The sequence below is a fragment of the Bartonella sp. CR127HXZ genome, from assembly GCF_042194555.1.
GTDB classification, from domain to species: Bacteria; Pseudomonadota; Alphaproteobacteria; order Rhizobiales; family Rhizobiaceae; genus Bartonella; species Bartonella grahamii.
In genome coordinates this window covers 1-45,807 of sequence record NZ_JBHIMZ010000011.1, presented here as the reverse complement: position 1 = coordinate 45,807, position 45,807 = coordinate 1, and the positions used below count along the sequence as shown (strand labels likewise).

Genomic DNA, 45,807 nt, shown 5'->3' with positions numbered 1-45,807 from the left:
TCAAAAAATCTCTTTCTTTCGTAATATTCAAAATACTGGAAGAATTTTATAAGTTTTTATCATTATTTTTTATGGAATTCATCGCATCATACATGTAAAGCCAATCGAGATCTGACATAATGCTCTCTGGTGTACGAATTTTCATCATGAGATTGCGTGCAATTGCTATAGGACCGGTTGCGTGATAGACCAATCTATTGAAATCTCCGCGTTTTTTTACTGCTACAATACGGGGGGTGCGTGTTGTTTCGTAAAGCGAAAGTGCTTTCGTTAATGAAAAATCTTTCAATGAAAGTGCTTCTGCTAATGTGGCAGCATCTTCGATTGCCATAGCGGCACCTTGCGCTGCAAAAGGTAAGGCTGCATGTGCACAATCGCCAACAAATACTTGTCTCTCTAAGCCGATAAAACGATTTTGTTTCATTTGAAAGAGTGGCCAATAGCTCCATTCATCGATATGATCAAAGATTTGTAAGATTTTTGAATTCCAACCTTTAAAAAGAGATTTGAGTTTTTCTTTATCTCCTTTATGAGCCCATCCTTCTTTTGAATTTTCTCCATGCGTAATGGCGACAAAATTAAAAATTTTTTCTGACGATTGAATGGGATAGACAACAAGATGATTTTTGGGTCCCATCCAAGCTGTAATTGTCTTCATATTTTGCAATGAAGAACGAAATTTTTGAGGAAGATTATCAAATGTTGTTGTTGCACGCCAAGCAATAAAGCCACTAAAATTTGCTCTTTCATGAAAGGGAGATTGTTGCCGTAATGTTGACCAAACTCCATCACATCCGATCTGAAGGGGCGTTGAATGAAGCTGTTCTGTTGTTGTATCTGTTTTTATTGTCTTTATTTTAATGTTGGTTGCAGATTGGGTAGAAGATACAATCGTTTCACCTGCTTTGTATTTGATCAAAGGATTTTCAATCACTGCATCATATAAAATTTGTTGTAAAGCTGCGCGGTGGATCGTCATATAAGGGGCTTTCCAATATTTTTCTGTTAGATTGATAAGATGAGCCCGTAGATGTATTTTTAAAGACAATCCATCTTTTAACTCAAGAAAATGTGGGATTGTAGCGACTTCAGTGAGTTTGTTAAGAAGTTCCCAGCGAGCAAGAATAGATGTTGCATTTGGTGTCAGCTGAATACCAGCGCCTATTGTTTCAAGTTGCTTACACTTTTCGATAATGGTGCTTGCAATTCCTTTATGAGCGAGTGCTAAAGCGGTGCTTAAACCAGCAATTCCTCCTCCAACAATGAAGGGCGATCGGTTCACAAATGATTCCATATTAAACAAGCAGAATTAAAAGAGTGGTTATTAAGAAAGCCCAAAAACGCGATTATAATAGCTTTTCTGGATGATATAAACATCCTGTTGGGTTTGTTTGATCGTATGATAGCGAGGGAACATAACGATAAAGGGTTGAGCAATAAGGGCAAATTTTCTCATCTGCTTCTCCCATGTCGATAAAGATATGGGGATGATCGAATGGTTGTGTAGCGCCTACACACATAAATTCTTTCACACCAATTTCGATTATTTTATATCCAAGGTCATTTTGGAAATGGGGAATATTGTGATCAGCCATGGCGTACAAACTCCAGAATAAATTGTCTCATCAGCTATAATTAGGCTCTTCTATTTTATAGGCGTGAGTTTGTAATAAAGCTTATAATAATGCAAGCTGCTTTTTAAGACAAATTTCTCCTCCTTTATGCTATATTAGAATAATTGTCGTGTTTTTAGCGCTTTGCGCATAGAAATAGTTTCAAGTATTTTTAAATATTAAATGAAAACACGATGAGAAAAGTTAGGCATTGATATATTACTATGATGATAACATATTATAAAATGTTATATGAGATATTTCATCAAGGATTTTAGAAAATATAAAAGAAAATTATTTAGGATATATGGAACAGAGGGTGGTAGATAAAATTTCTATATCGAATATAACAATGAAAAATCCGGTACGGTTTATTAATCGAGAGTTTTCATGGCTACAATTTAATAATCGTGTTTTGATGGAAGCGGCTAATTCGAAACATCCTTTATTAGAACGCCTACAATTTCTTTCTATTTCAGCTGCAAATCTTGATGAGTTTTTTATGGTTCGTGTTGCTGGGCTAGCAACTCAAATTCGTGCTCGCGTTACAGCGTGCAGTGCAGATGGGCACTCTCCACAGGAACAACTTGATATTGTATTAGCTGAGATTTCAAAGCTGCAGGCTCACCAACTACGAGAATTGAATGTTTTACGTGATGAATTAAAAAAGAATAATATTGAAATTATTTGTTCTGATGATCTTTCAGAAATTGAAAAATCATGGCTTGAAAAGTATTTTCTTGAGACAATTTTTCCTGTTTTAAAACCTTTGCCTGTTGATTCTACCCATTCTTTTCCATTTATTCCTAATTTAGGGCTTTCTATTGCGCTTCAATTGTCTGGAGAAACTGATCATAACTCACACACAGTGCTGTTGTCTATTTCAATGCTTTTGAGGCGTTTTATTCTTCTTCCTCAAGAGGGCAATCATTTTCGTTTTATTGCAGCTGAAGATGTTATTTGCTTTTTTATTAAACATGTATTTCCTAATTATGAGGTTAAAGGAATTGGTACATTTAGAGTAATCCGAGATAGTGATATTGAAGTCGAAGAAGAAGCTGAGGATCTTGTTCATTTTTTTGAAACTGCTCTCAAAAGGCGGCGCCGTGGGCAGGTTATTCGAGTTGAATTTGACGCAAAAATGCCAGAGAGTTTACGCCAGTTTATAGCGAATAGTCTTGCTGTTCCTGATAATTGTATTAATGTTCTTGATGGATTTTTAGCGCTTAATATGGTATCAGAAATTGTTTCTATCCCCCGTAATGATCTCAAATTTATTCCTTATATTCCCCGTATTCCAGAATGTATTCGTGAACATAAAGGGGATTGTTTTGCGGCTATTCGTGAAAATGACATTGTGATTCATCACCCTTATGAGACATTTGATGTTGTTGTCCAATTTTTACGTCAAGCTGCTTGCGATCCTGATGTTGTGGAAATCAAACAAACACTTTATCGTACATCAAACGATAGTCCAATTGTTGGAGCTTTGATTGAAGCAGCTGAACAGGGAAAGTCTGTGACTGCTTTGGTAGAACTTAAAGCACGTTTTGATGAGGAAGCAAATATTCGTTGGGCACGGGATCTTGAATGTGCTGGGGTTCAAGTTATTTTTGGTTTTATTGCATTAAAAACTCATGCCAAGATGTCATTGGTTGTGAGACGTGAGGGAAAACGTCTTTGCTCTTATGTTCATCTTGGAACAGGGAATTATCATCCCATTAACGCTAAAACTTATACGGATCTTTCTTTTTTTTCCAAGGATGATGATATCGCTCATGATGTTGCGTTATTGTTCAATTATATTGCGCAATATGAGCGTCCGAATGAAACAATGAAGATTGCTTTTTCACCCTTAACATTGCGTGGTCGTATCTTAGAGCATATTGAGGGAGAAATTGCTCATGCACAACAGGGAAGGTTTGCTGCTATTTGGATGAAAGTTAATGCATTGGTTGATCCTGAAATTATTGATGCTTTATATCGTGCCAGTCAAGCAGGGGTGCAAATTGATTTGGTTGTGCGGGGGATATGTTGTTTACGTCCTCGTATTCTAGGAATTTCAGATAATATTCGTGTAAAATCAATTGTCGGGCGTTTTCTTGAACATAGTCGCATTTTTTGTTTTGGGAATGGTCAAGATTTGCCTAATGAAAATGCACTTGTTTACTTAGGTTCTGCTGATATGATGCCTCGTAATCTAGACTATCGTATTGAAATATTGGTTCCAGTTTTTAATAAAATAGTGCGTCAAAAAATTCTTTTACAAATTATGTTGGCTAATATCATTGATAATCAACAAAGCTTTGATATACTTAAGGATGGAACATCAAAACGTATCACACCGCAGATAGGTGAAAGTCTGTTTAATGCGCAGGAGTATTTTATGGCTAATACAAGTTTTGCGGGGAGAAAAGAGTCCTTTGAATCTTCTGTTTCGCGCTTGATTGCGTTGCGTCGGCAACAAGCCGAAATACATAAAGATTAAAATCCAATGACATATATAGATGCTCAAGGTCGGTTAAAAGGGCGTAAGCCTGTTGCTGTTGTTGACATTGGCTCAAATTCTGTTCGGTTGGTTATTTATGAGGGGCTTGTTCGCTCACCAACGGTTTTGTTTAATGAAAAGATTCTTTGTGGTCTCGGTCATGGTGTGGCAAAAACAGGATTTTTAGAAGAAAAATCGATGAAAATGGCGTTGCAAACACTGAAACGGTTTCGTACGCTTTGTCGACAGATTGGGGCAGATGAGGTCTATACTTTAGCAACAGCAGCAGCACGAGATGCAAAGAATGGCGTAGCATTTATTCAGCATGCTGAAGATATTTTGCAAAGTAAAATATATCTTCTTTCAGGAAGTGAAGAAGCTATGTATTCAGCATATGGAGTTGTGTCTACTTTTTATCAACCAAAAGGTATTTCTGGGGATCTTGGTGGTGGAAGTCTTGAGCTGATTGATATTAATCATTCTGATGTTGGTGAAGGGATAACTCTCCCATTGGGTGGTTTAAGGCTACAGTATATGTCAAATAATGATAGTGCTGTAGCTACAAAAATTGTACATGAGCAACTTTATAAATCGTCTGTTGTTCGGACTCGTAAAGGTATAGCACGTTATTTTTATGCAGTAGGGGGGACATGGCGTAATTTGGCAAAACTCCATATGGCAATGAAACACTATCGGCTCCCTGTTATGCATGGCTATGAAGTTGATGCCGTTGAAATGGAGAACTTTTTACGTCTTGTAGCACGTGGCAATATTGATAATATGAGAGGGATTGCAGCGGTTTCTCAGAATCGTCGGAAACTTTTATCTTATGGGGCAATAGTTCTTATTGAACTCATTCAGTGTATGGAGTTTGAAAAGATAATTTTTTCTGGTGCTGGCGTTCGTGAAGGTTTTCTTTATTCACGATTGCCGCAGGCGCTTCGACTTTCAGATCCTCTCATTGCAGCATGCACAGAAATGGCTATTTTACGGGCACGTTCACCAAAACAAGCAGAAGAACTCATTGATTTTACGACGAATGCTTTTGAAGTTTTTGGAATTTCAGAAACTGAAAATGAATGCCGTTATCGTCAAGCCGCTTGTCTTCTTGCGGATATTGGTTGGCGTATACATCCAGATTATCGAGGCAATGAAGCAGCAAATCAAATAGCTTTAGGATCTTATCCAGGAATTTCTCATGAAGGGCGCCTTTATGCGGCGCTTGCTGTTTTTTTTCGCAATACAAGTTTACTGGTTGATAAAGAATCTCTCCCCATTTTTCAATTAGCAACTCAAAATATAATTGAAAAAGCACGTATTCTTGGCGAAACTATGCGGATTGCTCATCTTTTTAGTGCTTCTGTTGCAGGTATTTTACCTCATCTATTGTGGCGTAAAAAAGCAGATCATATTATTTTGCAGATCCCAAAGAATTACGCTGGGTTATTAGGAGAACGTCCTCTTGGACGATTAAAGAAGTTATCAAAAATAATAAAAAAACCTTTTGCTTTTGAAATTTTTTGATTTTTTTCTAATTTATTCGGGCTTTATGTCTTATAATAGTGCCATTGACAAGGGATAAATTAGGCAACCTATCATCATGAGCTGGACAACGGGGGGGCTTTTTGTTCCATAACGCCCGTGTCATCCCCCACGTAAGGCATTTGTAATGCCCTGAGCATTCATAAAAGAAAATATAATTTTTTTATCCAGTTACTTGCATCACAGAATGGATTTTGCATGTCATAAGCTTCGTGTGAAAATGAAAAGCCTTGTCCATCCTTACGTGACAAGGTTTTCTTTTTATGCTGTGTCATTTTGACGTTGCTATTTAGCTTGCTCGATGACATTCAAAAGATTCGATTGTAATAAACGCGATAAAAAACTAAATTTGAAAGGTTTTGGTAAAGATCCATTGGTAATATGATGCCGGAATGTTGAAACACTCATATGAAACAGTTTTGCACTTTCACGGCCCGCTAAAAGAATATCATTTTCTGTCATTATAAAATTCTTTCACTATAAAAAATAGAAACAAATCATAAGCATTTATTAACCATATTTTCGAATCCTTTGAAAGGTATTTAATTTATAAAAAACAATATTTTATTATATAATTTCTGATGTGATTATTTATGCTTCTTATTGAGACGATATGAGAGAAAAGGGAGAGAAAGTCATCCACAAATAATGGGGTTATGTATCCCATATCTTAGCTTTGATCTGTAACATAAGCCGTCCATTTATCCATATAGACACGGCGCTGTTCTAGATAGTCTGTTCGACGATAGGGCACCGCTCTACTTGTCTTCCGACTGTATGACCTAGGATGGTTTCTGCGATTTTATAAGGGGGAGCGGTTGTTTCAGTAAGCCAATCGCGTAAACTAGAACGAAACCCATAGGGGCAGACATCAAGTTTATTTTTTCTCATATACTTTGACATACAATTCTGAGCAAGGGGACTACGACTGGTTGCAGAAAAAAAGAAAACATTGCGAGAAAGCAAGCGCGCTTGTTTTAAAATTTCTGATGTCTTTGTTGATAAGGGCACGCGAAATTCTGTTGTAGCGTCATGCAAACCGTTCATATTTTCAGCAGGGATAGTCCATATACCCCCATCCACTTGATTTTATGAATATGACACAAAGGAAAAGTGCGAATCCCTGTAAGGATGAGTAGACGCAAAGCCAATAGTGTTAGGGTTGTTGTTTGGCAAAGTGTTTTTTATAAAAAGATGGTACATCTCTTCAATCCATTGCTGGTAAATTTTGTGTTTTATGGCGTTGTTTTCTTAAGAGAGAGTGTGCTTTTTCTGTTATTTGTAAATCAACATTCAAATCTAAGGCGCAGTGTTTGTATACTCTCTGAAACAGGCAGACAGCCTAATTGGGGGAGAATATGAAGGCGTAAAGATAAGACCAATCCCCAGCTTTTCCATCATTTTTGAATTTAGCTTTACGGCTTTTAAAGGCATCTAGAGCAATGTATTTGAAGTAACGGAGATTATGCATTGCCTCACGTTTTTGTTTGTTGCGTTCTTTAATAGGGTCACGACCTTCACGTAAAATAGAACGCCATTCGGTTGCACATTCACGAGCTTTTTTAAAGAGACATCTCTCAAGGCACCCAAGCCCATTTCACGGCGGCGTCCATGAGTTGTATAACGATAAAGCCATTGAGCACTACTATCTTTACGTTTGTGAAGAAGCAAGCCGGCACCATCATTATATTTGCTAGCTCCCAATGTTGCGACAGTCCTTGGCACTTGAGACGATTCATAAGAGCCATTTTAGTCCCTTTCTTGTACAGTTTTTACCCACACGCCAGCCCCGCTTATGACGTGCAAGAGAATGGTTTTGATTGATTCAAGATAAACAGATTTGAAATGAGAGAATCTTATGTTATTCGGGATTCTCATTCAACATGAAAAACAACGAATTATATTTATAAATAAGTATGTTGATTTTGTTAGGTATTTTAGTTGTTATGCTGGCTCGTTTTTGATTGTTAGATTGTAATCTCGGTAGTTTTTTTAATACGATAGGGTGACGTGAGGCATTATATCTTTGTTTGTTCCTATTGCTAGGCTGCTATTTTTGTAACGAATGCGCTTTTATTATAAGAACTTTTTCTTTTTAAAACTTTTAAATGAGGATCTGTTTGTTTTTTAGATTTTTTAATAAGATTGCTATTTGATTGACCGGATAAACATTTAGCTGTCATTTTTAATAAGAGTTTACTATTTAAGTTTTTAATTTTGTCAGAAGTAGGCTTTAGTTATCCTATTTGCGTTGGTCCATAGGGCATACCAATTTATGTAGATAATAAGTAGCGTAATGGATTTTTAAAAATGAAAATGTAAATTAAAGCTGTTTTGTGCTTATTTTTCCATCGTTAAAGTAAAACCCTATCTGCCCCTTTAGCAGTTGTTCGGCTTTTTTACCAAAAATTTCATAGCGCCAGCCATTCATAGCGGGAATATTTTTCTTTATTCCTCCATTGGCAATTTTTTCTAAATCATTAGATGTTGCAATAATTTTAGGGGCAATGCTGTTTTCGCTTGCAACAATTTTTAATAACACTTTGAGCAGATCGATAACAGCGACCGTCGTATCATTGAGTGGATTATGTTTAGGAATGGGGGGTAAAGTAGAAAGATCCACCTCTAAACCTTCGTGGACAGCTTTGATTAATGATTGAGCAATTGAGAGTTTATCCCAATTCTTATTAAGACTGCGCAATCGTTTTAATGCAGATTCATCTTTTGGTTGTTGGGTTGCTATTTCTATAAGACATTCATCTTTTATGATATGACGACGTGGCATATTGTATCTTCGTGCTTCACGTTCACGCCAAGCTGCTATCTTTTGTAATACAGCAAGTTCACGAGGCTTTTTAATTTGTCCTTTCACTTTTTTCCATGCTTCATCTTCTGGCATATCATAGGTTTTAGGATTTAAAAGGATTGTTAGTTCATCATCCATCCAGTGAGCACGTTGATTTTTTTCTAACCTTTTTTTCAATAACAGGTAAACATCTCTTAGATAGGTTACATCGGCAAGTGCATAGAGCAGTTGTTTTTCAGACAAAGGTCGGCAACTCCAGTCTGTAAAGCGGGAGGATTTATCAAGATGATGCCCCGTGCAACGTTGTACAATTTGATCATAGGAGATAGAATCACCAAACCCACAAATTGATCCTGCTATTTGCGTATCAAAGAGAGGGGAAGGAATAACACCTCCAAGATGATAAATTGTTTCAATATCTTGGCGCGCAGCATGAAAAACTTTTACAACTTTTTTATCGATCATAAGGTCAAAAAAAGGTTGTAAATCAATATCTGGTGCTATGGGATCAATCAAAACTGTGACATCTGGTGATGCGAGCTGGATTAAACACAGTTGAGGCCAAAAAGTTGTCTCGCGGATAAATTCAGTATCGACTGTTACAAAATCAGAGGTACGTAGAGCGTTAAGTGCAATTTCAAGATCTGTTGTTTGTGTAATAAGATTCATCATTTTATTATAATTCGATAAATTAAATTTGTCCTTTATTGACTTTATTTTTGAGTTTTTATTCTCATATCTTGACAAATGGTTATTAAAAAGCGTTTGTAGCGCATATGAATATTATAATCAAAGGCAAAAACATGCACCGTTATCGCAGTCATCATTGTGCGGCTCTTCGTAGATGTGATGTAGGAGCACAAGTCCGTCTTTCGGGATGGGTTCATCGTGTTCGTGATCATGGAGGAATTCTTTTTGTGGATTTACGTGATCATTTTGGAATTACACAAATTGTTGCTGACCCTGCTTCGCCGGCTTTTAAAGTTATTGAAAAAGTGCGTTCTGAATGGGTTATTCGTGTGGATGGGAAGGTATGTGCACGTTCTGATGAGGTTATTAATGCAACGCTTCCAACAGGTGAGATTGAAATTTTTGTACAAGAGGTAGAAATTCTTTCAAAATCTGATGAACTTCCTTTACCGGTTTTTGGTGAGCCTGATTATCCAGAAGATATTCGATTAAAATATCGTTTTCTTGATTTGCGTCGGGAGACTATGCACAAAAATATCATGCGTCGGACTGAAATTATTGCGGCTATGAGACGGGCTATGCAAAATAATGGTTTTACGGAATTTACGACGCCACTTTTGACAGCTTCATCGCCGGAAGGAGCACGTGATTTTTTGGTTCCAAGTCGTGTTCATCAGGGAAAATTTTATGCGCTACCGCAAGCACCACAGCAATATAAACAGTTGTTGATGATGTCAGGTTTTGATCGTTATTTTCAGATTGCTCCATGTTTTAGAGATGAAGATCCAAGGGCCGACCGCCTTCCTGGTGAATTTTATCAATTAGATGTTGAAATGAGTTTTGTTGAGCAAGAAGATGTTTTAGCAACTATGGAACCTATTATGCGTTCTATTTTTGAAGAATTTGCAGATGGAAAAACTGTGACACAAAGCTTTCCTCGCATTTCCTATGATGAAGCAATGCAAAAATATGGTTCTGATAAGCCTGATCTACGTAATCCGATCATTATGGAAGATGTTTCTCAACATTTTTATAATTCTGGTTTCAAAGTCTTTGCTCAAATTTTAGCGAATGATGAGAATGCACAAGTGTGGGCTATTCCGGCTAAAACGGGTGGAAGTCGTGCTTTTTGTGATCGTATGAATGTATGGGCACAAGGCGAGGGGCAACCAGGGCTTGGTTATATTTTTTGGCGTGAGGAAAAAGGAAAATTTGAAGGAGCAGGGCCTATCGCCAAAAATATTGGTCAACAGCGAGCTGAAGCGCTCCGTATACAGCTTGGACTTGAAAGTGGTGATGCTTGTTTTTTTGTGGCTGGAGATCCAAAAAAATTCGCATCTTTTGCTGGAGCAGCCCGTACACGGGTAGGGGAAGAATTAGATCTTCTCGATAGAGAGAGTTTCTCTTTGGCGTGGATTGTTGATTTTCCATTTTTTGAATGGAATGAAGATGAGAAAAAGATTGATTTTGCACATAATCCTTTTTCCATGCCTCAAGGGGGAGAAAATGCTCTTGAGACCCAAGATCCTCTTACTCTTAAAGCTTTTCAATATGATCTTGTTTGCAATGGTTATGAGATTGCATCAGGTGGAATTCGTAATCACTTACCAGAAATGATGCTTAAAGTTTTTGAACTTGTAGGACTTTCTAAGGAAGTTGTGAAAGATCGTTTCGGTGGTCTTTATCGTGCATTCCATTATGGGGCTCCGCCACACGGTGGTATGGCTGCGGGAATTGACCGCATCATTATGCTGTTGCAAGGTGTTAAAAATTTGCGTGAAGTTGCTTTATTTCCTATGAATCAACAGGCGCTTGATCTTTTGATGAGTGCTCCGTCTGATGTTTCTCCTACACAATTACGTGATTTAGGAATCCGCATGGCTCCTACTCACAAAAATAGCTCATAAAGTTGATTATGGATTGTTTTCATCTTTCTTATGTAGAGTGAAGTTTTGATGCCTCTCAAGAGCATCATATGTGTGTGTGCTGTTTGTGAAATTTAGATAGACAAAAACGCCATTGTGTTGATTCTTTACGAGGTATTTTTATTCCTTGTTTTTATAGTGGCTCTTCCCTTTGTGATAGGTGAGGAAATGATTGTGATTGATTTATTATGAATAAATTAGAAATGAGAGAATTCTATAATATTCGGGAGTCTCATTTTAGTTGAAAAAAATGAATTATCTTTATAAGTCAATATATTATTTATTTTTTATTGAAGTTTTTACGATGTTGTAGCAGAGAATTGTGTCTCTTCGTTTTTATGAGAATAATGTGGTTTTCTATTCTATGGACTTATTCTGAAAAGTTTAAATTTTATAAGCTTTGAATATTTTTTTAGTTTTTCATAGAAAAAATGAATGGGGTTTTTATACAATTTGTCTTTATAATAAAAGATGATGTTTGAAAGGTGCTTTTGTCATTCCAAAAAGGATGAAATAACTCTTTTTGAGCAGTTAAGTTATTGTCGGATTTGACAAAGCTTTCAATAAATTACTTAGGACAAGGGGGGAAAGACATATATAAATTTTTCAAATTGATATAATTTTCTGTTCATGTTCTAATTGCAGCGTTTGTTTTTATGTAATTGACTTTTAATAAAAAAGTCGACTCATAGAAGATTTCATTAAATAAATCCTATAAAATAATTTCTTATTATTGTGGGAATTGTTATTTTAATACTATGTCTGATAAAATGAATTTACCTTTTGATAAAGAACATATTGAACCAATAGAATTACGTTCTGCTTTACAGGAACGTTATTTGGCTTATGCACTTTCTACGATTACACACCGTGCATTGCCTGATGTACGTGATGGATTGAAGCCTGTTCACCGGCGGATTGTTCATGCGATGCGTCTTCTCAAACTAAATCCTGGACAGTCTTATGCAAAATGTGCGCGGATTGTGGGTGATGTCATGGGAAAATTTCATCCTCATGGGGATGCGTCTATTTATGATGCTTTGGTGCGCTTGGCTCAAAGTTTTGCTGTTCGTTATCCGTTGGTTGATGGGCAAGGCAATTTTGGTAATATTGATGGTGATAATGCTGCTGCCATGCGTTATACGGAAGCACGTATGACTGAAGTGGCTGCATTGTTACTTGAAGGAATTAATGAGAATGCTATCGATTTTCGTTTAACCTATAATGAAGAAGATGAAGAGCCTGTTGTTTTACCAGGAGCTTTCCCTAATCTTTTAGCAAATGGTTCTTCTGGTATTGCTGTTGGTATGGCAACATCTATTCCACCTCATAATGTTGCTGAGCTTTGTGATGCAGCGCTCTATTTGATTGCGCATCCCGATGTAAATGATGAGGAATTAAATCAATTCGTTCTTGGTCCTGATTTCCCGACAGGGGGAATTTTAGTTGAGCCTAAAAAAAGTATTGAGGAATCTTATCGTGTTGGGCGTGGATTCTTTCGTTTGCGTTCACGTTGGCATCAGGAATCGGGTAGCCGTGGTTCTTATGTGATTGTTGTGACTGAAATTCCTTATCAGATTCAAAAGTCACGTCTTATTGAAAAAACAGCAGAGTTATTGCTTGCACGGCGATTGCCAATGCTTGAGGATATCCAAGATGAATCAGCAGAAGATATCAGAATCGTGCTGGTTCCTAAAAATCGTACGGTTGATCCGGAGCTTCTTATGGAGTCTCTTTTTAAATTGACTGATTTTGAAGTAAGATTTCCCCTTAATCTGAATGTTTTGTCTTTGGGAAAAATACCCAATGTTCTCTCTTTGCGTGAGAGCTTACAGCAATGGCTCGAACATCGTCGAGAAGTCCTTATTCGTCGCTCTCATTATCGGCTTGATCAAATTGATTGTCGATTAGAAATTCTTCATGGATATCTTATTGCCTATTTAAATCTTGATGAGGTTATTCAGATTATTCGTGAAGAGGATGAACCTAAAAAGCAGCTGATTAGTCGTTTTGAATTAACAGAAAATCAAGCTGAAGCTATTCTTAATATGCGCTTGCGTTCTTTGCGTAAGCTTGAGGAATTTGAAATTCGTAAAGAATTTGAAAGTTTGAAAGCTGAAAAAGAAAAGCTACAGAATTTGTTGGCTTCTCCTATAAAACAATGGAAAATAATTTCAGAAGAAATCAAAAAAGTTCGAAATACTTTTGGTCCTGAAACACTCTTAGGGAAAAGACGTACGACATTTGAAGAGGCACCTAGACATGATCTTGATGATATTCAACAGGCAATGATCGAAAAAGAGCCGATTACTATTGTTATTTCTGAAAAGGGATGGATGCGTGCTTTGAAGGGACATTTGAGCGATTATAAAGCACTTTCTTTTAAAGAAGGAGACAGTTTAAAGTTAGCATTTCCAGCATTTACGACCGACAAGATTGTGCTGATAAGTACGGGGGGAAAGTTTTTTGCTATTGGTGCAAATAGTTTACCTGGAGGGCGGGGACATGGTGAACCTATTCGTCTTTTAGTTGATATGGATGATGAGCACGATGTTCTTACAGCTTTTGTGCATCACGCTGAGGAAAAATTGCTCTTGGTTTCATCTCACGGTAATGGTTTTATTGTTTCTTCTGCAGAAGTGATCGCCAATACACGAAAAGGAAAGCAAGTGATGAATGTGAAAGCTCCTGATAAGGTAAAGCTTTGTGTTCAAGTAAATGGTGATCATGTTGCGGTGGTTGGTGAGAACCGTAAAATGCTTATTTTTTCTATTGAACAAATACCAGAAATGAATCGCGGTAAAGGTGTTCGTTTACAGCGTTATAAAGAAGGTGGTGTTGTTGATGCCAAGACTTTTAATTTATCAGAAGGCTTAAGTTGGCAAGATACAGCTGAACGAATCTTTAACCGTCAGGCGGACGATCTCTTTGAATGGATGGGAACGCGTGCAGGCGTCGGGCGTTTGGTTCCAAAAGGATTTCCAAAATCAGGAAAATTTATTAATTAAATGTATTTTATAAATGGGGAAAATTCCCTATGGTTTCATGATTGTGTAAGATATTAATTTATAAGGATAATTTATTATTTTTATATTGAAAGAAAAACCTAAAGCGTGAGTTTTTTTCTATTTCGATCTTGTTCAGGTTAAATCAATCAAAACTGTTTTTTAACATTACAGCATTTATGGGGGCTGTCGTGAAATGATTTGATATTTTGAGAGCTGTATCTTTAAACAAACAGAGTTGTACCTTTAAACAAACAATGTGATTGTTTAACACAAGAGTGTTCTATTTGGAGATGTTTTATTTGTCTGATCGGTTTATCTCCTTATTGTTCAAGAGAGATGTTATTAATCTTTCGTAGTAATATTTATTCGTTAGGATTGCTATGATATTGCCTAAAAAGATGCCCACGTTCAGCCCATAAGACGAGAAGTATGGCAGCGAGACTCAAAAAGAAAAATCCTGCTGAGTTTGGGATGGTTGTTTCATCAAATTGTTGGGCAATAAAAAAGCTGAGTCCTGCACCGATAGATGTTTGAAGAAAGCCGGATACAGAAGAAGCTGTTCCAGCAATTTCCCCCACAGATTCGAGAGCGAGTGTATTGAAATTGGCCATAATGCCACCGCAGGCAAACATCAATATACAGAATAACAGCATGTAAAAAGCAAAAGGAAGAATACCATCTGTTAAGATAGAGCCAATAAACCATACACATGAAGTGATACAAAAGAGCAAAAGCATAGTATGAGCAATACGCCGCATTCCAAGGCGTCCAACGAGTTGAGAGTTCATGAATGATGAGAAAGCCTGAAATGCAGCACCAACTGCAAAGGCAATAGGGAACAAAAGTCCTAGATTATAGATCCCTTCATACGTTTGTTGTGATGTATTAACGGCAGTAAAGATACAGCCTAAAATAATCGAAGTTGCTAGTGTATAGCAAAGTGTTGTGCGATTGGTTATTACAATCCATAAATTATGTTTGACTGAAGAAAAGGAAAGAGAGCGTTGCGCATAAAGAGTTTCCGGCAAGCGGAATTGAATCCAAATCATCAACCCGAAACCAATCATTGCCATGAAAATAAAAATATATTGCCAATGTCCGAGCAGTAAAATGATCTGTCCTGTTGCGGGACCAACCATTGGTGCAACAAGAAAAACCATCATAACAATAGACATAACTTCTGCCATTTTTCGACCACTGTAAAGATCACGTACGACGGAAACTGTAAGAACCCGCATAGCAGCTCCTCCAATACCTTGTAAGATACGCAAAATAAGTAAGAGAGAAAAATCAGTTACAAAGGCACAGCCAATCGCCGTAAATGAATAAAAAGCAAGACCAATAAGAATAAGTTTACGTCGTCCATACCTATCGCTTATTGGACCGAAAAATATTTGAGCAATACCATAGCTAATAAGATAACTCGAAATGATATAATGTTGATCATTTTCATTGAGAACATTTAAGCCATCTAAAATATTAGGCATAGCTGGCAGCATAATATCAACAGCTATAGCGTTAATAGCCATGAGCGAAGCAATAAGAATAACAAATTCTTTATAGCCAATTTTTTTTCTAATCGCATCACTATGCGTTTGTTCATCGACTGAATATGACATATGGCATCCTTGAAATAGAAATTTCGTCTGAAAACAGCTCTTTTTAAGAGTCTGAATAAAATGAAAGATACCTATGATTGATTACAGGGAATATTTTTTTCTTTCAAAAGTTCCTGTAACTCATTGTTTTGAAACATCTCTTTAACAATATCACAGCCTCCGACAAATTCACCCTTGATATACAGCTGTGGAATTGTTGGCCAATTTGAGTAATCTTTAATTCCTTGACGCAATTCGTTAGAAGTTAAGATATTAATTCCTTTATAATTCAATCCTAAATAGTCAAGGATTTTAACAACTTGTCCTGAAAACCCGCATTGCGGAGCGTCAGGTGTTCCTTTCATGAATAAAATGACGTCGTTTGTTTTAATCTCGTTGTCAATAAAATCATGAACAGTGGTCATTTTTATCCCTCGATATTTCAGATTTTTATAAGTGTGTAATTTATATTCATACTGTTTTTAATCGTATTAAATGAGTGAATGCAAGAAGAAATTTTAGATTATTTTGGGATATTTGTTTGCAACATTAAGGCGTGAAGGTCATTTCCCATATTGCCTTTAAGGGCATCATAGACCATTTTATGTTGTTGAATACGGGTTTTACCACGAAAACTTTCAGAAATAACTTCTGCAGCGTAATGTTCCCCATCTCCAGCAAGATCACGAATTGTTACAGTAGCATCAGGAATGCCTTCACGAATAAGCGTTTCAATTGCATGGGCACTCATTGCCATCATTATTCTCCTATGTTATTCATTTTTTATAAAGGCTGTTTAAGAGAAAAAAACAATTTTTACTCTTCACCCATAAATTGTGGAAACCAGTTTTCATAGGCTTTTGTGAGTTTGTCTACTGAAAGTGTTAATATCCCATCTATATTGAGAGAAGTTCCCTCAACTTGACCTAGCTCTGTTAAAGAAACTGTATTGATTTGTGCACGCTCTTTAAGACTATTGAGAGAGTGAGGTTTGACGGCTAAAAGATAACGTCCTTGGTCTTCTCCAAAAAGTTCTGCATGATAGGGTGATTTATTGCTTAACGTTACTTTGATTCCTTTACCTGCTTTAATCACCATTTCAGCAAGTGCTATCGCTAATCCTCCGTCAGAAAGGTCATGGGCGGCGTGAACAAAACCGCTATTAATGGCATCTCGAACAAATTGACCATGCTTTTTTTCAAGTTGTAAATCTACAGGGGGGGGGGTACCTGCATCAATATTTAAAATGTTACGTGCATAAATTGATTGTCCTAAATGGGAGCCGCAATTTCCTACTAAAACAAGAATATCTCCATTTTGCATACCACTTATTGTTACCATTTTAGACCAATCATTAAGAAGGCCTACACCAGCAATTGTGGGGGTTGGAAGAATGGCTTCCCCATTTGTTTCGTTGTAAAGAGAAACATTGCCTGAAACGATAGGAAAATCGAGGATTCTACAAGCTTCTCCTATACCTTTAATAGCTAAAACCAGCTGTCCCATAATTTCAGGTTTTTCAGGGTTACCAAAATTGAGATTATCTGTCGCAGCCAGTGGTGTTGCACCTGTCGTACTAATGTTTCGCCAGCATTCTGCGACAGCTTGTTTTCCTCCTTCATAAGGGTCTGCTTCACAATAGCGAGGTGTTACATCAGAAGAAAAAGCAAGAGCACGTTTGCTGTTGTTTCCTACACGGATAACGCCTGCATCACCTCCTGGACAAACAAGGCTATTTCCTTGGATAAGGGTATCATATTGTTCATAAACCCATCGCCGTGAACTTTGATCAGCAGAATTCAATAAGGTCAAAAGCGCATCACCAAGATTTTCAACTTTTTTGACGTCTTCTGCTTTCAAGGGTGTTTTTTTTGCCGGTTCACTCCAAGGACGATCATAAACAGGCGCTTCATCACCAAGCTCTTTGATGGGAAGATTGACAACTTCTTCTCCTTGATGAAATACACGAAAACGTAAATCATCGGTTGTTTTTCCAATGATAGAAAAATGCAGCCCCCACTTATGAAAAATTGCTTCTGCTTGCTTTTCTAGTTCTGGTTTAAGAACCATGAGCATACGCTCTTGACTTTCAGAAAGCATCATTTCATAGGCTGTCATGTTTTCTTCTCGAACAGGAACTGTATCGAGATTAAGCTGTATCCCTAGATTTCCTTTTGCACCCATTTCAACGGCAGAAGAGGTGAGTCCTGCTGCCCCCATATCTTGAATAGCAACTACGGCTCCAAGTTCCATGAGCTCTAAACATGCTTCAAGGAGACATTTTTCTGTAAAAGGATCACCTACTTGAACAGTTGGGCGTTTTTCACTGATTGAATCATCAAATTCAGCAGAAGCCATTGTTGCTCCACCGACACCATCACGTCCTGTTTTTGCACCAAGATAAACAACAGGGAGTCCAATACCTTGCGCTTTAGAATAAAAAAGGGCATTTGTCTTTGCAATACCGGCGACAAAAGCGTTAACAAGGATATTGCCATTATAACGCTCATCAAAATTTACTTCTCCACCAATAGTTGGAACGCCGAAAGCATTGCTGTAACCACCAATTCCAGAAACAACACCAGAAACAAGATGGCGTGTTCGTGGGTGGTCAGGAGCACCAAATCGCAATGCATTCATAGCAGCAACAGGACGGGCTCCCATTGTAAAGACATCACGTAAAATACCACCAACACCTGTCGCTGCACCTTGATAAGGTTCAATATAAGAAGGGTGGTTATGGCTTTCCATTTTGAAAACAACACATTGCCCTTCGCCAATATCGACAACACCAGCATTTTCACCAGGTCCTTGGATGACACATTTTCCTTCTGTCGGAAGAGTCTTTAGCCATTTTTTAGATGATTTATAGGAACAATGTTCGTTCCACATTGCAGAAAAAATTCCTAGTTCAGTAAATGTTGGTTCTCTATCGATTAACGTCAGGATACGTTGATATTCATCCTCTTTTAGCCCGTGTTGTGCAATGAGTTCTGGTGTAATAATGATGTTATTGCAAGGCTTCATGAGTATTTATCCGTTAAATTAATCGAAATTTAGCATTTTTATTTTTTTAATCTAGTAGCTTATATTATAAGCAATAATGTTGTTTAATAATAAATAGCTATAGATATTAATCTGAAGTTTTTGTTCGTTTGTTTGGTGGGATTTAAGACTAAAATGGTCTTAAATACTTATGTGTTTAGAAAATAATATCCATTGTTGTTTGTGAAGAGCTTTGTTCATAGATTTACGATGCGAGGAATAGTATAGATCCTTGTTTTTGACAATCATGGAGCGCGAGTATTTTTGCAACATCATCCATTTACCAACTCTAAAGCACTTTGAAAAAGTAAACGACCGTCAATACCTCCGTGGGCGGGTTCAATAAAGTTTTCAGGATGAGGCATCATACCAAGAATATTACCAGCTTTATTAACAATACCAGCAATATCTTTCATTGATCCGTTCGGGTTTGTATTTTCTGCATAGCGAAAAACAATTTGTTCATTGTCTTCCATTTGCTTTAATGTTTCACTATCAACAAAATAATTTCCATCGTGATGGGCAACAGGACAACGAATAATTTGTCCTTGAGAATAATATCGAGAAAATTTCGTCTTGGCGTTAACGACTTCAAGTTTGATTTCACGACAAACAAATTTTAAAGAAGCGTTACGCATTAAAGTTCCAGGTAATAATCCTGCTTCCAACAAAATTTGAAATCCATTACAGATACCTATTATTGTAGTACCTTCTTGTGCTTTTTCACGAATGGCTTTTAAGATGGGAGTTCGCGCTCCAATAGCACCACATCTTAAGTAGTCGCCATAGGAAAAACCACCAGGAATAATAATAACATCTACATCTGGAATTGTTGTTTCTGTTTGCCAAATTTTTAGTGGCTCAACTCCCGTTATATGGTGTAATGCTGCAACCATATCTCGATCACGATTTAATCCAGGAAGTTGAATGATGGCAGTTTTCATGAGTGTTCCACTTAAAAAAGTTCGATTGTATAATTTTCAATGACAGTATTTGCGAGTAACTCTTCACACATTTGTTCAAGTTTTTTCTTTGCGGTTTCAGAAGGTAGATCATCAAGAACAATATCAAAAACCTTTCCTTGACGAATGGATTGAATGCCTTCGAAAGCTAAACTTTTTAAAGCACCGACAATTGCTTCTCCTTGTGGATCAAGAACGCTTTCTCTTAAAGTAACCGTAATGCGTGCTTTCATTTTTTGCTTCCTGCTTGTTAAAAGAACCTCTCCTTTGAAGAGGGGTATTTATATAAGGTGATGTTTTTTTGCCCTGTTTTTACTTTACGAGAACGGGACCACTTGGTCGTGTTGGTTCGTTTTCATTCATAATACCAAGGCGTTTGGCAACTTCTTGATAGGCATTAATAAGCCCACCCATATCACGACGAAAACGGTCTTTATCCATTTTTTCTTGTGTGTGCATATCCCATAGTCGTGCAGAATCAGGTGAGATTTCATCAGCAAGAACAATACGCATCGTTTCATCTTCCCACAGGCGACCAAATTCCATTTTAAAATCAATTAATTGGATGTTAACACCGGCAAAAAGCCCAGAAAGAAAATCATTAACACGAATTGAAAGTTGCATGATATCTTCTAGCTCTTGTGGGACAGCCCACCCAAAAGCTGTGATATGTTCTTCCGTTACCATAGGATCATCGAGAGAATCATTTTTATAGTAGAACTCAATGATGGCTTGCGGAAGCGGGGTTCCTTCTTCCAGTCCTAAACGCTTAGCAAGAGAGCCGGCAGCAACATTGCGAACAACAACTTCCAACGGAATGATTTCCACTGCTTTAATAAGCTGTTCGCGCATGTTTATACGTTTGATAAAATGTGTTGGGATGCCCAAACGCCCAAGATGGCTAAAGATATGTTCCGAAATTCGGTTGTTTAAAACCCCTTTTCCGTCGATAATCTCATGTTTTTTTGCATTAAAGGCAGTTGCATCATCTTTAAAAAATTGAATATAAGTTCCTGGTTCAGGTCCTTCATATAAAATTTTAGCCTTGCCTTCATAGATACGGTGGCGACGATTCATCATGATTCTCTATTTATCTTGAGAGGTTTTAATAACATTGGTGAATGATACTATCCTAATTGATAGAATTTCTCAATGATATTGCTATGATACTTTTATAATTTTTGTCATTACACGTCTACCCAAAGGTGAAGATACATAAGTGATGAGAAAGAAGATTACCTCTCTTTGATCAAATTTTTGCAAGAAAGTGAGAGAGGACCATAAGCCCTTCAGGCCAAGGTCCGTGTCCGGATTCTGCGTTAATATGGCCAGAATACCCAGCATCAACAAAGAGTGATCCCCAATCATTGGCAATTTTTTCTGCTACTGAAAATTGACAAAACTCATCGTTGCGACTGGCTATGACAATAGAAGGAAAAGGCAGTTTTTGACGATGATAGGGGCCAAATGTCATTAAATGTTTGGGACGTATTTTCTCATTGGAGACATCTGGAGGTGCAACAAAGAAAGCGCCGCAAATTTTTTCTGTATTTTGTACCGTTGCATGAATAGCGCTGGGAACTCCTAATGAATGAGCAATAAGCATAACAGGCCTTTGAGCTTTTGCGATGGCAGTTTTAATTTTGTTAACCCACTCTTCACAAACAGGCTTTGACCAATGGAGTTGTTCAATGCGGCGGGCCGTCGACAATTTTTTTTCCCAGCGTGTTTGCCAATGATCTGGACCAGATCCTTTGTAGCCAGGAACAATAAGAATATCGAGTTGATTTGCTTTCATGAATTGTTTTCTTTGTTACAATAGATTTTTGATCATAGGTAGAATAGATTTGGGTTTTCTATGTCGCCTTTATTGTTCTTCAAAAACACGTTTAAAAATCGTATTGATATGTTTGGTGTGGTAAGAAAGATCAAATTTTTCACGAAGTTCTTCTTCACTTAAAGCTTTGGTAACATCTTTGTCGTTGAGGAGTTCTTCTAAGAAATCTTTTCCTTGTTCCCAAACTTTCATCGCATTTCGTTGTACAATCCGATAAGAATCTTCACGACTGATTCCTGCTTGCGTGAGTGCTAAAAGCACCCGTTGTGAGTGAACAAGACCGCGGAATTTATTGAGATTTTTTTGCATATTTTCTGGATAGACAATGAGATTTTCAATGACAGATGTGAGGCGAGAAAGAGCAAAATCAAGTGTAATAGTCGCATCTGGAGCAATATAACGCTCAACAGATGAATGAGAAATATCGCGTTCATGCCAAAGTGCAATATTTTCCATGGCTGGGAGTGCAAATGCACGTACCATGCGGGCTAATCCAGTTAAATTTTCTGTTAAAACTGGATTACGTTTATGAGGCATTGCCGATGAACCTTTTTGCCCAGGTGAGAAATGTTCCTCTGCTTCAAGAACTTCTGTTCGTTGTAAATGGCGTATTTCTATTGCTAACCTTTCAATAGAGGAAGCAATAACACCAAGTGTTGCAAAAAACATAGCATGACGATCTCTTGGTATTACTTGAGTGGAAACCGGTTCAGCACGCATCCTCAAGGCTTTTGCTACATGTTCTTCAACGCGGGGATCGATATTTGCAAAAGTTCCTACAGCTCCTGAAATTGCGCAAGTAGAAATTTCTTCTCGTGCTGCAAGAAGACGTTTGCGACAACGGGAAAATTCAGCGTATGCGAGAGCAAACTTGATTCCAAATGTTGTCGGTTCAGCATGAATGCCATGACTCCGCCCAATGGTGATTGTCTCTTTATGCTCAAAAGCACGTCTTTTTAATGCTTCAAGAAGTTGATCTATATCCTCTAGCAAAATATCACTAGCACGCATCAATTGAATGTTTAGCGTTGTATCTAGAACATCAGATGATGTCATGCCTTGGTGGATAAAACGTGCCTCTGGTCCAATGAATTCAGCTAGGTGGGTCAGAAATGCGATAACATCATGTTTGGTAATTGCTTCAATTTCATCAATGCGATTGATATCAAATTTAGCTACTGCCCCTTTTTCCCAAATGACTTTGGCGGCTTCTTTCGGAATAATCCCTAAGTGAGCAAGGGCATCACAGGCATGGGCTTCAATTTCAAACCAAATACGATATTTTGTTTCTGGAGACCAAATTGCTACCATTGCAGGGCGGGAATAACGTGCGATCATTATTTTTTTCCTTCTTGTGAGAGGATTGCGGCTTGGCGCAATGCATTAATACGTGTTTTGTAAAGCTCTTTATTTCCGTTTTTATAAATTGCAGAGCCTGCGACAAATACATTTGCACCAGCTTTTGCAGCTATCCCAATTGTATCAACGGTGATACCACCATCAACTTCAAGATCAATAGGGCGGTTTGCAATCATGCTTTTAACGCGCTTAATTTTATCTTTTATTTCTGGAATAAAACTTTGTCCACCAAAACCGGGATTAACAGTCATGATGAGAATGAGATCTAATTGATCAAGCAAATATTCAAGTACATGTTCAGGGGTGCTTGGATTGAGTGCAATTCCTGCTTTTTTTCCCATTTTTTTTATTGTTTGTAATGAACGATGAAGATGTGGACTTGCTTCAGCATGAATGGTTATAATATCTGAACCCGCTTTTGCAAAAGCTTCCAAATAAGGGGCTACCGGTGCGATCATCAGGTGGACATCAAATGTTGCTTTGGTTAATGGGCGCAGAGCCTTGACTATTTCAGGACCAAAGGTGATGTTAGGAACAAAGTGTCCATCCATGATATCAAGATGAAGCCAATCTGCACCAGCATCAACAACATCTAACATTTCTTGTCCAAGTTTAGAAAAATCAGAAGCCAAGAGTGAAGGCGAAATGAGATGAGAATGGGGCATTAAAATCTCCTTGATTGGCTGTTTTTATCATATCGCTGTGTATACACAAATATCTTTTGTGTTATGACGGAAAAGAAAAAATATGTATTATAGGTCTTTGTTATGGAAAGATCGCTTGAAATTTTAAAGCTTTATAAGTGAAAGATATGTCGAATCATAAAACATATTTGATGCCTGAACTTCAACATAATATTGCGGTTTCTTCCCAAGAATATCGAGATGCCATGAGTCTTTTTGCAGGAGCTGTGCATATTGTGACAACAAATGGCATTAAGGGAAGACGCGGGGTGACTGTTTCGGCGTGTTGTTCTTTATCTGATAATCCTCCAACCCTTCTTGTTTGTCTCATGCGCCATAATTTAAAGAATCAGGTGTTTATGGAGAATGGAAATTTTTGTGTTAATAGCTTGGCAGGAAAACATCGTTCATTAGCGGATGTTTTTTCGAGGTGTTGCACTCTTACACAAAATGAGCGTTTTGATGCTGCTCAATGGGGAGTTTTGCAAACGGGGGCGCCTAGTCTTTCAGACGCTCTAGCGTCGTTTGATTGTCGTTTGATTTGTTGGCACGAGCACGCAACCCATTGTGTTTTAATTGGTGAGGTTGTTGCAATCAACTGTAATAAAGAAAAAGATGCTTTGATGTATTTAAAACGTGAATATCACACTTTGCCTTTATAAAGATTTTATTTTTTTGCATTGCTGAAATGATTTATTGTTGCTTCATTTAGATTTTAAACGATGAGAAAGCAGGGGAGTGATGACTCTGATATCTGATATTAGATTTCCTTCTTTTTGAAGTTTCTCAGTAAGCAAGAAAAATGTTCTGGATGAGATTTGATCAAGAATCCAATCTACATAGAAAAGCGATCAAATCTAAACAGTGTATTTAGACATATTTGTAGATTGTTATGAAAAAACATTTTACTCTTGTGTTGATGGGTATTGCACAATATATAGACCGCACATAGCATATGTGGAGGTTTTTTATTGCATGAGCGAAGAGATTGATGGTCAATATCGCCCTAGTGAAGATGAGCCTTTTATGAATGAGCGGCAAAAGGCGTATTTTCGTGCTAAATTGGTTTCTTGGAAGAATGATATATTAAAAGAAGCTCGTGAGACTTTGGAAAATTTGCAGGAAGAGAATGTTGGTCAACCTGATTTGACTGATAGGGCTTCTTGTGAAACTGATCGTACAATCGAATTACGTGCGCGGGATCGTCAGAGGAAACTTATTTCAAAAATAGATGCTGCTTTAGAGCGCATTGATAATGGGACATATGGCTTTTGTGAAGAAACCGGCGAACCCATTAGTATAAAGCGTCTTGAGGCTCGGCCAATAGCCGTTTTGTCATTGGAAGCGCAAGAACGTCACGAACGACGTGAAAGAGTTTATCGCGATGATTAAGGTCATTGAAATGATAAACAAACAAAACTCGTGGTGATAAAATTGTATATTTTTATTTTTGAGGGGTAGGAATGAATAAAGATGGTTCTTGCCGTCCCTCAATTTCGGCGGTAATTGCTGAATCTTTTACCGCTTGATTCGTAAAAGGAGAGGGATTTTTATCCGGTATATCGTTTCTTTCTGTAGGGGCGGAATTGGGATGTGTGAGCGTTTCTCCCTTTTGTATTTTTGATGTACCGGTAATATCGGATTCTACAACCACATCTGTTAATCCACCAATAAGGAGCAAATGTTCTTTATTATCGCAACGGACTAAAACAAGGCGGCGTGCTCGATCTATAGAAATTACTTCACATAATGCTAATCGTGATAGACTTTTTTTTCTATTAATGCTGAATCTTCTCGTACTTAAACGACGTAAAAACAAGATAATTATGGTAATAGCAACGATTGTTATTATAAAAAACAAAAAGCTTATCGTTATTTTCGCAGCAGATACACCTATTTGCTCTGATAACCAGATATACATAGATTTTCTCCCATTTTTGTGTGAAAATATCGTTTTTTATCGAGATAAATTTATAAACACACCCTTAAAAGGTTCACTTAAATACAAGAAATAAACTTTTTAACATTAAGTGAGCTTTCTTAGAGATAATATCATAGTATATACTTTATAACAATGAATATAAAGGAAGTTTTGTGATATAAGAAACAACTAAATCTAAGGCAATGAGAGATGGATAAAGGTTTTGATAATAATAAAAGATCAGCGTCTTCTGTTCATCGAAGAGTTGTGATTTTTAGTGTTGTTTTTATATTAGTTTCTCTTTTCATTGTGGGTATTTTAGGTTTTTTTTATCCACAAAGCTATTTGCAAAAGGCTATATTGATATCTTTTTTGATTCTAGCAATTATCGGCGTTGCAACACTTGTTTTGTGTGGAATGGGAATTTTAAGATACCATGTGTGGTTGCATGAAGATTTTGATTTTAGCATCTTTAATGGGAGCGATGATGCAATTGTAATCTCTGACCTTTCTGGTTTTGTTTATTATTCTAATCAAAACTATCGAAAAATTCTGACCTATAAGCCTGAAGTGTCTTGTTATATGGTTATTGCTGATCTTCCAGGAGCTGGCGCACTTTCGTATCGCTTAAAGGTTGCAGCCTGTAATAATCTTGCAGCGCAAGAGGAATTAAGAGTAGAACAACCAATTTTTACCGATGCTACACCAAAAAAATCTGTTTGGTATAATATTTCTGTTCAACCTATCACAAAACAGAAAAAAAAGCTTTTATTTTGGCGTATTGCTGATATTTCGCATTTACAACAAACGCGAGAAGTTTTTTTCTCGAACCTTCAAGAGGCTATCAATCACTTGGATCAAGCTCCTATTGGTTTTGTATCAGTTAATACACAAGGAACTATTCTTTATGCTAATGCGGTTTTTGCCGAATGGTTTTCAATTGATTTAGCGAGTTTCTCAATTGGTCAATATAATTTTGATTCGTTATTTGATAGCGTTGGCGCTAAGAGCTCATGGAGTGATATCTGTTTGCAAACCAACAGATATCAAAGTTCAGGTTACTCATTACCTTATAAGTTTTCGTTATGTTTAAATTCACAAGCGACTTGTGAGAAAATATTCCATTGTCTTATCTCTGTTTCTTCTCTCTTAGAAGAGGAAGCCGTTTATCGCATTGTGATCATTCCACAACAAATACAAAAAGAAGAGGACGATCAATTAAAATTACCCACTATATTAGGAGAATATTTTGATGCGAGTCCTTTTGCAATAGCCGTGGTGGATCATGAAGGGCAATTGGTTCATATGAATAAAGCTTTTTCATCACTCACGGGATGTGTGGACAAAGCAGTCAATTTTTATGATGTTATTTCTCGTCGTGATTGTGTGCAGTTAGAGCGTTCTTTTCAGAGAATCGCGACAAATAAAAATTATTTTGTTTCTCTAGAAACTGTTTTGGAAAAAAATGAAGAATGCCATTTACGGCTTCATATTATGTCTGTACCGCCCTATCATGGTGATGCATTGCAAGATTTACTTATTGTCTCTGTGATTGAAACAACCGAACAAAAAACGCTTGAAGATAAAATGATGCAAAGTCAGAAAATGCAAGCTGTTGGACAATTGGCTGGCGGCATTGCTCATGATTTTAATAATGTTTTAACAGCAATTTTAATGTCGTGTGATCTTCTTTTAAATACGCATCGTAGTTCTGATCCTGCTCATGCTGATCTGATCAATATTAAAAATAATGCTAATCGTGCAGCTGCTCTTGTACAGCAATTATTAGCTTTTTCTAGAAAGCAAACACTTCGACCTGAAGAAGTTGATTTTACTGAATTTTTATCGGATATTCGCAATCTTATTGTACCACTCTTGGGAAATAATATTCAGTTAAAAATTATCCATGGAAGAGATTTGTGGAGTGTTGAAGTTGATCAAGCATCTTTTCAGCGTGTTATTATGAATTTGGTTATTAATGCGCGTGATGCCATGTTAGATGGAGGTATTGTTACGATTGCGACAAACAATATTACAAAGCAACAAAGTGCTGAATTTAATCATCTTGGTTTAGTAATTGGTGAGTATGTGCAATTGACTATTTCAGATACAGGGGCTGGTATATCTGCTGCTATACAAGAAAAAATGTTTGAGCCATTTTTTACAACAAAAGAAGTTGGAAAAGGAACAGGCCTTGGTTTATCAATGGTTTATGGAATTATCAAGCAGAGCGGTGGGTGCATTTATTGTGAAAGTAAAGAAGGTGAAGGAGCAACATTTCATATTTTTCTTCCCCGTTATATCCCCAATATAAAAGGAGAAATTTCTCAAAAGATTGAAAAAGATGAAGAAAAAGATAAAAATATAGACTTAACAGGATTTGCGACTGTTTTATTGGTTGAAGATGAAGATGCGGTTAGAATGGGGGGGGTAAGAGCTCTTCAAATGAGAGGATATACGGTTTTAGAGGCAGCGAGTGGGGTGGAGGCACTCTCTATTCTTGAGGAACAAAAAGGAGCTGTTGATATTATTGTTTCCGACGTAGTGATGCCAGAAATGGATGGGCCCACTTTATTGAAGGAAGTACGTAAAAACTATCCTGATATCAAATTTCTTTTCGTTTCTGGATATGCAAAAGATGCTTTTGCTAAAAATCTTCCACAAGATGCTGTTTTTGGTTTTTTATCTAAACCTTTTACACTCAAACAGTTAGCTCTAACAGTTAAAGGAACACTTTCATCATGAGGCAAAAATTTATGCAATAGAAAAATTGCGTATTTAAGATTTTTTAGGCGAAATATGAGAGTATTTTAATAAATAGGGCTTGTGATCTTGTGATAATGTCATAGAACTGAATAAAAAAGAAGAATTTGAAAAATTAACTAAAATTCAAAAAAATCACACATTCTGCGCAAAAATTTATGAAGAGATAGACTTTATTATGTTAATATTTCATAGAGATTTTTAATTATAGACACTGAGCACAAATTATGTGTAAAACATTGAAAAATGCTAATTAATAGATTGTTGATACACTCAAAAAGATAAAAGCTGTTGCTGCGTATCTACCATTTTGCTCTTCCCTTCAATAAATGCTTTTAAGGCTTCGGGGTAGAGTTTATGCTCTGCTTTAAGAACTCTTTGTGCTAAGCTCTCAGCAGTATCATGGGGATAGACTGGAACGGCTGCTTGGGCAAGGATTTTTCCTGCATCCATGTCTTCTGTAACAAGGTGAACAGTGCAACCCGTGATTTTTACGCCTGCTTGTAAAGCTTTTTCATGTGTGTTTAAGCCTTTAAATGAAGGCAAAAGAGAAGGATGAATGTTTAAAATTCGTCCTTCGTAAAGTTTTACAAAACGTGGTGAGATAAGGCGCATATATCCTGCAAAGCAGAGAAAATCCGGTTTATATTGATCTAAAATCGTAAAAATACTTTCTTCATGCTCTTCTTTTGTTTTGTAAATTTTGCGATCAACAATATGAATAGGTAAGTTATGGTTTTGTGCCTTTTCAATACCATTTGCACGCGGATTATCGCAAATAACTGCGACGATTTCAGCAGGATATTCCTTTTGCTGACTAGCTTGAGCAAGGGCGACCATATTGGATCCATTACCAGAAATGAAAACGACGATTTGTTTTTTCATAAATGCAGTACCCCTTTATAAAGTATTCCTTTATTTTGATCTTGGCGTTTTGTTAAAATGCCAAGGGGAGTTACACTCTCTCCTTTTCTTTCAAGAGCTTGCGTAATTGTTTCAGCTGCATGCTGTGCTACGATAATGATCATGCCAATACCACAATTGAATGTTCTTAACATTTCTGCTTCTTCTATTTTACCTTGTTTGGCAATCCATGAAAATACTGCTGGAACATTGATGGTAGAAAGATTAATTTCAGCGCAGAGATAAGATGGAACAACACGTGGAATATTTTCAGGAAAGCCTCCACCCGTAATATGAGCAAGAGCTTTAATCCCTTCGTATTTTTGCATGATGGGAAGAAGCGATTTTACATAAATGCGTGTTGGTGTAAGAAGTGCTACACCAAGGCTGTTTTCGGGGGTAAAAGGGGCAGGGTCATTCCATTTGAGATCATGTTGCTGGATGATTCGTCGAACAAGCGAAAAGCCATTGGAATGAATTCCAGAGGCGCTTAGACCTAATATAATATCCCCTTCTGTTAAATCTTTTGAAGGGAGTAGCTTGCTGCGTTCGCATGCTCCTACAGCAAAACCGGCTAGATCATAATCTCCCTCTGCATACATTCCTGGCATTTCTGCAGTTTCTCCTCCAATAAGCGCAGCACCGGCTTGTTTACATCCTTCTGCAATACCAGAAACAATCGTAGCACCTTGTTCAGGGTCAAGCTTTCCAGTTGCAAAATAATCCAGAAAAAAGAGAGGTTCAGCCCCTTGTACGAGTAAATCATTGACACACATAGCTACAAGATCAATACCTACAGTGTTATGGTGACCTACTTCAATGGCAATTTTTAATTTTGTTCCCACACCATCATTGGCTGCTACTAGGATAGGATCTGTAAAGCCAGCTGCTTTTAAATCAAAAAGACCACCAAAACCGCCAATTTCTGCATCTGCTCCGGCTCGTTTTGTCGCGCGTATAAAGGGTTTAATTTTTTCTACCATGGCATTACCCATATCGATGTTTACACCGGCTTTTGCGTAGGTAAGACCAACTTTGGATTTATTATTTGTAAGATCTTGATTGCTCATTGGAGCCTTCCTTTAATGGAAAATCGGGTTTTGATATTATGCAATGCCATGATAGAGTTCTCTCTGCAAGAGATATTGATAAGAAAATAAGCAACTTTGCTTGTACCTTATTTTGAAGATGTTTATAATTTTTTGTGAAGAATTTTTTAGGATATTTTATGAGCAAGATATCAGATAATCACGGTCAGTCTTCTTGGCAGCTTATGAGAAAGAAAGTGAGTGAGAATACATCTCGTGATCGTTATAAGACTTATGTGCCAGCGTATACTCAATTACCGTTGCCGAATAATATGAAAAGGCAAATCTTTTTTTGGCTTGGTACGCTGATTTTTTTCATTTTCTTTATGTTTGTTTTTGGATCGATTTTGCTTCCTTTTGTGGCAGGGATTGTGTTGGCTTATTTTCTCAATCCTATTGTTCAATTACTTGAAAGATTTGGTATTCGCCGTGTGTTTGGGACTGTCCTCATTACCTTATTTATTGTTATTACTTTTGTTGCTGCTTTAGTTATTTTGATTCCTGTTATTAGTTGGCAAATACAGCAATTTATGAGTGATGGTTTACCTGTTTATATTAATCGTATTCAAACCTTTTTTGTTGAGCATGATTTTGATTGGATAAGGCGCTATTTTGGAAGTGATCCAAATGAATTACGGAATAATATTAAAGGATTTTTGGGAGAAGGTTCTGATTTTATTACGTCTCTTTTGAATTCACTTTTAAAGTCAGGAAAATCTATCGTTAATATCGTTAGCCTATTTGTTGTGGCACCTGTGGTGGCATTTTATATGTTATTAGATTGGCCGCGTATGGTAACAGCAATTGATTCGTTAATACCGCGTGATCATCTTGAAACCGTTCGGAGTATTTTTCATGAAATGGATAGAGCTATTGCAGGCTTTGTTCGTGGACAAGGAACAGTTTGTCTTATATTGGGAGGCTATTATGCTGTTGGTTTAACGATTTCAGGACTCAATTTTGGTCTTTTGATTGGTATGTTTATTGGTCTTATTAGCTTTGTTCCTTATATCGGCACAATGAGTGGTTTGGTCCTTTCTGTTGGTATTGCATGGGTCCAGTTTTATCCCAATAATTGGGGAGGAATCATCGTTGTGATGGCACTTTTTTTAATTGGTCAATTTATTGAAGGTTATATTCTTCAACCCAAGCTTGTAGGTTCATCAGTGGGATTACATCCCGTATGGTTGATGTTTTCACTTTTTGCTTTTTCTTCACTCTTTGGTTTTACTGGTATGCTTGTTGCTGTTCCTGCGGCGGCGGCTGTTGGCGTTTTAGTTCGTTTTGCTCTTCATACTTATCTTAGTTCTCAGATGTATTCGCGAAGGGGAAATTCGGAGCCGCTAAAATGAATGGGCGTGAAACGCAATTATCTTTAAATTTTCCTTATGATCCGATTTTTCAATTTGAGGATTTAGTGGTAACGGAAAGCAATCGTATGGCTTTTCAGCTTATTGATCATTGGCCCAATTGGAGCTTACCTATTGCAGTTTTGGTTGGAAAAGAAGGATCTGGGAAAACGCATTTTTCTAATATATGGCTCCAAAAAGCAGATGCTTTCAGGATTCAGCACAATGAAATTGATCAGGCTGTTACTATGGCTTCTTTAGGCAGATCATTTTTAATAGAGGATATTGGTGCAGGTGAAATTAATGAGACAGAACTTTTTCATTTAATTAACAGTATTAAGCAAGCAAATCTTGATGCACGACAAGCTACTTTATTGATGACGGCACGAACACTTCCTTCCGCTTGGAATTTAAAGTTAAATGATCTAAAAAGTCGTCTTAATTCGGTGATGTTCGTTGAAATTAATCAGCCTGATGATGCATTATTAACAGCTGTTGCATTTAAGCTTTTTTCCGATAGGCAACTTATTGTACATCCAGACACGGTTTATTATCTTGTAAGTCGTTGTGAACGTTCTTTATTTTCATTGAAGCGTGTTATTGATTCTGTTGATCAGTTGGCATTACAAAGAAAAAGAAAAATAACACGTGCTGTTATTGCTGAAGTTTTGAATAGAAGAAATCCGTAAATACTCCCTATCATGGCTTACTTATTCTGTCCTTCTATTATCGTTTCAATATGTGGCAAGACAAGTCATTTAAATTTTCTTCTTTTTTGATATCTGTTAAGAGTGAAAAATAGTATTTTTTACTTTAGTCATGTGTTTATCTTAAATAGCTTTGAGATTTTATTGTATGATGTTGAATTCTTTCCATCTTTGCATTTGAAAATTTTTCTAAAAAAGCGCTTTATTTTATTTATAATGGAACTTTCGTGCTTTGAAAAAATGTTTGTTGTTTATGGATTTGGATTTTAGAAGATTCTAGGATTTTTAATAAAAGAGTTCTTTGCAAGATAGAAAAAGAGGGGAAAAAGCTTAATACAGCTGATTTTTTGGCTTGTGTTCTCTTTTGGAAAGTTTTTCTATGATATTTAAGTCGTTTTTTTCTAAAATTGTATCTGTAGAATGCGTTTTGATACAGTGAGAGTTTGCTTAAAGCAGGATGAAAATTATGAAATCCTTACAGAGAAATTCATTATTTTTTTAATATAGATTGGATTCTTTACGGAGGTTGTTTTCTATTATTTGTCAATAAATATGTTATTGAGTAGGGAAAAAATTTTTAAAACGTGCTTTTTTGTAAAGAAATGCAACAAAATTAAAAAAAAGTGTGTTTTTCTCTTGCACTTCTGTTGTGAAAATTTTAGGAAATGTGCATCAAGTAAATGTAAATGGCGGAGCGTAGCGCAGCCTGGTAGCGCACCTGATTTGGGATCAGGGGGTCGTAGGTTCGAATCCTATCGCTCCGACCATATTTGATTAAGTGTGTGAGAATGACCCAATTGGGTACGTGTGGTGGAAAACTATCATTCAAGCGTTGTGTAATCTGAAGGAAAAAGGCATGATCGCACGTATTTATAGTCCTGCTAAGACAGCTATGCAGTCAGGTAAGGGGAATACAGGTTTTTGGATTCTAGAGTATGAGCCGGTGAAAGCAAAAATGCTTGAACCTCTTATGGGGTACACGGCAACGTCTGATATGAATAATCAGGTAAGGATCAGATTTAATAGGAAGGAAGAAGCGATTGCTTTTGCGCGTAAGAATGCTATCTCTTACCGTGTAGAAAAGAAACGTACGTCGATTCGACGTGCTATTTCTTATTCTGATAATTTTCGCAGTGATCGGCAGCACTCTTGGACACATTGAATTAAAGATGCTATTTTGAATTGAGAAAATAATCAGTGGGGTCCCGTAGCTCAGCTGGATAGAGCAACGGCCTTCTAAGCCGTGGGTCACAGGTTCGAATCCTGTCGGGATCACCATCCAGTTTTTACCCATGTATAACGTATTGATTCTTTGTAATCTTTTTAAAGGTTCGGGAGCGTTAACAAAAGTTCGGGAATAGGATTTTCCAACATACCGTTACAAAGCTCATCTTTTTCCTCCAACATTCTCTAATAATTTTTTGAATTCTTTGAAATCCACTGCTTCAAATGGGCGAAGACATTCTCTATCGCCTCCATGAGACGAGCAAAATTAAGAATCCGTTTTCTAAAGGATTTCGCGCGTCTCAGAGTATGTTTAGAGTCGGATATTTGGTTTTTGTGTAAAAATACTTACTAATGCATCCATAATACGTGAAAAATCAAGCGCTAATAAGAGTATAATGAGTACAATCCATTTCGTATAACGAGACATCACTTTTACACTTTTGTAGGTCATGATGATTTCTTGAAGTATTTCTTTTTCTGCTTCTGTAAGCTCTATATCGTCTTGTGTTTTTTTTCTAGCCATGTTTCCACCCACACACGCGTTCACCTAGATTATTGTGCTTTAAAATTTCTCTTGCTAAGTTTGAACTGATGGCGTTCAGATCTTTCTTGTCTAAATAAATTGGCAACCAGCCAACACAAGAAGAAGCATATTTATTTGTCGCGCAACCAGTCAGAGAGAGCAGCACGCACATCAGCATCACTTTTTTGATTAACTTCACTTTCCACCTCCAGACGTGTTGTGGCTGCTTTTAAAGCTTTTTCCGTTTGCTTTTGCTGTTCACTCTTTTTACCAAGGGTAAAAGCTCTTGCTAAAATCATAAAAAAAGCGGCTAAAGCCGCGCCTGTTAGCATCAGATTTCTTTTCATCCATAAGATCATAGGCGGTGCTCCTGAAAGCGTTTAGCAACAAAGAAAATGCCCGCACATGCGGCTAAAATCATAATGGTTGCCAAAGCCCATTGGATGGGTCCATTTCCTGCTAACAAGCCGCCAAGACCTGAGAAAGAGCCAATAATCGGTGCAAGAGCTTCTGCTTTGAAAACCCCCGTTGGTGCTTGCGTTTCTACTGTTTGATAATTGGAGGAAACATAAGCCCCTTTTGCCCATAAGCCTGTTTCTGCCGCACGCCGGTGTGCGAGACCTTCAAGACGTTTCCCGCCTGCTTTGGTCCATTTCTGTAGCTCGGCAGGGACAGCTTCATATTCACCTTGATTGAGCTTTTTTAACAGTGTCGAGTTACAAAAGGCTCCTGTTCCTACATTATAGCAAAACGACACTAACGCCGCGAATTGTTCATCTGTTAATGAAACTGTAACAGCGCGTTCAACGACATTTTCAAATTGTCTTAAATCTTGGCAAAGAAGTTCTTCTGCTTGCTTTTCAGTGATTGTCATGCCTTCGTAAATAAAAGGCTTTCCAGCACTGTTTGTATGTCCATAACCTATTGTCCACACCCCAATGGCATCTTTATAGGCGTTCAAACGCAAACCTTCCCATTGTTTAATAAGTGCTAGTCCTTCTGATGATATTTTTCGCATATGATTCTCCATAAAAAAAGCTCCGCAAAAAGCAGAGCTGGATTAAAAAATTGACATCTTTCTCATTCGGAAAGATAGCTTGGTTAAGCTTCATGTCGCTTTTTCATTGGAATAAAAGAAGATTTTTTCTCAACTTTTAATTTCTCTCTTGACAAATATTCGTTTATAAACGAATATACATCATGTTTGAAATACGTCACTACCTTACTTCTGATGGCAAAGACTTGATAGCTGATTGGCTGCGAAAGCTCCGTGATATACAGGCTAAAACTGCAATTATTCGCCGCCTTAATCGTTTAGAGCAGGGAAACTTTGGCGATTTCAAGCCGCTTCGTGAGGGTGTTCATGAATTGCGTATTAATGTTGGTCCTGGCTACCGAGTTTATTATGTCCAATCTGGAAAGACCGTATTGTTGCTATTATGCGGTGGCAGCAAAAAAACACAAGAGACTGATATCACTCGTGCATGTGCTTGCTGGCGTGATTGGCAAAACCGTGAAGATTAAAGGAGTGCAAAAATGAAAGACCGTAACCATGATGATGCAATGGCAGAAATATTCCGTGATGATCCTGAGTTGGCAGCAGCTACCCTTGATGCAATCCTAGCAGATGGTGATCAGGGTGAGCTGCTTGTAACTCTACGCCAAATGGCCAAAGCTTATGGTGGTGTTCAAGCTGTAGCTAAAGCAGCCAACTTGAACCCAACACAACTTTACCGTACACTTTCAGAAAAAGGTAATCCAGAGTTCCGCAGCTTGAATGCTTTACTGCGTACCATGGGGTTTCGTTTGGCTGTACAGCCTCTTGAACGACCAGTTCCACACGTGTAACTTTAGTTCCACTCCCCACCTTTAAAGATGGGGAAGGGAGGTATTTAAGCAATCATTTTTAATGAGGGGCTCTACATCTAGTTTATAACCTATCATGTATCTTCCTCATCCATATGGATGACGCCTTCGCCTTCGTCACATGCGTTTGGTGGGGCGTTTGGATCAAGGGTATCATCCTTGTCTGGTGTTGTGTTTGCAACGTTTCCAGCCGCATCTTCTTGCGCTTTATCAAAAAGTTCGCACTCTATTTTTGTGGTGTAACCACCCGTTTTATCAAGTTTGTGCTTAACGCTCTTGATGCGCTATTCTGCTGGAATATAGGGGCGGAAAGGGGGATCTTGAACAAGCTTTGCTTCTGCTTGCACAAAGGGATCACCACCGATATCACATGAGAAAGAAGACTTACCGCGTGATGATTTATTGCGATAAGCAGCAATGGCCGCAACAGCCTCTGATTGGTTATGGTAGGTGTATTTGAGTTCATGGAACGGTGGGTTACCAACTTTGACTTCTTTTTTTTCACCACTGCGGATATCATGATAGGTTGCAAGAACACCGCCTTTTTTCTCTTTGTCTTCCTCTTCTTTCTCAGGTGTTGTTTCTGCTTTTTCCGATTCAGATGATGATGGTGCTGTTCTGTCACTGTCATCCATATGGATAAAGTTTTCATCATCATCAATCTCTTCTGGTTCTCGTGCATCAGCAGCGGCTTTTTGGTCGTCTCCCACATCCGTTTCTAAGCCATTGGCTGCACCTGCTTCATCCCGCGCACTGTATTTAAAATCCCAAGAGGTGCAATGTTTCTCATGAATAACAACAATAGGGAGTGTTTCACCGGTAATGGCTTTGCCTTCACCCCGTTTGGCAAGCACAAGTTTGCCATCAACGGGCTTTGCTACCGCATCATATTCTTCTGCAAGGCGTGTAGCAAAAGCCATATCGCTTTCAGCTGTTTGGTCAATGTGACGCACAACGATTTTTGCAAGAGAAGGATCAACCTTTGGTGTATAGCCATTACGCTCTGCTATCTCTTGAACAATACTGCCAAGGGTTTGCTGGTGATAGGATTGGCTTTTTGGGGTTCTGTAAGACGTGTTCATTGATGCGGCGCGCCCTGTAACACTTAAGCTTTGTGGTGGGCTGCTTACAGAGATTTCGTCTATCAGATAGGCTCCCATATCGCGGTTTTTCCCGCCTTCATAGCCAAGTGTTATGGAAATAACTGTCCCGATAAGAGGAATATCAAGAAAGCCGTTATCACTGTCACGTGCACGGTCATCAAGCTCTATAGTGATACGATCACTTTTGTTTTCTGCTTCATCGGTAATTTCAATTGATAAAACATAATCCATGAGCGTTTTGGTGATGTCTTCTCCATTTGCCAGAACCGTGCAAAAAGGTTTCATGATTTGCTACCCCAAATTCTGATCACTGGTGTGGCTTTCGGATAGGGGAGGGTTGGTAAGAGTATCGTGATACCTGCTTTTAAAATGGGTCCATAGTCTGCAAGCCCCAAATTCGCTGCATAGACGTGTTCAACAGCAAGCGCTTGTTGACCTTTGGCATAGTATTTCCAGCAAATGGCATCTACCATATCGCCATCTTTGGTCATATAAAGGTCACTCATAGGTCTTCACCATATTCTCTCAACTTTATCGTAAATTCTTGTTTTTTGGGGGTGCCATTATGATGAAAAATGCTTTGTTTTTCCTCTACAGAAAGAATGACAAACTTACCTAAGATTTTGCCTTGACCGGTCACAAGAATGTGAGGTCCCATATGCGCTATTTGTCGCAAATATTCGAGCTGTCTGTGACCACCTTTGAAATCTGGATAAATTACGCCTGCTAAAGAAAATTCCGCATTTGCAACAGCAGGCAATTGAAGAGCAGCCTTTCTCCCCAATCGCCCTTGCTCTACCCATGGAACTCCATAAGACATATCAAGTGTTTGGTAAGCTGCTGTTTCAATCGAAAAAATAAAACCACCCAAAGCTAACATCATGGTATTTAATCCGAAAGGCTAGAGGCTATGGCTAAACGTTGCTGTTTTGCATAGCGTTCAAGTGCTTGATTGACAGCGTCTCTGATTTCGTCCTTGAGACCATTTGGTACTGAAATATTTAGATTTGTAATGGTTACACGGGCGTCTACTTCAACGGGTTTATGAACCGTAATGGGCTTTGGAGTTTTAAAGGCACCCACTTTATTTGTTGCCTGCATTTGTCCTGTTTCGACTATGCCTGCATTAAAACCACTCTTGCGTTTTTCAGGCGGGGTGTTTGTAACCACTACTGTATCCAGCATTTTTTTTGCCCGTGCATTGGTTTCATCGGTAAAGGTTTTAATGGTCTGGGTTGAAGTTTTGTTGATTGAAACATTAAAGCCTAGCTTTTTTTTCATCCAATTAGGCATCCAGTTGGTTAATTTGCTTATCATGCCGCTAAACCATTCGGACAAGGTTTACCACTTGCTTTTGATGCCGTCTCACAAGCTATCAATGAGATCGGATTTTATCTCCAAAAATGCATGCAACTCACGAGCATTTATCGTTTGAACTGTATCCTGCTCAATAATTTGTTCTTTAATTTCTATAAGGGTATTCATAAAGGACTCCTAGTTGTTAGATGTTTCTTAATGACACTTTAAAAGAGCTCTGGGTGCTAAGAAACATGGGCAACTAGCCCGTCGTTATATTTTCCCCGTAAAGGGTCTTGTATAGTGTAACTATACCCGACAAAGTTATTATATGCGTGTAACATACAACGAGTCAAAACTTTAATTGGCGGAGAAGATATTGTTCCATCAATCCGTTCGCTAGTTGCTTTAAAGTGTTTCTTAGGCACCTGATTCGATTATTCATATCGCTGTAATAATGTCACGCAGCAATATCACTTTTTTCTAAAAATTATAAGCACATCTTTACTTTATTTGTCGACTCACTTTAAATTTTTTGGCTTAGTTTTTTATTTATAGTGGAGGGGGAAATAATGCTCGATACGCTTGATACAATTGCGGTGATCGTATACTTGTTATCATTCCCAGTGATGGTTGTCGGACTTGTTTTAGTGTGTATAAAAAAATGGCGGAAAAACGGACTGAAAACTCTTGGTATTGGAGTTTTATTATTTCTCGGCTCTGCAATATTAGGTGCGTTTTTTTTTCACAAAATCGAACCAGATCAAGTTACATACAATAATGAAATTTTTTCCTCCTCCTCGACTTCATTAATATATGTTGCTACTCAAAATGAAAGCGTGAAACAGGTACTACCTGAGAATACTGATAAGCAAAGTATCCATGTTCAAGACAAAAAGTCAGACGAAAATAATGGTCTAGGTTTTTGGGGATGGTTCAGGTTAATTTTCTTTGCATTTATTGCTTTGTCTATTTTTGTTCATTGGCAAGATAGACGCAAAAAGCGTTTTAAAGAAAAAGTTTCAGAGCAGGTTTTAATGCCTCCCCCCCATATCCACCCTTCTTCTGATTTATCAGTTGTTAATAAAATGTCGCTGGAACTTGAAAAAAAACGGTTAGAAAAGAGGGTACAGATCTTTCTCCTTTGTGTTCTGTTGAGTGGAGGCATTGTGGTAACAGTAACTATTACACCATGGTTATTAGTACCCATTCTTATTGTTTTAATTTTTGTTATTATTGCCTATCGTGAGGCGAAAAAGGAAAAAAACTTTGAGCAAGAAGTTTCTCTGTGGCAATCAGATATTCCTCCCTCTAATTTTGAGGAAGCATGTGAAATGTTTCAAGAACTTGATGCAAGTGAATATGATTATCGTTTAGCAAAAAATGAAAAACTGTTGGGAGTTCAAGAACGCGTTACCTTCAATATTGGCGAAAAGACTCCAGCTTTAGGACGTCTTTTAGTAACAAACCAAGCTATTGTATTTGAAAGCCCTGAAGATAATGAAAGGACTACTTGGGCAGGAATTGCATCAGTCACTATAACATACCAAAGATGTCACATCAGTCACCGTACTGGCGCACCATGGAATTACCGATTTAGTGCCATTCCAAATCCAAGGTTTGCAGCAGTAATCCGGGCTCTTGGGCAGCCTTATTGATTTTTAAACACACAAGATAAAGTTGCGTCCATTTTTTATCTCCCGCAAGATAAGCTTATACATACCAGATTCTGAGGCTTGGACATCTGTGATCACGAAGTGCTCTTGGGAAGAGGGAGCTTTGCTGTTTTTAGGAACCATCACAATAACACTATCTTGAGGGTTTGGTGGCACCCGCCCCCAATATCATTGATACAAAGATCAAGTTCCTTTCTTGCAATTGTGGTAGGGATTCTGCCACCAGCGTCCGATTCTGAATGCTTAATGGTGTAAATCGCTGTGATACGAAAAGATTGCTGATTGTCCTTTCGCGTGTAGATGATGGGCTTCCCAAAAGTGTTGCGCACATCTTTAACCATTTGGTTTAGCAGCCCGTGCCATCGCATGTTATTTCGCTCCAATCACGGCTTTAAACAGCATTTCTGGGCGTGTACAAATGTAAAGCGGATAGCTATAGAACCTCCGGTTTTACCCATGCATTACGGTCGTGATCAACGATCAGCATGGTGTAGAGAGGCTTTCCAACCGTGTTGGCAAAATCCAAGCTTTCACCTAGTGCAAAGGTTTTTTGGAAGACACCAGGCGCATCAACAGGGAAGAATTGACATTCATCAGGCTTAATTCCTATGGCGCGCTTTGTTCCAGCCTGTGCACTTACATTATAGTTGTGAATACTTCGGTAATTAATGAAAGTGACACCAGCAAAGTCAAAACTGCCAAAGCTGCCCGAGCCAAGAGCGCTTGGTGTTGCAACACCTCCGGCGCTATTAAGTGTTTGTGCTAAGGCTGTGTTGAGATAAGTTTCACGAATTGTTTTATGGTTTTTCAACTTGGAAAAGAATTCATTTCCACAAAGTCCAATAATGCGTGAACGATCAGAAAATGCTCCTTTTGAAGCCTCAATCATCCTCATAATGACTTGGTCAACATGGTCAGCAACATTGGTTGTTTCTGTATTTAGTTTAAAGTCAATGGGCTTTGGTGGTGTGATTTCCCATTCTTTGTACCAATCGACAATCACGGAGCCATCAGCATCAAGGACAACACCTTGAACAGCGCCAAGCTGCATATTTTCCCATGTCAATTCAATTTCAGAAATCAGTTTCTTTTGTTTTCTGGCAATATATTTCATTGCTGTCTCTAACTGATCTTCTGCGCCAAATTCACGACGGTTTTGGATTTCTTCTGATTTCACCGTATCACTTTTGGCAATCCGTGTTGTTTTGAAAAACCGAAGATTACGACCCTCTCTATCACCTTCTGCCAAAGGTGCGCCACGTTCACTGGTTTGAATAAGGGAAAATGTATTATCACGCCGTTCAATCCCAACCACTGTGGTACTGGTTTCAACTTCCTCAAAAAGATTAAGAGAGCTCACAAGACCAGGTTGAAACTCATAGTTTTCAATGGCTCTCATCATTGTGATGCTTGAGAAAGCATCATGTTTAAAAAAATTCATATCCATGTTTGCATTCTCCTATCGCAATAGAATGTTGTTATGGTCTTCTAAAGACTGAATGGCCGCGTTCTTTTGCTCATCTGTGATGTCATCTGGCCATAGCAATTCAGAAGCTTTTACAGTGCATAAGCGTGCTGTAATCACGGCGCGTTGATCTGCGCCTGTTGCGTCAACAGTGGCAAAAGAAATCCCTGCCGGTGTTTGACTGCCATCGGATACTGCTGGATTAAGGGGGATGTATTTTTCTGATGCTTGAGGAATGGGGTTTTCGGCGTATCAGATAAGCCAAACATTTTGCGGTTGAAATTAAACTCCAATTGTATTGCACTGAAATACAGTTACAAGAGGAGAGATCATTATGGCTGCTAGTCGTATGGTTCAGGCGCGTGTACCAGAAGAAATTCAAAATATCGCTAATCAAGTTATTCAAGCTTCAGATTTATCAGTAAGTGATGTTGTGAGAGTGTTGATGACGCGTATTGCACAAGATAAAGCTATTCCGTCCTTCTTGTTTCAACCCAATGCGGAAACCATAGCGGCTTTTACGGAATTAGATGAAGGCAACTTAAAAAAGTTTCATTCCGTAGACGAATTATTTGATGATCTATGTGGACGATTGAACGCACCACTATCTCCAAACGTGATTTCAAGCGTGAAATGAAAGGACGGTATCGGCATCTTTTAGATATTGATTTGCGCCAAATCATTGCAGTATTAGCAATTGACCAGCCTTTAGAACCTCGATATCATGACTATGCATTGACTGGGAATTGGAGCAATTATCGAGATTGCCATATTCGACCTGACTTAGTGTTGATTTATCGCTTGATTGGTCAAGATCGATAGGTTTTAGTATGTCTAGGCTCTCATTCAAAACTTGATCTTTAAACTACCTCCCCATTTTTGAGAATGGAGAGGGGAGTTATGTTTTTAGCTAAGCAGCTTCCACAACAGGGCTCTCCAAAGTAGGAGCATAAGCTTGCAATAACGAATTCATGCTATGCGGGAGTTCTGAAGTTCCAAAGCCTTTAAGAACTGCTAGAATCTTTGTAATATTCGGTACCTCATCTTGAAGTTTTAAAATCAAAGCTTTTTCTATCACACCCATAATGTTAACCAGAGTACTACAATTTTTTTTATCTACATATTCACAATTGACAAACTGAAACAAAGCCATTCACACATTACATAAAAAGTTGGTATCTACCTTCATTGCATACCCCCAAAGATATTTGTTCTCTCAAACATGCCAATCCTTTTGGTGTAATTTTTGTTGAAGGCAGTATCTTTTCTGTAGCATCAGGTCCTTGAATAGTGATAGCAGGATAATCCATAAATCCTTTCTTGATTTTATCCTGATAGGGTAATAATGGACCACTTGGAATACGGCGATACACCCAATCATGTTTATGTAAGTAATCTGTTAAGTCCTTTGGCCGTACTTCAAAAATTTTTTCCGCTTCAATAAGACCGAACAAACCATCAGAAGGCTTTAAATCCTCAAGCGCGTCTGCTTTGGGTGCTATTCTGCGATGATGCTACTTTCTGTTCGATTTGATTTTGTAGGTGATTCAAGACGCCAAGTAATGCTTCGGGCTTGGAGTAATCGATTTGCGGTGTCGCTACTTGTTTTGCAAGCTTTTCACATTCGATAAAATACTCTTTTACTTGATGACCTTTATCATTACGCTCGATCATTGAAAGGTGTTTTGCCATGTCTAAGGTGAGGTGATATTCCATGCTTGGACGCCCACCTTTTTCTAAATTTTTAGAAAAAGCTATAAGTCTATATTTTCTCGAAATTTGCATTCTTTAATACGATTTTTAATCCAGTCTGCAAATTTTGATGTAATTTCCAAAAACGCATGCAAATCACGAGCATTGACGGTTTGAACAGCCTCTCTATCAATAACCCGTTATTTAATTTCTATAAGAGTGTTCATAGTGAACTCCTATCGATTAGAGGTTTCTTATTGACATTCCAGAAGAATGCCGAGCGCTAAGAAACACGGTCGATAGTCCGTCGTTACGCTTTCCCCATAAAGAGTATTGTATAGCGTAACTACACCCGACAAATCCATTATATGCATGTAGCATATAATGAGTCAAAGTCTCTAATGTGCGGAGAAGAGATTGTGTCGGTAATCTATCCGCTATCGATTTAAGGTGTTTCTTAGGCACTTAATTCGAAAATATACATTGACGCAATAATGTCGAGAATAAAAATAAATTCCATCTCAAAATAATTATATACTGTACAGTGTACATATTGAAATCATTATTTATCAATGAGTTAAGTGTACAATGTACAGTTAATTTGAAAATTCTGTCGCTAGCGATAGTTTGCGCAGCCTGCCCCGTAACGAAGCTAACTCGCTGGGAAGTATCTTTTATATTTATTTTATTGACTTTTTTATAAAAAAAACAAAGCATAAGTGATAATCTGTTTTTAAAATTGCAATCAAAGTGTGTAATGCATAAACTCATAAGGATACGGGATAGGTAGATAAAGCTTGAGAACATTATTTAGCTTTCTTATTAGCAGCGTATTCTTGACGTTCAAGTTGTCTCTGTATGTTTTTAGTTAATCTTTCACTGGTATATTGTGCGATAGAATTTACAATTTCTGGCTTGGACATCACTCCAGCAATTGATGGTCCTTCTTGTTTTGCAATGGGGAATTTACCTCCGTCTACTCTTTGAAAAACATTACTCTTCATCTTTTTTAAATCAACACGCTTTGGAAAATTTCCACCCTTAATAAAACCATGAGGCAAGATTTCTTTTTTCCAAACATTGTGTAAGTTACACCGCGTTTTGTTTTTTTTTGCTTGAAAAAATTAAGAGGTATCGGTGTTCCAGAACCAATGATATCTGTTTCGAGAAGTTTTGCTTTACAGCGGCTTTAGCCAAGGCGTTTCACCTTGGCAAGCAAAGCGAACGGCAAAAGCAAACAGAGAATGCTTTAAAGACAGCAACAACGCGGCTTGAGGTAGAAAATGAAGTTAATCAAAAAAGTGATGCTGGTGTGCGCTCTGAACTTTCTCGTTGGGTGCGTGGCAAATAGGTCTGTTTCTTGTGGTGGCTGGTTGCCCATTTATTTGGATAATAAGGATGTTGCGGTCATCAGTTCCAACCTTGCAAGAGATATTTTGAAGCATAACAAGCAGGGAGCCCATTTATGTGGTTGGAAAGATGGTCAAGAAACGAAGCACCAAAGATAAAGGTCTTACAGAAACAGAACAACAGCTCCTTCACGAGATGATAGAGACCTATCAAGGCTTAAAGATGATGTCACGTATCATGAAATTGATTGCCTTCATCCTCTTTATGTTTGTAATAGATTTTTCCTGTTTTGTGGACGCCGTAGAGAATAGCTTCTCACACCTCAAAAAGTGGATAACAAAAAAGTTAGATATCCAAATCTCTCCTTAAAAAATATGATGAAACAAGAATTTACACAAATATTGTTTGCGTGGATGGGGGGTAAACACTATCTGCGTAAGAAAATTATACCGATTTTAAATAATATTGGCCATGAAACCTATGTTGAACTATTTTTAGGTTCAGGTTTTATTTTTCTAAACAAAAGACCAGCAAAATATTCCGTTATTAATGATCTGAATGGAGAGATCACGAATCTGTTTCAATGTGTTCAAAATGACTTTGATGATTTAGCCAAACGACTAGAATGGTTTGTTTCTCCAACGTTGTGTGATGTATGGGAAAAAAGATTATGTCTCTTTTAGTTTTGGAAGAAAAAAGCTTACATTATTTAATCCCGATAAGCTTTTAGCAAGGATGCGGCGTGTTAGACAGAAGCTTCTTGATACGACGATCTTAAATTTATCGTGGGAGCGAGTTGTCGAATTTTTTGATGCCCCCGACAGTTTATTTTACCTAGACTTGCCTTATCTTGTAGAGAGGAGGTATTACAGCTCTGGGAATTTTGTTGAAGATGATTTTGTGAGGATGGCAAAAGTTCTCAAAAGCATCCAAGGAAAATTTGTCTTGAGTCTGAATGATAGTGATGAGGTTCGAGAGATCTTTAGGGATTTTGACTTTTTAGAATTAGAGACCCTTTGGACATCTGGTTTTGCTAAAAAAAACTCTTCGAAAAGAACTCTTGATTCGTAATAACTGAGGAAATCATAAAAAGATTTGTTAGAATCAGAAGAAATATTTTTTCTCTAACAGGACGTTTTTGATGCTTACATCCTTTGGTAAAATTTTACGGAAACTTTCTCTTGATCACTCAGAACGCCTCTTAGATATGGCTAAGAAATGAGACATATCTGTAGCATTTTTATCTTTTGTATAGATCAGAAAAAAATCTGTTCCTGTAGGACTGGAGGAAAAGATAATTGAACTCTATGCTTTAGATCAAG

42 protein-coding genes, 2 tRNA genes and 10 pseudogenes are annotated in these 45,807 nt (G+C 37.7%); 22 read left to right on the top strand and 32 right to left on the bottom strand.

Features of this window, described 5'->3' with window-relative positions; genetic code table 11:
• Nucleotides 1–46: 46 nt before the first annotated feature.
• A complete protein-coding gene (locus ACFIKY_RS07100; RefSeq protein WP_375635889.1) occupies nucleotides 47–1,294 on the bottom strand; it encodes an FAD-binding protein in 1,248 nt (415 codons plus the stop codon).
• Between the two features lie 52 nt (nucleotides 1,295–1,346).
• The gene (locus tag ACFIKY_RS07095; RefSeq protein WP_375635890.1) at nucleotides 1,347–1,595 is read right to left on the bottom strand and encodes a zinc-finger domain-containing protein; all 249 of its coding nucleotides are present in this window, start codon (nucleotides 1,593–1,595) and stop codon (nucleotides 1,347–1,349) included.
• Between the two features lie 325 nt (nucleotides 1,596–1,920).
• Between ACFIKY_RS07095 and ACFIKY_RS07090 the strand changes: the two genes are divergently transcribed.
• The gene (locus ACFIKY_RS07090) at nucleotides 1,921–4,101 is read left to right on the top strand and encodes an RNA degradosome polyphosphate kinase (protein WP_375661588.1); all 2,181 of its coding nucleotides are present in this window, start codon (nucleotides 1,921–1,923) and stop codon (nucleotides 4,099–4,101) included.
• A gap of 6 nt (nucleotides 4,102–4,107) precedes the next feature.
• Nucleotides 4,108–5,625: an exopolyphosphatase gene (gene ppx / locus ACFIKY_RS07085; RefSeq protein ID WP_375644737.1), complete on the top strand. Its 1,518-nt coding sequence runs from the start codon at nucleotides 4,108–4,110 to the stop codon at nucleotides 5,623–5,625.
• Nucleotides 5,626–5,928: 303 nt separating this feature from the next.
• Here ppx and ACFIKY_RS07080 read toward each other — a convergent pair whose 3' ends face one another.
• The 3 genes and pseudogenes from ACFIKY_RS07080 to rnd form a co-directional block, all read right to left on the bottom strand.
• Nucleotides 5,929–6,105: a DNA-binding protein gene (locus ACFIKY_RS07080; protein WP_375661587.1), complete on the bottom strand. Its 177-nt coding sequence runs from the start codon at nucleotides 6,103–6,105 to the stop codon at nucleotides 5,929–5,931.
• Nucleotides 6,106–6,313: 208 nt separating this feature from the next.
• Nucleotides 6,314–7,391, bottom strand: a pseudogene (locus ACFIKY_RS07075) (tyrosine-type recombinase/integrase).
• Nucleotides 7,392–7,966: 575 nt separating this feature from the next.
• On the bottom strand, nucleotides 7,967–9,121 hold the full coding sequence (rnd, locus tag ACFIKY_RS07070; RefSeq protein WP_375644736.1) for a ribonuclease D: 1,155 nt from the start codon (nucleotides 9,119–9,121) through the stop codon (nucleotides 7,967–7,969).
• Between the two features lie 131 nt (nucleotides 9,122–9,252).
• On the opposite strand from rnd, the gene aspS reads away from it, so the two are divergent.
• Nucleotides 9,253–11,046: an aspartate--tRNA ligase gene (aspS, locus tag ACFIKY_RS07065; protein ID WP_375661586.1), complete on the top strand. Its 1,794-nt coding sequence runs from the start codon at nucleotides 9,253–9,255 to the stop codon at nucleotides 11,044–11,046.
• Nucleotides 11,047–11,822: 776 nt separating this feature from the next.
• Nucleotides 11,823–14,072, top strand: a complete 2,250-nt coding sequence (gene parC, locus ACFIKY_RS07060; RefSeq protein ID WP_375635905.1) for a DNA topoisomerase IV subunit A — start codon at nucleotides 11,823–11,825, stop codon at nucleotides 14,070–14,072.
• A gap of 362 nt (nucleotides 14,073–14,434) precedes the next feature.
• Here the strand turns inward: parC and ACFIKY_RS07055 are convergent, their stop codons facing one another.
• The 10 genes from ACFIKY_RS07055 to rpe all read right to left on the bottom strand — a co-directional run bounded on the left by ACFIKY_RS07055 (nucleotide 14,435) and on the right by rpe (nucleotide 23,538).
• Nucleotides 14,435–15,691 (bottom strand): multidrug effflux MFS transporter, encoded by a 1,257-nt coding sequence (locus ACFIKY_RS07055; protein WP_375661585.1) that lies wholly within the window; start codon nucleotides 15,689–15,691, stop codon nucleotides 14,435–14,437.
• A 71-nt stretch (nucleotides 15,692–15,762) separates the two neighbouring features.
• On the bottom strand, nucleotides 15,763–16,095 hold the full coding sequence (gene grxD, locus ACFIKY_RS07050) for a Grx4 family monothiol glutaredoxin (RefSeq protein ID WP_375661584.1): 333 nt from the start codon (nucleotides 16,093–16,095) through the stop codon (nucleotides 15,763–15,765).
• A gap of 98 nt (nucleotides 16,096–16,193) precedes the next feature.
• Entirely contained in the window at nucleotides 16,194–16,427 is a 234-nt protein-coding gene (locus tag ACFIKY_RS07045) for a BolA/IbaG family iron-sulfur metabolism protein (RefSeq protein WP_375635930.1), read from the bottom strand.
• Nucleotides 16,428–16,486: 59 nt separating this feature from the next.
• Nucleotides 16,487–18,697 carry a phosphoribosylformylglycinamidine synthase subunit PurL gene (purL, locus tag ACFIKY_RS07040; RefSeq protein WP_375661583.1) on the bottom strand — a complete coding sequence of 737 codons (2,211 nt, stop codon included), beginning with the start codon at nucleotides 18,695–18,697 and terminating at the stop codon, nucleotides 16,487–16,489.
• A 290-nt stretch (nucleotides 18,698–18,987) separates the two neighbouring features.
• Nucleotides 18,988–19,659, bottom strand: a complete 672-nt coding sequence (gene purQ, locus ACFIKY_RS07035) for a phosphoribosylformylglycinamidine synthase subunit PurQ (protein WP_273788188.1) — start codon at nucleotides 19,657–19,659, stop codon at nucleotides 18,988–18,990.
• Nucleotides 19,660–19,670: 11 nt separating this feature from the next.
• Nucleotides 19,671–19,910 (bottom strand): phosphoribosylformylglycinamidine synthase subunit PurS, encoded by a 240-nt coding sequence (gene purS, locus ACFIKY_RS07030; RefSeq protein ID WP_375623949.1) that lies wholly within the window; start codon nucleotides 19,908–19,910, stop codon nucleotides 19,671–19,673.
• 79 nt (nucleotides 19,911–19,989) lie between these two features.
• Nucleotides 19,990–20,754: a phosphoribosylaminoimidazolesuccinocarboxamide synthase gene (gene purC, locus ACFIKY_RS07025; RefSeq protein ID WP_375635931.1), complete on the bottom strand. Its 765-nt coding sequence runs from the start codon at nucleotides 20,752–20,754 to the stop codon at nucleotides 19,990–19,992.
• A 172-nt stretch (nucleotides 20,755–20,926) separates the two neighbouring features.
• On the bottom strand, nucleotides 20,927–21,475 hold the full coding sequence (locus ACFIKY_RS07020) for an RBBP9/YdeN family alpha/beta hydrolase (RefSeq protein ID WP_375635908.1): 549 nt from the start codon (nucleotides 21,473–21,475) through the stop codon (nucleotides 20,927–20,929).
• Between the two features lie 69 nt (nucleotides 21,476–21,544).
• Complete coding sequence (purB, locus tag ACFIKY_RS07015; protein WP_375661582.1) at nucleotides 21,545–22,852, bottom strand: adenylosuccinate lyase; 1,308 nt, start codon at nucleotides 22,850–22,852, stop codon at nucleotides 21,545–21,547.
• Complete coding sequence (rpe, locus tag ACFIKY_RS07010; protein WP_375635909.1) at nucleotides 22,852–23,538, bottom strand: ribulose-phosphate 3-epimerase; 687 nt, start codon at nucleotides 23,536–23,538, stop codon at nucleotides 22,852–22,854. Before rpe ends, purB begins: the two co-directional genes overlap by 1 nt.
• Before the next feature lie 146 nt (nucleotides 23,539–23,684).
• Here rpe and ACFIKY_RS07005 point away from each other — a divergent pair, with 146 nt between their 5' ends.
• Entirely contained in the window at nucleotides 23,685–24,218 is a 534-nt protein-coding gene (locus ACFIKY_RS07005) for a flavin reductase (protein WP_026500725.1), read from the top strand.
• Nucleotides 24,219–24,531: 313 nt separating this feature from the next.
• Nucleotides 24,532–24,948, top strand: coding sequence for an RNA polymerase-binding protein DksA (gene dksA, locus ACFIKY_RS07000; protein WP_015856486.1), 417 nt, complete (start codon nucleotides 24,532–24,534; stop codon nucleotides 24,946–24,948).
• A 52-nt stretch (nucleotides 24,949–25,000) separates the two neighbouring features.
• Here the strand turns inward: dksA and ACFIKY_RS06995 are convergent, their stop codons facing one another.
• Nucleotides 25,001–25,477, bottom strand: a complete 477-nt coding sequence (locus ACFIKY_RS06995; protein ID WP_015856485.1) for a flagellar biosynthetic protein FliO — start codon at nucleotides 25,475–25,477, stop codon at nucleotides 25,001–25,003.
• Between the two features lie 210 nt (nucleotides 25,478–25,687).
• Here ACFIKY_RS06995 and ACFIKY_RS06990 point away from each other — a divergent pair, with 210 nt between their 5' ends.
• Complete coding sequence (locus tag ACFIKY_RS06990; protein ID WP_375661581.1) at nucleotides 25,688–28,222, top strand: response regulator; 2,535 nt, start codon at nucleotides 25,688–25,690, stop codon at nucleotides 28,220–28,222.
• 291 nt (nucleotides 28,223–28,513) lie between these two features.
• Here ACFIKY_RS06990 and purN read toward each other — a convergent pair whose 3' ends face one another.
• Complete coding sequence (purN, locus tag ACFIKY_RS06985) at nucleotides 28,514–29,125, bottom strand: phosphoribosylglycinamide formyltransferase (RefSeq protein ID WP_375635912.1); 612 nt, start codon at nucleotides 29,123–29,125, stop codon at nucleotides 28,514–28,516.
• Nucleotides 29,122–30,213: a phosphoribosylformylglycinamidine cyclo-ligase gene (purM, locus tag ACFIKY_RS06980; RefSeq protein ID WP_375635913.1), complete on the bottom strand. Its 1,092-nt coding sequence runs from the start codon at nucleotides 30,211–30,213 to the stop codon at nucleotides 29,122–29,124. The genes purN and purM overlap by 4 nt, the downstream gene beginning before the upstream one ends.
• A gap of 158 nt (nucleotides 30,214–30,371) precedes the next feature.
• Between purM and ACFIKY_RS06975 the strand changes: the two genes are divergently transcribed.
• The 5 genes from ACFIKY_RS06975 (at nucleotide 30,372) to ACFIKY_RS06955 (ending at nucleotide 33,565) form a co-directional block, all read left to right on the top strand.
• Nucleotides 30,372–31,583, top strand: coding sequence for an AI-2E family transporter (locus ACFIKY_RS06975; RefSeq protein WP_375661580.1), 1,212 nt, complete (start codon nucleotides 30,372–30,374; stop codon nucleotides 31,581–31,583).
• Nucleotides 31,580–32,269 carry a DnaA regulatory inactivator HdaA gene (gene hdaA, locus ACFIKY_RS06970; protein ID WP_026500728.1) on the top strand — a complete coding sequence of 230 codons (690 nt, stop codon included), beginning with the start codon at nucleotides 31,580–31,582 and terminating at the stop codon, nucleotides 32,267–32,269. The genes ACFIKY_RS06975 and hdaA overlap by 4 nt, the downstream gene beginning before the upstream one ends.
• A 708-nt stretch (nucleotides 32,270–32,977) precedes the next feature.
• Nucleotides 32,978–33,054: transfer RNA gene (locus ACFIKY_RS06965), tRNA-Pro, on the top strand.
• An 89-nt stretch (nucleotides 33,055–33,143) separates the two neighbouring features.
• On the top strand, nucleotides 33,144–33,449 hold the full coding sequence (locus tag ACFIKY_RS06960) for an ETC complex I subunit (RefSeq protein WP_015856479.1): 306 nt from the start codon (nucleotides 33,144–33,146) through the stop codon (nucleotides 33,447–33,449).
• 39 nt (nucleotides 33,450–33,488) lie between these two features.
• Nucleotides 33,489–33,565 (top strand) — tRNA-Arg (locus ACFIKY_RS06955).
• Between the two features lie 259 nt (nucleotides 33,566–33,824).
• Here the strand turns inward: ACFIKY_RS06955 and ACFIKY_RS06950 are convergent.
• From ACFIKY_RS06950 to ACFIKY_RS06940, 3 genes are all read right to left on the bottom strand, one after another.
• Nucleotides 33,825–34,037, bottom strand: coding sequence for a hypothetical protein (locus ACFIKY_RS06950; RefSeq protein WP_375635915.1), 213 nt, complete (start codon nucleotides 34,035–34,037; stop codon nucleotides 33,825–33,827).
• 131 nt (nucleotides 34,038–34,168) lie between these two features.
• Entirely contained in the window at nucleotides 34,169–34,396 is a 228-nt protein-coding gene (locus ACFIKY_RS06945; protein WP_375635916.1) for a hypothetical protein, read from the bottom strand.
• Nucleotides 34,393–35,055 carry a lysozyme gene (locus tag ACFIKY_RS06940; RefSeq protein WP_375635917.1) on the bottom strand — a complete coding sequence of 221 codons (663 nt, stop codon included), beginning with the start codon at nucleotides 35,053–35,055 and terminating at the stop codon, nucleotides 34,393–34,395. The genes ACFIKY_RS06945 and ACFIKY_RS06940 overlap by 4 nt, the downstream gene beginning before the upstream one ends.
• A gap of 182 nt (nucleotides 35,056–35,237) precedes the next feature.
• On the opposite strand from ACFIKY_RS06940, the gene ACFIKY_RS06935 reads away from it, so the two are divergent.
• Complete coding sequence (locus ACFIKY_RS06935; protein ID WP_375632850.1) at nucleotides 35,238–35,561, top strand: type II toxin-antitoxin system RelE/ParE family toxin; 324 nt, start codon at nucleotides 35,238–35,240, stop codon at nucleotides 35,559–35,561.
• Between the two features lie 12 nt (nucleotides 35,562–35,573).
• Nucleotides 35,574–35,885 (top strand): DNA-binding protein, encoded by a 312-nt coding sequence (locus ACFIKY_RS06930; RefSeq protein WP_208439803.1) that lies wholly within the window; start codon nucleotides 35,574–35,576, stop codon nucleotides 35,883–35,885.
• Nucleotides 35,886–35,977: 92 nt separating this feature from the next.
• Here ACFIKY_RS06930 and ACFIKY_RS06925 read toward each other — a convergent pair.
• The 5 genes and pseudogenes from ACFIKY_RS06925 to ACFIKY_RS06905 all read right to left on the bottom strand — a co-directional run.
• Nucleotides 35,978–37,291 (bottom strand): annotated as a pseudogene (locus ACFIKY_RS06925) (contractile injection system protein, VgrG/Pvc8 family).
• Nucleotides 37,288–37,512 carry a tail protein X gene (locus tag ACFIKY_RS06920; RefSeq protein WP_375635918.1) on the bottom strand — a complete coding sequence of 75 codons (225 nt, stop codon included), beginning with the start codon at nucleotides 37,510–37,512 and terminating at the stop codon, nucleotides 37,288–37,290. The pseudogene ACFIKY_RS06925 and the gene ACFIKY_RS06920 overlap by 4 nt, the downstream one beginning before the upstream one ends.
• Nucleotides 37,509–37,889 (bottom strand): phage tail protein, encoded by a 381-nt coding sequence (locus ACFIKY_RS06915; protein WP_273724327.1) that lies wholly within the window; start codon nucleotides 37,887–37,889, stop codon nucleotides 37,509–37,511. The genes ACFIKY_RS06920 and ACFIKY_RS06915 overlap by 4 nt, the downstream gene beginning before the upstream one ends.
• A 5-nt stretch (nucleotides 37,890–37,894) precedes the next feature.
• A pseudogene (locus ACFIKY_RS06910) lies at nucleotides 37,895–38,371 on the bottom strand (phage tail protein); the annotation flags it as partial.
• Between the two features lie 9 nt (nucleotides 38,372–38,380).
• Nucleotides 38,381–38,491, bottom strand: a pseudogene (locus ACFIKY_RS06905) (phage antirepressor Ant); the annotation flags it as partial.
• 383 nt (nucleotides 38,492–38,874) lie between these two features.
• Here ACFIKY_RS06905 and ACFIKY_RS06900 point away from each other — a divergent pair.
• Nucleotides 38,875–39,960, top strand: a complete 1,086-nt coding sequence (locus tag ACFIKY_RS06900; protein ID WP_375635919.1) for a hypothetical protein — start codon at nucleotides 38,875–38,877, stop codon at nucleotides 39,958–39,960.
• A gap of 3 nt (nucleotides 39,961–39,963) precedes the next feature.
• Here the strand turns inward: ACFIKY_RS06900 and ACFIKY_RS06895 are convergent.
• From ACFIKY_RS06895 to ACFIKY_RS06885, 3 pseudogenes are all read right to left on the bottom strand, one after another.
• A pseudogene (locus ACFIKY_RS06895) lies at nucleotides 39,964–40,346 on the bottom strand (hypothetical protein).
• A 1-nt stretch (nucleotide 40,347) separates the two neighbouring features.
• Nucleotides 40,348–41,425: pseudogene (locus ACFIKY_RS06890) on the bottom strand (major capsid protein).
• A 12-nt stretch (nucleotides 41,426–41,437) separates the two neighbouring features.
• Nucleotides 41,438–41,671 (bottom strand): annotated as a pseudogene (locus ACFIKY_RS06885) (head decoration protein); the annotation flags it as partial.
• A 106-nt stretch (nucleotides 41,672–41,777) separates the two neighbouring features.
• On the opposite strand from ACFIKY_RS06885, the gene ACFIKY_RS06880 reads away from it, so the two are divergent.
• Together ACFIKY_RS06880 and ACFIKY_RS06875 are read left to right on the top strand one after the other, a co-directional pair.
• Nucleotides 41,778–42,080: a type II toxin-antitoxin system RelB/DinJ family antitoxin gene (locus ACFIKY_RS06880; protein WP_375635920.1), complete on the top strand. Its 303-nt coding sequence runs from the start codon at nucleotides 41,778–41,780 to the stop codon at nucleotides 42,078–42,080.
• Nucleotides 42,026–42,265 carry a type II toxin-antitoxin system YafQ family toxin gene (locus tag ACFIKY_RS06875; protein WP_375635921.1) on the top strand — a complete coding sequence of 80 codons (240 nt, stop codon included), beginning with the start codon at nucleotides 42,026–42,028 and terminating at the stop codon, nucleotides 42,263–42,265. Before ACFIKY_RS06880 ends, ACFIKY_RS06875 begins: the two co-directional genes overlap by 55 nt.
• 88 nt (nucleotides 42,266–42,353) lie before the next feature.
• On the opposite strand, the gene ACFIKY_RS06870 is transcribed toward ACFIKY_RS06875, so the two are convergent.
• The 3 genes and pseudogenes from ACFIKY_RS06870 to ACFIKY_RS06860 all read right to left on the bottom strand — a co-directional run.
• Nucleotides 42,354–42,596: a hypothetical protein gene (locus ACFIKY_RS06870; protein WP_375635922.1), complete on the bottom strand. Its 243-nt coding sequence runs from the start codon at nucleotides 42,594–42,596 to the stop codon at nucleotides 42,354–42,356.
• Between the two features lie 7 nt (nucleotides 42,597–42,603).
• Nucleotides 42,604–43,329: pseudogene (locus ACFIKY_RS06865) on the bottom strand (antA/AntB antirepressor family protein).
• 612 nt (nucleotides 43,330–43,941) lie between these two features.
• Nucleotides 43,942–44,321 (bottom strand): annotated as a pseudogene (locus ACFIKY_RS06860) (hypothetical protein); the annotation flags it as partial.
• Here ACFIKY_RS06860 and ACFIKY_RS06855 point away from each other — a divergent pair.
• The 5 genes and pseudogenes from ACFIKY_RS06855 to ACFIKY_RS06835 all read left to right on the top strand — a co-directional run.
• Entirely contained in the window at nucleotides 44,259–44,486 is a 228-nt protein-coding gene (locus tag ACFIKY_RS06855; RefSeq protein ID WP_375635932.1) for a hypothetical protein, read from the top strand. The pseudogene ACFIKY_RS06860 and the gene ACFIKY_RS06855 sit on opposite strands and share 63 nt — an antisense overlap.
• A 116-nt stretch (nucleotides 44,487–44,602) precedes the next feature.
• The gene (locus ACFIKY_RS06850; RefSeq protein ID WP_375661579.1) at nucleotides 44,603–44,854 is read left to right on the top strand and encodes a hypothetical protein; all 252 of its coding nucleotides are present in this window, start codon (nucleotides 44,603–44,605) and stop codon (nucleotides 44,852–44,854) included.
• A 5-nt stretch (nucleotides 44,855–44,859) separates the two neighbouring features.
• Nucleotides 44,860–45,168, top strand: a complete 309-nt coding sequence (locus ACFIKY_RS06845; RefSeq protein ID WP_375635924.1) for a DNA adenine methylase — start codon at nucleotides 44,860–44,862, stop codon at nucleotides 45,166–45,168.
• Entirely contained in the window at nucleotides 45,137–45,556 is a 420-nt protein-coding gene (locus ACFIKY_RS06840; protein WP_375647601.1) for a DNA adenine methylase, read from the top strand. Before ACFIKY_RS06845 ends, ACFIKY_RS06840 begins: the two co-directional genes overlap by 32 nt.
• Nucleotides 45,557–45,626: 70 nt before the next feature.
• Nucleotides 45,627–45,807: pseudogene (locus ACFIKY_RS06835) on the top strand (XRE family transcriptional regulator); the annotation flags it as partial.

Coding starts and splice junctions, on each gene's coding strand:
- ACFIKY_RS07100 (WP_375635889.1), bottom strand. CDS start 1,294: ATGGAATCATTTGTGAACCGATCGCCCTTCATTGTTGGAGGAGGAATT.
- ACFIKY_RS07095 (WP_375635890.1), bottom strand. CDS start 1,595: ATGGCTGATCACAATATTCCCCATTTCCAAAATGACCTTGGATATAAA.
- ACFIKY_RS07090 (WP_375661588.1), top strand. CDS start 1,921: ATGGAACAGAGGGTGGTAGATAAAATTTCTATATCGAATATAACAATG.
- ppx (WP_375644737.1), top strand. CDS start 4,108: ATGACATATATAGATGCTCAAGGTCGGTTAAAAGGGCGTAAGCCTGTT.
- ACFIKY_RS07080 (WP_375661587.1), bottom strand. CDS start 6,105: ATGACAGAAAATGATATTCTTTTAGCGGGCCGTGAAAGTGCAAAACTG.
- rnd (WP_375644736.1), bottom strand. CDS start 9,121: ATGATGAATCTTATTACACAAACAACAGATCTTGAAATTGCACTTAAC.
- aspS (WP_375661586.1), top strand. CDS start 9,253: ATGCACCGTTATCGCAGTCATCATTGTGCGGCTCTTCGTAGATGTGAT.
- parC (WP_375635905.1), top strand. CDS start 11,823: ATGTCTGATAAAATGAATTTACCTTTTGATAAAGAACATATTGAACCA.
- ACFIKY_RS07055 (WP_375661585.1), bottom strand. CDS start 15,691: ATGTCATATTCAGTCGATGAACAAACGCATAGTGATGCGATTAGAAAA.
- grxD (WP_375661584.1), bottom strand. CDS start 16,095: ATGACCACTGTTCATGATTTTATTGACAACGAGATTAAAACAAACGAC.
- ACFIKY_RS07045 (WP_375635930.1), bottom strand. CDS start 16,427: ATGGCAATGAGTGCCCATGCAATTGAAACGCTTATTCGTGAAGGCATT.
- purL (WP_375661583.1), bottom strand. CDS start 18,697: ATGAAGCCTTGCAATAACATCATTATTACACCAGAACTCATTGCACAA.
- purQ (WP_273788188.1), bottom strand. CDS start 19,659: ATGAAAACTGCCATCATTCAACTTCCTGGATTAAATCGTGATCGAGAT.
- purS (WP_375623949.1), bottom strand. CDS start 19,910: ATGAAAGCACGCATTACGGTTACTTTAAGAGAAAGCGTTCTTGATCCA.
- purC (WP_375635931.1), bottom strand. CDS start 20,754: ATGAATCGTCGCCACCGTATCTATGAAGGCAAGGCTAAAATTTTATAT.
- ACFIKY_RS07020 (WP_375635908.1), bottom strand. CDS start 21,475: ATGAAAGCAAATCAACTCGATATTCTTATTGTTCCTGGCTACAAAGGA.
- purB (WP_375661582.1), bottom strand. CDS start 22,852: ATGATCGCACGTTATTCCCGCCCTGCAATGGTAGCAATTTGGTCTCCA.
- rpe (WP_375635909.1), bottom strand. CDS start 23,538: ATGCCCCATTCTCATCTCATTTCGCCTTCACTCTTGGCTTCTGATTTT.
- ACFIKY_RS07005 (WP_026500725.1), top strand. CDS start 23,685: ATGTCGAATCATAAAACATATTTGATGCCTGAACTTCAACATAATATT.
- dksA (WP_015856486.1), top strand. CDS start 24,532: ATGAGCGAAGAGATTGATGGTCAATATCGCCCTAGTGAAGATGAGCCT.
- ACFIKY_RS06995 (WP_015856485.1), bottom strand. CDS start 25,477: ATGTATATCTGGTTATCAGAGCAAATAGGTGTATCTGCTGCGAAAATA.
- ACFIKY_RS06990 (WP_375661581.1), top strand. CDS start 25,688: ATGGATAAAGGTTTTGATAATAATAAAAGATCAGCGTCTTCTGTTCAT.
- purN (WP_375635912.1), bottom strand. CDS start 29,125: ATGAAAAAACAAATCGTCGTTTTCATTTCTGGTAATGGATCCAATATG.
- purM (WP_375635913.1), bottom strand. CDS start 30,213: ATGAGCAATCAAGATCTTACAAATAATAAATCCAAAGTTGGTCTTACC.
- ACFIKY_RS06975 (WP_375661580.1), top strand. CDS start 30,372: ATGAGCAAGATATCAGATAATCACGGTCAGTCTTCTTGGCAGCTTATG.
- hdaA (WP_026500728.1), top strand. CDS start 31,580: ATGAATGGGCGTGAAACGCAATTATCTTTAAATTTTCCTTATGATCCG.
- ACFIKY_RS06960 (WP_015856479.1), top strand. CDS start 33,144: ATGATCGCACGTATTTATAGTCCTGCTAAGACAGCTATGCAGTCAGGT.
- ACFIKY_RS06950 (WP_375635915.1), bottom strand. CDS start 34,037: ATGGCTAGAAAAAAAACACAAGACGATATAGAGCTTACAGAAGCAGAA.
- ACFIKY_RS06945 (WP_375635916.1), bottom strand. CDS start 34,396: ATGATCTTATGGATGAAAAGAAATCTGATGCTAACAGGCGCGGCTTTA.
- ACFIKY_RS06940 (WP_375635917.1), bottom strand. CDS start 35,055: ATGCGAAAAATATCATCAGAAGGACTAGCACTTATTAAACAATGGGAA.
- ACFIKY_RS06935 (WP_375632850.1), top strand. CDS start 35,238: ATGTTTGAAATACGTCACTACCTTACTTCTGATGGCAAAGACTTGATA.
- ACFIKY_RS06930 (WP_208439803.1), top strand. CDS start 35,574: ATGAAAGACCGTAACCATGATGATGCAATGGCAGAAATATTCCGTGAT.
- ACFIKY_RS06920 (WP_375635918.1), bottom strand. CDS start 37,512: ATGAGTGACCTTTATATGACCAAAGATGGCGATATGGTAGATGCCATT.
- ACFIKY_RS06915 (WP_273724327.1), bottom strand. CDS start 37,889: ATGATGTTAGCTTTGGGTGGTTTTATTTTTTCGATTGAAACAGCAGCT.
- ACFIKY_RS06900 (WP_375635919.1), top strand. CDS start 38,875: ATGCTCGATACGCTTGATACAATTGCGGTGATCGTATACTTGTTATCA.
- ACFIKY_RS06880 (WP_375635920.1), top strand. CDS start 41,778: ATGGCTGCTAGTCGTATGGTTCAGGCGCGTGTACCAGAAGAAATTCAA.
- ACFIKY_RS06875 (WP_375635921.1), top strand. CDS start 42,026: ATGTGGACGATTGAACGCACCACTATCTCCAAACGTGATTTCAAGCGT.
- ACFIKY_RS06870 (WP_375635922.1), bottom strand. CDS start 42,596: ATGGCTTTGTTTCAGTTTGTCAATTGTGAATATGTAGATAAAAAAAAT.
- ACFIKY_RS06845 (WP_375635924.1), top strand. CDS start 44,860: ATGATGAAACAAGAATTTACACAAATATTGTTTGCGTGGATGGGGGGT.
- ACFIKY_RS06840 (WP_375647601.1), top strand. CDS start 45,137: ATGTATGGGAAAAAAGATTATGTCTCTTTTAGTTTTGGAAGAAAAAAG.